This window comes from Micromonospora sagamiensis (assembly GCF_014680085.1).
Lineage (GTDB): Bacteria > Actinomycetota > Actinomycetes > Mycobacteriales > Micromonosporaceae > Micromonospora > Micromonospora inyonensis.
Genome location: NZ_AP023438.1, coordinates 1,727,527 through 1,785,197, shown reverse-complemented (window position 1 = coordinate 1,785,197; position 57,671 = coordinate 1,727,527). Strand labels below are relative to the sequence as shown.

Here is a 57,671-nt window from a genome sequence, read left to right as displayed (position 1 = left end):
CCCGGCCGGCTGCGCCCGTTGCGCCTGGTCTGGATCGGCGTGGTCTACCTGGTCTGGGACGCCGCCGCGCTGCTGGCCCTGTTCGGGCTCTGGATCGCCGCCGGCTTCGGCTGGCGTACCCGTGCCCCGGCCTTCCAGCGCGTGCACTACCTGCTCGCCGGCTGGTTCCTGCGGGTGCTCTTCTGGCAGGCCCGCTGGACGCTACGGCTCACCATCGACGTGGCCGGCACCGACCCGGACACCGCCCTGCCCGGCCGGCCGGAACTGGTGCTCTGCCGGCACGCCGGCCCGGGTGACTCGTTCATCCTGATCCACGCGCTGGTCAACTGGTTCTACCGGGAACCGAGGATCGTCCTGAAGGACACCCTCCAGTGGGACCCGGCGATCGACGTCCTGCTCAACCGGCTGCCGACCCGTTTCCTCGCCCCCGGCAGCCGGCGCGACGGCACGGTGTTCGACCAGATCGGGCACCTCGCCACCGGCCTGGACGACAACGACGCGTTCGTCATCTTCCCGGAGGGCGGCAACTTCACCCCCCGGCGGCGGCTCCGGGCCATCGACCGGCTCCGCTCGCGGGGCCTGGAGGGGATGGCGCTGCGCGCCGAGCGGATGCGGCATGTGCTCGCGCCCCAGCCGGGCGGGGTGCTCGCCGCCCTCGACGCCGCCCCCGAGGCCGGGGTGATCTTCGTGGCGCACACCGGGCTGGACCGGATGCTGACCGTGACGGACGTCTGGCGGGAACTGCCGATGGACAAGCGGATCGTCATGCGGTTCTGGTCGGTCCCGCCGGAGGAGGTCCCCGCCGGGCGGCAGGAACGCATCGACTGGCTCTTCGACTGGTGGGCCCGGATCGACCAGTGGATCGAGGCCAACCGTGACGGTACGGCCGCGCTGAATGGTGACGGGCCGGTCGACGCGTAGGGTGCGCTGCGTGGAGCAGATCTGCGTGGTGACGACCGTGGTGGACGCGCGCTCGGTCGCGGACGTGCTGGCGGCGACCGCCGTGGCCGGACGGCTGGCGGCCTGTGCCCAGGTGGGCGGTCAGGTGGACAGCACCTACTGGTGGCAGTCCGCGATGGAGACCACCGCCGAGTGGTCGGTGCAGTTCAAGACCGCCTCGGACCGGGTGGACGCCCTCGTCGACCAGATCCGCGCGAGCCACCCGTACGAGGTGCCGGAGATCCTGGTCAGCCGGGTGGCGAGCGGCAACCCGGACTACTCGACCTGGGTGCACGAGCAGACCCGTCCCTGAGTACGCGCACTCTGGGCTGGTGTCGTCCGGCCAGGCGAGGATGATCGCGTGCAGACCATCGGCTACCCCTGTCCCGGATGCGCGGCACCGGCCGACCTGACCGTCGGCTGCCGGGCCTGCGGCCGGGGGCCCGACCCGACCGCCGCCGAGGTGGTCCGGCTCGACGCCGAGATCACCGTGCTCACCGGGCGGGTGGAGCAGGCGCGGCGGGCGTACCTGGACCTCGGCGCGGCGTTGGGGGCGGTCCAGCAGCGCCGGGCCGACCTGGCGGCGCGGGTCCGGGCGAGCCGGGCGGTCCCGGCGCAGGCCACTGTCGTCCCGCCGCACGTCCGTCCGCCCCGGCCGGCGGTGGCTCCGACCCCGTCGGCTCCGGTCGCCACCGGCCCGGCGGTGACCAGCGCGGTACTCGGTCCGACTCCGGTCCGGCCGGTCGCCGCCGGCCCGGTTCCGGTCGGCCCGGCGGCGGTGGGGGGCACCGCCGCCGGGCAGCGGGAGACCTCGACCCGGACGGTGCAGGGGGTGCTCTTCGTCCTCGGCGGGCTGCTGCTCGGCACCGCGGCGATCGTCTTCACCGCGGTGGCCTGGGCGTCGGTGGGCGTCGTGGGCCGGGCGGCGATCCTGGCGGCGGTCACCGCGCTCGCGCTGGCCGTGCCGGCGGTCGTGGTCCGGCGGGGACTGCGGGGCACCGCGGAGACCGTCGCCGCCGTCGGGCTGCTGCTGGTGCTCCTCGACGGGTACGCCGCGTGGTCGGTCGACCTGGGCGGTGTCGCCGGTTGGCCGACGACCCGGTACACCGCGCTGGTCGGGGGGGCCAGCGTGCTGATCGCCACCGGGTATGCGCTGCTCACCCGCCTGGCGGTGCCCTGGTTCGCGGCGCTGGTCGTCGCGCAGCCGGTGCTGCCGCTGCTCGCCGTCGAGGCCCGACCGGGCGTCGCCGGGTGGGCGCTGGTCTTCACCGGGGTCGCCCTGGTCGACCTGACCGTGGTCGCCGTGCTGTCGGGCCGGCTCGGCCCTGCCCGGCCGCGCGACGACCGGGCCGGAGCCGAACCGACCGGCCCTGTCCCGGCGGTGGCGGGTCCGACCGGCCCCGTCCCGGCGGGTGCGTCGATGGCCGATCCGACCGACCCTGTCCCGGCGGGCGTTGCGCCTTCGGGCCCGACCGGTCCCGTGCCCTCGGGCGGGACGCTGGCCGTCGCGGGCCGGATCACCGCCTGGATCGGTCACGCCCTGGCCCTGATCCCGGCGACGGTCTGCGCGGTGGCTGCCCTGGCGTGGGGGGAGGCCTTCGGCACGCCGCTCGCCGCCGGGCTGCCGCTGCTGGTGGTGGTGCTGGTCCTGGCCGGGGCCGCGCTGGTCGCCGGCAGTCCGGTCCTCCGGGCGGTCGCCGCCGCGCTGCTGGTCGTCGTCTCGGCCCCGGCGGTGCTCCGCCCGGTGGCCGAGCTGCGCCCCTCGGTCCTGCACGTCACCTCGGCGGTGGTGGTGCTCGCGTTGGCCGCTGCCGTCCGGGCACTGCCCACCCGGCTCCGCAGCGGCCCCCGGGCCGGGGCGCTCGTCGTGGCCGGGGTGATGGTGTTCGCGGTCCTGGCGCCCACCGGTTGGCTGGCCGCCGCCGCGGTGCTCCGATCCGTTCCGCCGTGGCAGGGCGCGGTGGCCGGCCCGGACCTGCCCTGGGGCTGGCAGCTCCCGGTTTCCGTGCTGCTGACCACCGGGGCGGGCCTGCTCCTGCTGCCCCGGGCCGCCCGGTTCCCGGTCGCCCTCGGCGGGGGCGTGGTCGCGGTGCTCGCCGCGCCGGCCGTACGGCCCGTGCCCTGGCCGGTGGTGGTGGCCCTCGGGCTGGTCGTCGGGACGGCCCTGCTGCTGGTGGCGGTGTTCCGGTCGGCCGACCGGGCGTACCAGCCGCTGCTCACCGCTGCCGCCGGCGTGGCCCTGACCGGGCACGCCCTGCTCGTCGGCCTCGCCGCGCCGGTGGGGGCCGGCGCGGTCCTGGTCGGGGTACTGCTCACCGGGTTGGTGGTGGCCGGCCGGGCACGGCGGCTCGGTGGACCGGTCCGGCATCTGGCCGGCCCGGCGCTGACGGTGGCGCTGCTCGCCGTACCGGCCCTGGTGGTGGTGACCCAGATCGAGCTGGGCCCACCGCTGCCGTGGCGGCTCCGGGGGCCGGCCGTCGCCGTCGGGCTGCTGCCCGTCGCGCTGGTCGCGGTCCGTCGGTACTGGCCCGATCTCCAGCGGTACGCCGGTGCCGCGCTGGCCGGAGCGCTGCCGGTGGCCGGTCTCGCGCCGGTGGTCGTACCGGCCGGCGAGTCGGTGCCGGTCTACCTGGCGGCGGCGGTGCTGGTGGCGGCGGTGGGGGCCGCCGTGGTCCGCCCGTACGGCGGCCTGCGGGTGGTCGGCGTCGCGCTGGCGGTGGCGACCGGCGTGGTGCTCGTCCCGGCCGCCTTCCGGGTGCTGGTCGCCCCGTACGGCTGGCTCGGGTCGGTCTGGTCCGGTGCTCCGGACGGGGTCGGGCTGGCCCCCGGGGTGACCCCGGCGCGGATCTCCGCCGGGGTGGCGTTCCTGCTGCTGCTGGGGGCCGTGGCGGTGGCTGGTCGGTTCACCCCGTTCGGCCGTGGCCGGGCGCTGCTGCTCGCCGTGCCGGTCGGCGCGGTGGCCGTGCCGGTGCTCCTCGGCGCGGCCGGCGTGCCCTGGCCGGTGCTGCCGGCGTGCTCGCTGCTGCTCGGTGCGGCCGGCGTGCTGGTCGCCACGCTCACCACTGCTCCCGCCGTCGTGGTGCCCGCGCCGCCGGCCGGCGTCCTGCCGTCCGCCGGCCCGGTGGCCGCGCCGACCGGACCGGGTCCGGCGCCCGCCATCGTTGCGTCCACCCCGGCGCGTCCGTCCGTGCGCCGGCTGGTACTGCCGGTGCTGGCCGGCACCGGGCTGCCCCTGGGCGCGGCCGGGTTGGCCGGGCTGTTGCCGACCCGCGCCGGCACGCTCGCCGGGCTGGGCCTGGTCCTGGTGGTCGCGGTCGTGGTCGGGGTCGCCGGGCGGGTCGCCGCCGTCCGTCCGGTCGGCTGGGCGGGGGCGGCCCTCACCGCCACCGGCTTCGCGGTCACCGCCATGCTCGCCGCGGACCTTCCGCTGCGTACGGCCGGATCCGCCGTGCTCGCGGTGGCCGTGCTCGTGCTGGGCGTCGCCGCCCTGTTGGCCCGTCGCCGGCCGGGGGAGGGGCTGGTGCTGGACGCCGCCGCCCAGGCGGTCGCCCTCACGGCGTTCCTGCTCACCGTCGGGTCGCGCCGGCACGCCGCCGTGGTCTGTGTGCTCTGGGGCACCGCCGTCGCGCTGCGGGCGCTGCGTCCGGGCGAAACGGTCGGTCGACGGTGGGTCTTCGCGGCCATCGCCGGGGGCAGTGAGCTGCTCGGGGCGTGGCTGCTGCTCACCGTCGCCGAGGTCACGCTGCTGGAGGCGTACACCCTGCCGGCGGCCGGGCTGGCGCTGCTCGCCGGGCTGGTCGCGCTGCGTACCCGGACGGGGTTGACGAGCTGGACCGCCCTCGGCCCGGGGCTCGCCGCGGCGCTGCTGCCGAGCCTGGTGTCCGTCCTGGTGGGCGCGGATCCGCAACCGTGGCGGCGGCTGCTGCTCGGTGCCGGCGCGCTCGGCGTGGTGTTGTTCGGCGCGGTCCGGCGCTGGCAGGCGCCGGTCGTACTCGGCGGGGTCAGCCTCGTCCCGCTCGCCCTGCACGAGATGGTCCGGAGCTGGGACCTGGTGCCCCGGTGGATCTTCCTCGCCGTCGGTGGTCTCGCGTTGATCGGACTCGCCACCACCTACGAGCGTCGCCGTCGGGATCTGGCCCGGCTACGGTTTGCGGTGAAGCGAATGGGGTAGGGCCTTCCCTACCCGAGATGCGGGGGTTCGCCGGGTTCCTCAGCGTGGCCGTCGCTCGGAGACTGGAACCGGGCCGCCAGCCGGCGGCCGGACCACCCGAGGAGACAGGGGCGCACATGACGGTGGATTCCGCGGTCGATCCTCCGCTGCGGCGGGGCAGTGACTACGCACGGTTGTCCCGACAGGTCAGCGAGGCCGGCCTGCTGGCGCGTCGGCCCGGCTGGTACGTGGCGAGCGGGGCACTGACCGTGGCCCTCTTCCTCGGCGGGTGGGCGGTGTTCGTCGCGGTGGGCGACAGCTGGGCGCAGCTCGGCGTCGCCGTGCTGCTCGCCGTGGCCACCACCCAGGTCGCCTTCCTCGGCCACGACGCCGGGCACCGGCAGATGTTCCGTCGACGTGGCCCGAGCGAGGTGGTCGGGCTGCTCGCCGGCAACCTGGCGGTCGGGCTCAGCTACGGCTGGTGGGTGGACAAGCACAACCGGCACCACGCCAACCCCAACCACGAGGGGGAGGACCCGGACGTGGGCGCGGGTGCGCTGGTCTGGACCCACGAGCAGGCGGCGGCGACCCGGGGCTTCGGGCGGTGGCTGGCCCGGTGGCAGGCGTGGCTGTTCTTCCCGATGCTGCTGCTGGAGGGTTTCGCGTTGCACGTGGCGGCGGTACGCGCCGTCGTCGGGCGCACCCCGGACGGCCGGTTCCGTACGCCGATCCGGCGCCGGGCGGTGGAGGGACTGCTCCTGGCCGTGCACGTCGTCGGCTACCTCGCGCTGGTGGGGACCGTCCTGTCGCCGGGGCGGGCGTTGGCGTTCGTCGCCGTCCACCAGGGACTCTGGGGGCTCTACATGGGCTGCTCCTTCGCCCCGAACCACAAGGGCATGGCGATGCCGAGCGCCTCCGACGACCTCGACTTCCTGCGTCGGCAGGTGCTCACCTCACGCAACGTGCGGGGCAATTGGCTGGTCGACGTCGCGCTCGGCGGCCTGAACTACCAGATCGAGCACCACCTGTTCCCGAACATGCCCCGGGGGAACCTGCGCCGGGCCCGGCCGATCGTCCGCGCGTACTGCGCCGAGCAGGGCGTCCCGTACGTCGAGACCGGCCTGTTCGACTCGTACCGGGAGGCGCTGGCGCACCTGCACGAGGCCGGCCGCCCGGTGCGGCGCTGACCGTCCCGCCGCCGGCCGCCGCCGTGTCTGGTGGTAGCAGGGGACCCCTGCACGACAAAAACGAGTAGCAGGGGTCCCCTGCTTCCACCCGGGCGCCCGCCGTGCCCGCCCGGGAGCGGAGCGGAGCGGTGACGGTTGCCGCTGGGCGGCTTTCGGGTCGGGCGGTGGCCGGCACCGCCCCGGTAGGGTGCTGACCATGGCAGAGGTGCTCACCGCGGAGGCGGTACGAGACAAGCTGGCCGCGTTGGCGGACTGGACGGGCGACCCTGCCGGCATCAGTCGCACCGTCCAGCTCAACAGCTTCCCCGAGGCGATCGCGGTCGTCGACCGGGTCGCGGAGGTCGCCGAGGAACGGGACCACCACCCCGACATCGACATCCGGTGGCGGACGGTCACGTTCCGCTGCACCACCCACTCCGCCGGCGGTGTCACCGAGCGTGACATCGACCTGGCCCGGCGGATCGACGAGATCGTCCGGAGCGCGCGATGAGATTCGAGATCAGCAAGGTGCTGGACGCGATCGAGGGACGCGTCTGCACCGACCCCGCCCTGGCCCGTGCGGTCGTCGACCTGGCCGAGGTGATCCGCTACCAGGATCTGGACGCCGGTCGGCCGGCGAGCATGCTGCGCCTCGGCATGGTCATCGACGCGCTGGCCCGTCAGCTGGAGGAGGACAGCGTCCCGGTGTACGCGGTCGTGCACCGGGCGCTGCTCTCCGACGCCGACCTGACCTCGAACGAGCGGATGGTGGTCCGCCGCTGGGCCGACGACGGCCTGGTGGAGGTGCTGGACCAGCCGGGTGACCGGATCCTGGAGGTCGCCGATCTGCTCGGTCTGCCGGTGCTCAGCCGGGCCCGCTTCGACGGGCTGCGCGGACGCTATCCCTGGGTGGTCGAGCAGCCGGGCCGGGTGGTCGCGCCGGTGCCGGGGCAGGGCGGCCCGATGTTCGTCGCGCACGTCGGCCCGGGTACGACCCCGGTGGCCGGTGAGCCGTCACCGGTCGGGACGAAGCTGCTCTCCCGGCTGTGGCGCTGCCCCGAGCCGGGTTGTGCGCTCTTCGGCTCCGGAGGCGGTGGGGGTGCGTTCGCCGACCTGTCCCCCCGGACGGAGCGGAGTCCGGCCGCCCAGCCGCCGCCCACGCTGCGGACCGGCGCGCCGACCTGCCCCCGGCACAACACCCGCCTCGGTGACGCCGGGGCCCGGCCCCGGACCGAGGTTCTCGCGGTCCGGATCGGCGGGCTGGTCCGGCGTCGGTTCGTGCTCACCGCGGACGAGCCGGTGCTGGTCGGCCGCGCGCCGGACCAGTCCAGCGGGATCGTGCTCGGTCAGTGGCTCAACGACGAGGCCCGGCGCTGGATCAGCCGCAGCCACGTCAAGTTCGAGCTGCGGGCCGGCACGGTGGTGGTCACCGACGTGAGCACCAACGGCAGCGGCATCCGTCCGGGCGGTTCGATGGCCGAGGCGGAGCGCATCGCGTTGGCCCCGAAACAGTCCCGGGTGCTGGACCCGGGTGACATGGTCGAGCTGTACCCGGGGGTGCAGATCGGCCGCCCCGGCGCGTTGCCCGCCGGTGCCCCGTACACCCCCGCCTCGGTGATGGCCGAGGCTCCCACCATGGCCATGCGTCTTCCCCGCACCTGACCCCCACCCCACCCGCCCTCGGCATCAGCGGAGGGCGGGTGGGGTGCAGGGCTCAGGAGGTGGGGTCGAGAACGGCGGTGAGCTGGGCGAGCGCGTGGTCGATCTCCTCGGCGGTGATGACCAGGGGCGGGGCCAGGCGGATCGTGGAGCCGTGGGTGTCCTTGGCGAGGACCCCCCGCTCCATCAGCCGCTCACACGCCTGACGGCCGGTCATCAGCGCCGGGTCGATGTCCAGGCCGGCCCAGAGACCCCGGCCCCGGACGGCGACCAGGCCCCGGCCGATCAGCTCCCGCAGCCCGGCGTGCAGCCGCTCGCCCAGCTCGGCGGAGCGTCGCTGGAACTCGCCGGTGGCCAGCAGCCGGACCACCTCGGTGGCGACCGCACAGGCCAGCGGGTTGCCGCCGAAGGTGGAGCCGTGCTGGCCGGGCTTGAGCACGCCCAGCACGTCGGCGTTCGCGGCGACGGCGGAGACCGGCACGATGCCGCCGCCGAGCGCCTTGCCGAGCAGGTACATGTCCGGCACGACGCCCTCGTTGTCACAGGCGAAGGTCTCACCGGTACGGCCGAGGCCGGACTGGATCTCGTCGGCCAGGAAGAGCACGTTGCGCTCGGTGCACACCCGGCGCACGCCCGGCAGGTAGCCCTCCGGGGGCACCACCACGCCCTGCTCGCCCTGGATGGGCTCGATCAGCACCGCGACCGTGTTGTCGTCGATGGCGGCGGCCAGCGCGTCCAGGTCGCCGTAGGGGACCAGGGTGAACCCCGGGGTGTACGGCCCGAAGTCGTCCCGGGCGTCCGTGTCGGTGGAGAAGCTGACGATGGTGGTCGTCCGGCCGTGGAAGTTGCCCTCGGCGACGACGATGTTCGCCTGCCCGGCCGGTACGCCCTTGACCTGGTAGCCCCACTTGCGGGCGACCTTGATCGCGGTCTCCACCGCCTCCGCGCCGGTGTTCATCGGCAGCACCAGTTCCTTGCCGCAGAGCTGGGCCAGCTCACGGCAGAAGTCGGCGAACTGGTCGTGGATGAACGCCCGGCTGGTCAGGGTCAGCTTGTCGAGCTGGGCGTGCGCGGCGGCGATGAGCTGCGGGTGCCGGTGGCCGAAGTTGAGCGCGGAGTAGCCGGCCAGGCAGTCGAGGTAGCGCCGCCCGTCCACGTCGGTGAGCCAGGCACCCTCGGCGGACGAGATCACCACCGGCAGCGGGTGGTAGTTGTGCGCGGTCCACCGCTCGGCGTCCCGGACCGCGTCCGGCGTCCGCAGCATGTCGTCGACGATCACTTGCCTGCCTTTCCCTGACGGAGTCGCAACGTGCAGCACTTCGGGCCACCGCCGGCCTTGCGCAGCTCGGACAGGTCGACACCGATGGTCTCGTAACCCCGGTCACGCAGCTTCGCGGCGAGGTCGGTGGCCTGGGCCGGCAGCACCACGTGCCGGCCGTCGCTGACCGCGTTCAGCCCCAGCACCTCGGCGTCGGCCATGGTCGCGTGCACCGCGTCCGGGAAGAGCCGACGCAGCGCGGCCCGGCTGCCCGGCGAGAACGCCTCGGGCAGGTACGCCACGGTCCGCTCGTCGAGCACGGTGAGCGCGGTGTCCAGGTGGTAGAAGCGGGGGTCGACCAGCTGGAGGGTGATCACCGGGTACCCGAAGACCTCCTGCAACTGGGCGTGCGAGGCGTGCGCGGTGCGGAACCCGGTGCCGGCGAGCAGCAGGTCGCCGACGAGCAGGATGTCGCCCTCGCCCTCGTTGACGTGCTTCGGGTCGTACATCTCGAAGCCGGCGGCCTCGAACCAGGCCCGGTAGGCGGGGGCCTCGTCGGCGCGCTGCGGATCGCGGAACTGCACCGCCATCGCCCTGCCGTCGATCACGGTGCCGCCGTTGGCGGCGAAGACCATGTCGGGCAGGCCGGGCACCGGAGTGATCTCCTCGACGGTGTGGCCGAGTTCGCGGTAGGTCTGCCGCAGCTGCTCCCACTGCCGGATGGCCAGGTCGGCGTCGACCGGCGCGGTCGGGTCCATCCAGGGGTTGATCGCGTAGTCGACGGCGAAGTACGTCGGCCGGCACATGAGGAAGCGCTGGCTGGTGGCGTCCATCGTCATTGTCCTGCTCCCGGGGGTCGGGCGCGCCCGGCCACTCGCGGCCTGCGGGCTGGCGCCGTTGCTCCAACGCTATGCGCCCGACAGCGGCGGTATCCACCCGTGAGGATTGCGTGAAGCGCATGTTCATTGCGTCTGTGGGGCAGAGGACAGACGATTCGTTGCGTGCGGCATGTGGCAGACGGCGAGCGGGGCCGGCACCCACGGCGTCCGGCCCCGAAGATGCTTCAGGGGCGGCGAATCGCCGCCCCTGAAAGAGATATCTCCCCCGCTGGTGAACCACCAGTTCGACCGGGCTCGACCGGTGCACCACCGGCGCCGCCAACAGTGCCCGTCAGAACCGGTCGGCAAACTGTGAGTCAAGCCACTCCCGGAGGCGGTTGACCCAGTCGCCGTCGGTGGTCGGCCAGTCGAACTGGCCGGTCATCGCGAGCACGCCGAGCACCACGGCGCCGAGCCCGGCGAGGATGCCGAGCAGCGCGTCGGTCTTGCCGGCGACGTGCCGGCGGCGGGTGGCGATCAGACCGAACACGGCGAGCACCGCGCCGACCGCGCCGACCGCGATGCCGTACCCGGCGAGCGTGCCGGTGAGCACGAAGAGCAGCCCGACCACGCCGACGACCAGACCCAGGGTGGCGAGCAGGCTGGCCCGGGGCTTCTTCCCGGCCACCACCGTCGGCTCCGGGGCACGCCGGTCGGCGACGTCCCGGTCGAGGTCCGGGTGGTGCCGGTCGACCAGCCGTTCCCGGGACTCCCGGTCCAGGTCGATGGTCCGTTCCATGGTGGTGGCCGTCGAGTCGTGGCCCGGTCGGGCGGGGCCCCGGTCCGCATCCGCGTCCGCCGGACGGGCGGTGGCGGCCCGCGCGGTCGCCGCCCGGGCCTCGGCCCGTCGCTCCGCCTCGGCGTCCCGGGGGTCACGGATCCGGCCGTCCGCCGACGGCGGGTCGGTCCGGTGGTCGCGGCCGTCGACCGTCGCGGCGGCGCTGCGGTACGTGGTCCGGTCGCCGCCCCGGTCGGTGGCCACCGGGTCGGCGACCCGACCGTCACCGTTGGCCGGCACGGTCGCCGGGTCCCGGTCGCCCGCGCCGACGGTCTCCACGGTGTCCTCGTTTCCGTCGTGGGTGGCCGGTTCGCTCCGGCGCGACAGCAGGGGAATCTTCATGACGAGCACCTCCTGATCGGTGCGTGGAGACCTCGGACGCGCCAGCGGCTGCCACGCGGTGGTAGCCGTGAGGTACCCAGGGTCGACTTCCGGCACACCTGTCACCTCCGGCAACGCTTCGTGGACGTGCAGGTGAACGGGGGCTGACAGCAGCCTCGGAGCACGGGGAACGGCCGTAGGATCCTCAGCCGTGACCGGTGCGGGCAGAGACGACGACCGTGCTCCCGGTGGTGCCCGGGGGCGCGTGGTGATGCTGGTCGACAACGGGGTGCACGGCGACTCGCGAGTGCAGAAGGCAGCCCGGTCGGCCGCCGCCGCAGGCTGGGACGTGACGCTGCTCGGGCGCTCGCCGGACGGCGTACCGCACCGCTGGCGGCTCGGCCGCGCCGAGGTACGGCTGCTGCCGATGGGCGGCGGCCCGGGAACGGGGGCGCAGGCGCGCCGACGGCGAGCGGTGGCGGCGCTCGGCGGGCTGCGCAAGCCGGTCGAGGCGGCGTACACCCGGTTCTGGTCGGTGACCATGCGGGAGCGCGCCTGGCGACGGCTGGAACCGTCGCTCTGGCAGTACGAGCGGGCGTACGGACCGGTGGTGGACGCGCTCGACCCGGACCTGATCCACGCCCACGACTTCCGGATGCTCGGGGTCGGCGCGCGAGCCAAGATGCGGGCCGGTGACCGGGGTCGGTCGGTCAAGCTGCTCTGGGACGCGCACGAGTTCCTCCCCGGCATCAAGCCCTGGCGGGACAACGTCCGCTGGCTGCCGGCCCACCGGGCGCACGAGCGGGAGTACGCCCCGTACGCCGACGCGGTGGTGACCGTCTCCGACGAGCTGGCCCGGCTGTTGCAGGCCGAGCACGGCCTCGCCGCGCGCCCGTCGGTGGTGCTGAACGCCCCGGACCTGCCGGACGCCGCGCCGGAGCCGGAGTCGTTGCGCCAGCGGTGCGGCATCGGGCCGGAGGTGCCGCTGGTGGTCTACAGCGGGGCGGCGGCTCCGCAGCGCGGGCTGGGCGTGCTGGTGGAGGCGCTGCCCGACCTGCCCGGTACGCATGTCGCGTTCGTGGTGAACCGGCCGGACGGCGACCACGTCCGGAGCCTGGTCGCGCGGGCGACGGAACTCGGCGTCGCCTACCGGCTGCACGTCGGCGGGTACGTCGCCGCCGACCGGGTGGTGCCGCTGCTCGCCGGGGCGGACGTGGGGGTGATCCCGATCGAACACTGGCCGAACCACGAGATCGCCCTGATCACGAAGTTCTTCGAGTACTCGCACGCGCGGCTGCCGATCGTGGTCAGCGACGTGCGGACCATGGCGGAGACGGTCCGGCGTACCGGCCAGGGCGAGGTGTTCCGGGCCGGGGACGTCGCCGACCTGGTCCACGCCGTGCGGGCGGTGCTCGCCGACCCGGCCCGCTACCGGGCCGCGTACGAGACGCCGGGACTGCTGGAGTCGTGGTCCTGGCCGGCCCAGGCCCAGGTGCTGGACCGGGTCTACACGGCCCTGCTGCCCGTCGACCGTCCAGACGGGAATGGGACGATCATGTCGTGACCGTGTTCATGCCACCCGAGCAGATCGCCCACCGGAGCGCCCGTGCCGTCGACGCGGCCGTCCACGCCGGGCGTGGGCTCGGGCTCACCGTGACCGACCCGAAGGTGCTGTACGACGTGTTCTCCGTGGTCGTGCACCTCGCGCCCGCGCCGGTCGTGGCCCGGGTTCCCACGGTGCTGCCGCACTACGTGGACCTCGACAGCCTGGCGGGCCGGCAGCGGGCGGAGCTGGACGTGACCCGGTGGCTCGCCGACCGGGGCGTCCCGGTCATCCCGCCCAGCCCGCTCGTGCCACGGGAGCCGGTCCAGCACGACGGGTTCTCGATGACGTTCTGGGAGTTCGTCGACGTTGCCCCGGACGCTGAGCCCGACTACCTGGCCAACGCCGGCCTCGTCGTCGACCTGCACGCCGCCCTGCGCGACTATCCGGGTGACCTGTCGTTCCTGTCCGCGGCCGAACCCCGGTTCATCGAGGACGGCATCGCCCTGCTCGACGGTCGTGCCGACCTCGTCGACCCGGCCGACCTGGACCGCGCGCGCCGCGAATGGCAGATCCTGGAGCCCGTCGTGCGGTCCCGCGCGGCGTTCGAGAAGACGTTCCCGGGGGTCGACCTCCAACCCGTCCACGGCGACTGCCCGGCGGTGAACATCGTCCCCGGGGTGCGCGGGCACCTCTACGCCGACTTCGAGTTGGTCACGTTGGGTCCTGTCGAGTGGGACCTCGCCGGCCTCGGCCCCGACTGCGAAGCCGCCTACGACCGCGAAGCGCAGCGCAGGGGCATGCGGCAGTTGGACCGGGACGTCATGAACTTCGTCAACGCGGTGGGGATGCTGCGGGGCGTCGCCTGCCTCGCCCTCGCGCCGCAACTGCCCCTGCTGGTGGACGCCATCCGGCCGCTTGTCGAGCGGTGGCGCTCGATGCCCTTCGCCGGCGGGCTGACGGGCTGACGGCGTCCGGAGACCCGGACGTCACGACCACGGCTGGCAACGTCAGCCGTGGTCAGCCGTACGCCGTGGCTGCGTCGCCCGGTGCTGCGGGGTGGCCGCTGGCGACCCGGCCGGGCCGCGATTCCGGCGTACGGTCGGCAGGGTCGTCGGCCTTCGGGGTGTGGGGGAGCGTCGCTGCACCCGCAGTCCAGCCGGCTGTACGAAGATCGACCGCCGGGCGACCGCGTCGCCCTTCCTGTCGAGCTGGTAACCGTCGAGCCAGACCCACCCGTCGTAGGTGACCCAGTCGAGCACCCGGATCACCCGGAACATGATCGGGGTGACGAACTGCACGCTGGCCGCGCGGGTCACCAGCACCAGGTCACCGGCTCCGGGCAGGGGAGCGTTCACCGCCGGCCCAGCGCCGCCCGGTACCTGCGCCACGCCCTGATCCGGGCGCGGGCGGCCTCCACCATGGGGCAGTAGCCGGTACCGGTGCACCTCGGGCAGCGACTGTGGCGGTGATGGTCCAGGCAGTACCAGGCCGACTGCACCAGCAACGGCACCACGCTATGGCCGCGCGTGGCGTCCGGCCAGCCGGTGGCCCTTGCCTGGGGTGGGCCATCAGTCGAGCCGATCCGGGAGTGCACCTGTCCGGGGGCGCTGTTCGACCGGGCCGACGACAGCCGCGTTGGACGTGATTCGCGCCGTGGCCGGTCGGCGAGAGGCCCGGACGGGGACGGTACTCGGCGGTCCGGGCAGCGCCGCCAGGAGGCGAGGCCGCAGGAGCACCCGAGGCGCAGCCAGCGGCGGAGCACGGGGCGGTGGGCAGGGGTGAACGGGACCGGCTGGTCTCTCCGGGATCGCAGCATGGCTCTACGCTCCCGCCCAGCAGCCCACTTGTCAAGCGTGTAGTCCACGCTTGCCAACTGGTCATGCGTGCACTACACGTTTGCCAACTTTGCGCGTGGCTAACCTGCGGGCGTGCCAGAGCACCTGTACGGGCCGCAGGAAATCGGGGAGCGGCTCGGCGTCTCGCGGGAGCGGGTCCGACAGTTGACCCTCCGCCCGGACTGGCCCGCGCCCTACGACCGGCTTGCCATGGGAACGGTCTGGCGCAAGGCGGACATCGAGGAGTGGATCGGAAAGCACCGCCCCCACCTGACCGACACCGACGAGGACGAGGCGACGACGGCGTAGGCAGACCAGGCGGGTCCATGTCGAGCAACGCTGACTACGCTTGGTGGCCGTGCCCGAGGGACATAGCATCCACCGCCTGGCCGCCCGGCACGCCGAGTTGTTCGCCGGGGAGAAGCCGCAGCTCAGCAGCCCTCAGGGCCGCTTCGCCGAGGGTGCCGCGCTGGTCTCCGGCAGCCTGCTGGAGAGCACCGAGGCGTACGGCAAGCACCTGCTCCACCACTACTCCGCAGACCTGACGCTGCACATCCACCTCGGGCTCTACGGCAAGTTCACCGACGGGCCGGGGGAGCCGCCCGCCCCGGTGGGGCAGGTGCGGTTACGGATGGTCGGCGACCGGCACTGGCTGGACCTGCGCGGCCCCACCGCGTGCGAACTGCTCACCCCGGGCGAGGTCGCGGCGCTGCGCGCCCGGCTCGGCCCTGATCCGCTGCGCGCCGACGCGGACCCGGCGCGGGCGTACGCCCGGATCTCGCGCAGCCCGACGCCGCTCGCCGCGCTCCTGCTCGACCAGTCGGTGGTGGCCGGCACCGGGCTGATCTTCGTGACCGAGGCGCTGTTCCGGGCCGGACTGCCGCCGCTGCTGCCCGGCCGGGAGCTGACCCCGGCCGGCTGGCGGGCGCTCTGGGCCGACCTGGTCGAGCTGATGACACTCGCCGTCGAGCGGGGCCGGATCGACACCGTCCGCCCCGCCCACCTGCCCGAGGCGATGGGCCGCGCCCCGCGTGTCGACCGGCACGGCGGCGAGGTGTACGTCTACCGCCGTAGCGGCGACCCCTGCCACGTCTGCGGTACGGCGGTCAGCAGGGGCGCGCTGGGCGGGCGGAACCTCTACTGGTGCGCCGCCTGCCAGGCCGGCTGACCCGGCCGCTGCTTCCGCAGGCTTAGGACGAGTAGTCGAGGCGCGGCCCGCTGGTCGGGCTGGCCGTGCGTACCTCGGCGAGGCAGTGTCCGACGACGGTGGCGAGTAGTTCCTGTTTGCCTGCCTCGACGGCCTGCTCGCCGCCGGCACGCTCGATGTGGGCCCGGCGGACGTCACGCCAGCGTACGTAGCTGCTCATGGTCGTCGGCCCTCCTCGGCGCGTTCCTTCAGGTAGATCTCGTAGCGATGCTCGGCCAGGGAATCGCTTCGGTGTACCACTGCTATGAACGTCCGGCCTTGCTTCCGGTGACGAGCACGCTGGAGCGAACTGGTCGGGCCGGTCCGCACCGCCGGCCCGACCGCCGTCGTCGCTCAGACCAGGCGGCGGATGTCGCCGTACGCGCGGTAGAAGCCGCCCCGCCCGGCCTCGCGGACCTCGGTGACCAGGTAGCGGGCCCCCCGCTCGCGGATGCCCTTGGGGAACTGCACCGACCAGTCCCGGTGGAACCCGTCGGAGATCACCTGGACGCGCAGCCGCCCGCGATCCTCGATGCACTGCACCACCACCCCGCCCGCGGCGTTGTGGACCACCTCGACCGTGGTGGACGGGGCGGTGGCCGCCATCCGGGGCGGGGCCTTGACGTCCACCACCTGCGGGACGCTGCCGCCCTCGGCCGCCCGGATCGCCGGCTCGCTGGCGTCGATGCAGGCCAGGTAGCCGCCGGTGGTGACCACGTAGAGGCGGTCCTCGTGGTACTGCATGGAGTACGCCGAACCGCAGCCGGTGCCGAGCTTCCAGAGCCGGTTGCCGGCCTGGTCGAAGCAGTAGATCGAGGAGTGGTTGTCCCCGGCGAAGACGTACCGGCCGTTCTCGGTGGCCGCGCAGGAGAAGACCGGGGCGTCGCACTGGTACGTGATGTCGGCCCGGCCACGCTTGGTCAGGCGGACGACCTGGCGGGTGCCGGTGCCGGCGAAGACGTGGTCGCGTTCCTGCCAGCCGAACAGGACCGAGCCGGTGCGGGTGTTCCACAGCTCCTGGCCGGTACGCCAGTCGTAGCCGGTGACGCCGGCCGAGTGGCCGTGGTAGATCGCGTCGTCGTCGCAGCGCACCATCCACGCCGACGAGCCGCGCCCCGGCCGCCGCCAGAGGAACTCGTCCTCGTGGTCGACGGCGGAGATCCCGCCGCCCGCGTCGGAGACACCGAGCACGCCGTCGTGGATGTCCAGCCAGTAGATGTCGATCTCCGGCGCGATGGTGTACGCCACCCGGGGCACCTTGCCGGAGAGGTCGTACACGTTGCCGTCGTCGCAGCCGGCGTAGATCCAGGCGTCGTCGGCGACGATGCACTTCACCCCGTCCGGCAGCCGGACCTGGCTGAGCACCTGCGCGTCGTGGCCGAGGGTGGTGATCACCCCGTGCTCGTTGCCCACCATGCAGTGCTGCCCGTCGACGAAGATGCCGAAGGCCGGGGCGCCGGAGTGGTACCGCCAGAGCACCGGGGCGGTCCGCGCGGTGGAGTGGGTGCTGACGATCTGGCGGCGGCTGACCGCGCGCTTCTGCCGGACGCCGCGCACCGCCGGGGCGTACCCCTTGCGGACCTTCTCCCCGATCTTCTTCGCGGCGGCGGCGCGGGCCTTCGCGTTGTCCGCGAAGCTGGTGGTCTTGACCTGCCCCTGGTCACCGATCCGGCCGTAGCGGACGGTCAGCTCGGAGCCGTCCACGACGGTCTCGTAGAACTTGTGCGCTCCACCGTCCGCTTCGGACAGTTCGAGGTACGTCGTCTCCTGCGGCATGGGGAATCCTCCGGGGGCGGGCGACCGGCGGGACCGGTACGTCGACAGCGCGCACACCGTAACCCTCGCCCCTGACAAGGCCGCCGGACGGGGCCTGACCTGCGGATCAGTCGCCGCCGAGCAGCCAGCGGACCACCTCGACCTGCCGGGGGAAGACCTGCCCCTCGCCGATGCTCCAGGCCAGCGTCTGGCCGATCGCCCAACCCCGCACGCGCTCCCGGTCCAGCCCCAGTTCGGCGGTGAGGCGGTCCAGCCGGTGGCGTACCGCCGCCGGTGAGTGGCCCAGCTCCGCGCCGCGCACCATCGGCACCACGCTGAACTCGCGTTCACCCACCAGCGGCTTCGGGTCGATCACCAGCCACGGCTCGCGGCCCGCGCCCAGCACGTTCCCGGCGTGCAGGTCTTGGTTGACCAGCACCTGTTCGCCCTGGGTCGGGGCCAGGCCGGTGAGCAGGTCGCGGGCGGCGTCGAGCAGCCGCCGCTCGTACGGCCGGTTGGCCTGTTCCCAGTTGCCGGGCAGCCGTTCCACCCAGCCGGCGGCCTCGTCGGCGAGCGGGGTGAACGGGGCACCCGCCGGCCGCCAGAGCCGGGGGAGCAGGTCCACCACCACGTCGAGCGCCCCGTCCGGCGGGAGTCGGTGCAGCGGGTCACCGGGTTCGCACCGCTCGATCAGCAGGGCCCGCCACGCCGGCTCGTGCGCCAGCAACCGGACCGCGCCGTCGCCGGCCCAGGCCGCCAGCGCCGCCGCCTCGTACTCGCTGTCCCAGTCGGGATACTGGAGCTTGAGCACGGCCGGCGTCCCGTCCGGCAGTTCGACGGCGAGCACCAGCGAGACGAACGACCGCGGGTACACCGGGCCGAGCCGCAGTGACCAGCGGTCCACGCAGGCGGCCAGCCGCTCGGGCAGCACCGCCAGCCACTCCCGGCCGGCGGGCACCCGCCGCAACCAGTCCAGCGCCTCGGGGATCTCCGGTTCCACGGTCACCCCGCCATCCTCGCCGCACCGGAGGCACCGGCCACAGCGGGGCGGTCACTCCGCGAGGGCGTCGACGGCCTTGCGGGCGGCGATGAGCACCGGGTCCCAGACCGGGGCGTACGGCGGGGCGTAGCCGAGGTCGAGGCCGGTCATCGCGTCCACCGTCATGCCGTTCCACAGCGCCACGGCCAGCGTGTCGATCCGCTTGGCCGCCTCGGACCAGCCGACGATCTGCGCGCCGAGCAGTCGTCCGCCGGGCTTCTCGGCGATCAGCTTGACCGACATGGTGCGGGCCCCGGGGTAGTAGCCGGCCCGGTTGGTCGACTCGGCGACCACCGAGACGAACTGGAAGCCGGCGGCGGTGGCGTCGGACTCCCGCAGGCCGGTCCGTCCCACCTCCAGGTCGCAGACCTTGGTGACCGCCGTGCCGATCACGCCGGGGAAGGTGGCGTACCCGCCGCCGATGTTGATCCCGGCGATCCGGCCCTGCTTGTTGGCATGCGTACCGAGGGGGATGTTGACCGGCTGGCCGCTGACCCGGTGCAAGGTCTCCACGCAGTCCCCGGCCGCCCACACCCCGTCCACCCCGATCACCCGCATCCGGCGGTCCACCCGGATCCCACCGGACGGCCCGACCGGCAGGCCGGCCGCCTCGCCGAGCGCGGTGTTCGGGCGCACCCCGAGACCGAGGACGACGACGTCGGTCGGGAACTCCCCGGCGTCCGTGCACACCCCGGTGACCCGGCCGTCGCGGGTCGCCAACCCGGTGACCGTCACTCCGGTACGGATGTCGATACCGAGCCCGCGCATCGCCTCGGCCACCAGTCCGGCCATGTCCGGATCCACGGTGGACATCGGCTGGTCGGCCTGCTCGACGAGGGTCACCGACAGCCCGCGCACGATCAGCGCCTCGGCCATCTCCACGCCGATGTAGCCACCGCCGACGACCACCGCGCGCCGGGGCTTCGGGTCGCGTTCGAGCCAGTCGCGCAGCGCGTCGCCGTCGTCGAGGGTCTGCACCCCGAACACGCCGGCCGCCTCGGTGCGGGCCCACCCCGGGTGCACCGGGGTCGCGCCGGTGGCGTACACCAGGGTGTCGAACCGCTCGCGGACCTCGCCACCGCCGGCCAGGTCCCGGGCGACCACCTCGCGCCGGTCGAGGTCGATGGCGGTGACCTCGTGCCGGAGCCGGACGTCCACGTGGTACTCGTCCCGGAAGGTGGCCGGGTCCCGGGCGACCAGGTCGTCCCGCTCGTCGACCAACCCGCTGATCCAGTACGGGATGCCGCAGGCCGAGTACGACGTGAAACGCCCCCGGTCGAACGCCACGATCTCCAGGTCGTCCCGTCCGCGCCGCCGCCGGGCCTGGGACGCCGCCGCCATACCCCCGGCGTCGGCGCCCACCACGATCAACCGTTCCGCCATCGGATCAGTCTGTCACCGTCGGCGAACCCCCGCGCGTCTGTCGCGCCACGTCCTCCACCACGTCGACGAGGCGACCGGTACGGGCGTACACCGCGCGCTGCCGCTCGGCCCCGGTGCCGTGCCGGCGTACCCCGGCGAGCAGGTCGTCGACCCGGTCGGCGTCGCCGTGCCGGACCAGTTCGGGACGGACCCGGTCGACCAGGCGGTCCAGCAGGTCCCACGCCGGCTCCACCTCGCCGGTGTGCGGGTCGACCGCTTTGCCGGTCAGCCCGTCGTGGGCGGCCCGCCAGTGCGCCGCGACCAGCAGGTGGTGGTCGACCCGGGGAGCCGGACGGTCGGCGGCGATGTCGGCCAGCGCGGTGCCGACCAGGCTCCGGACCAGCGCGGCCACCAGGATCGTGTCGTCCAGCGACGGGCAGACGTCGCCGATGCGGATCTCCACCGTCGGGTACTTCGCGGACAGCCGGGCGTACCAGTAGAGCATCCCCTCGTCCAGCATCATGCCGCTGTCGATGAGCTGCCGGATCAGCCGCTGGTAGTGCGCGTGCGAGTCGAGCCACGGGGTCGGGGCCACCGAGGGCCAGTGTTCCCACTCGACCGAGCGCCAGCTCGCGTACCCGGTGTCCTCCCCGGCTGAGAAGGGGGAGTTGGTGGTGAGCGCGTGCAGGATCGGCAGCCAGGGCCGCACGTGGTTGAGCACCCGCACACCGGTGTCCGGGTCGGGGATTCCGACGTGCACGTGCACGCCGTTGTTGCCCGGACCGGGTGCGAGCAGTCGGAACCGCTCGACCATCCGGTCGAAACGCGGCTTGTCCACCACCGGGGGAACCGGCCCCTCGACCGGGCCGGTGCCGATGGCGAGCAGTCGGACGCCGGCCCGCTCGGCGGCGTCGGCGAGCCCGGCGCGCAGCAAGCCGAGGGAGTGCCGGATCGCCCCGAGGTCCAGCCCGGGTGGGCTGCCGATCTCGATCTGACTGGTCTGGAACTCCCGCTCGACCTGGCCGCTCAGCTCGGGGGGCACCTGGTCCATCACCAGGTCGACGGCGGGCACGGCCACGCCGGTGTGCGGGTCGACGAGGAGGAACTCCTCCTCGACGCCGACGGTGAGGAGATCGGGTCCGTCCGGCGTGCTCGTCACGTCCTGCTTCGCCACCTGGCCGGTCACGGCCTTCACCACCTTCTTTCCGGCCCGCGTCACCCGCGGGTGCTGGGCCCAGGGCTACCCAGCCGTACGCGGCGGGAAAACGTTGTCCCGGCGTGTCGGGTCCGGTTCGTCGAGGTCGGGAACGTGACAGCGGGTCCTAGGCTGGGCCCGTGCCGGCTCTGCTGTCGTTGGCGATCTGGGTCTGGGCGTCCGCGCTCGGCCAGGTCGTGGTGCTCGCCGACCGGCCGGTCGAGCTGCTCGCCGGTGCGGCGGTCGGCGTCGCGCTGCTGCTTGCCACGACGGTGGCCGTCCTGGTCACGGTGGCCGGCACGGCCGGGCCGCAGGCCGTCCGCCGGGCCCGGTCCCTGCGGGAACGGGCCCGTCGTCGTCGGGTGCCCCGGCAGCTCGACCCGGACGCGCCGGGCCGAGCCCGTCCCCGCGCGCCGGGGGTACGCCCCGCGACCGCGTGACGCGTCGCCGGGTTCCGCCGGCACCTCCACCCGCCGTCCGTCGACCGATCGGCCCCGCACCTGCGGGCCCGCCGGTCCGCACCGTCGGCTCCGCGCACGCGGTCGATTCCGCCCGTCACCCGTCCGTCGAGGACATCCGACCGGAATCGCACCGAGGGGTACGTCCATGCTCGCCTTCGCACCACTCGACGCCGCTGTCGACGTCGCGTCCCACGCTGTCTCCGCGCTCGCCACCGCGCTCGCGCCACTGTCCGGCGGGGCGGCCACCGCCGTCGCCATCGTCGGGTTCACCGTCGCGGTCCGGCTGTTGATCGCACCGCTCACCGTCGCCCAGGTCCGTGGGGAGCGCCGTCGTGCCGCTCTCGCCCCACAGGTCGGCGAGCTGCGTCGCCGGTACGCCGACGACCCGGTCAGGTTGCAGCGGGAACTGCTCGACCTGTACCGCTCCGCCGGGGCGAGCCCGCTGGCGGGCTGCCTGCCGGCCCTGCTCCAGGCACCGTTCTTCCTGGTCATGTACCGCCTCTTCACCGCCGGCGACCAGTCGCCGCTGACCGGGTGGCTGGTCGGGGTGCCGCTGGGGCACGAGCTGGGCGACGGCCTCGCCGGAGCGGCGGGACCGGTCTGGGGCGTACTCCTGGCGGCGCTGCTGGCCCTGGCCTGGCTGGCGTCGCGCCGGATGCGACGGACCATGGCCGCCGGGTCGGCGTCGTCCGGCGGATCGTCCGCGTCCGCCGGGCCGGTCTCGTCCGGTGGACCGGCGTCGTCCGGTGGGCCGGTCTCGTCCGGCGGGCCGGCAGCGGTCGGTGGAGTGGCCGGGGACCTGGGAGCGACCGTCGGCCGCATCCTGCCGCTGCTGCCGTACGCGACGCTGCCGGTCGCGCTGGTGGTGCCGCTGGCGGGCGTGCTCTACCTGGTCACCACCACCGCCTTCACCGCACTGGAGCACACCGTGCTGCGTCGCGGCCGACCGACCTCGCCCCCGACCCTGGACAGAAACAGTTAACTTTCTTGATAATTACCTGACCTGTTGACATCCATGGATGCCCGCTCGGGCCTGGAGGGTCGTATGAAGCGTTCCCGATCTCTTGTCCTCTCCCTGGTCGCCGCACTGGTGGCGACCCTCGGCGCGGCCTGGGTGGCGATGCCCGCGTTCGCCGCCGGAGCCAGCGCGACCTTCGCGAAGACCGCCGACTGGGGCACCGGCTGGGAGGGGAAGTACACCATCACCAACGGTGGCGGCAGCACCATCAACGGCTGGAGCCTCACCTTCGACCTGCCGACCGGCACCAGCGTCGGCACCTACTGGGACGCCCTGCTCACCTCCTCCGGCCAGCGGTACACCTTCACCAACCGCTCCTGGAACGGCAGCATCGCCCCGGGCGCGTCGGTGTCCTTCGGCTTCGTCGCCACCGGTTCCGGCGCACCGGGCAACTGCACCCTCAACGGCGCGCCCTGCGGCGGGACCACCCCGACCACACCGCCGCCCACCACCACCGCGCCGCCGACGACACCGCCGCCCACGACCCCGCCCCCGACGACCCCACCGCCCACCTCCGGCCTGCCCAAGCACGTGCTCACCGGCTACTGGCACAACTTCGACAACCCCGCCGTCGAGCTGCGGCTGCGCGACGTGCCGAGCGAGTACGACGTGGTCGCGGTCGCCTTCGCCGAGGCGACGGCCACCCCCGGCGCGGTCACCTTCGCCGTCGATCCGGGCCTGTCGGCGGCCCTCGGCGGCTACACCGACGCCGACTTCCGGGCGGACGTGCAGACCCTCCGCTCGCGGGGGAAGAAGGTGATCATCTCGGTCGGTGGCGAGACCGGCCGGGTGGCGGTCAACGACGCGGCCAGCGCCAGTGCCTTCGCCGACAGCGTCCACGCGCTCATCGGGCGGTACGGCTTCGACGGGGTCGACATCGACCTGGAGAACGGCCTGAACCCGACGTACATGGGGCAGGCGCTGCGCTCGCTGCGGGCGAAGGTCGGCGCGAACCTGATCATCACGATGGCCCCGCAGACCATCGACATGCAGTCCCCGGCGGGCGGCTACTTCAAGCTCGCCCTGGACATCCGGGACATCCTCACCGTCGTGCACACCCAGTACTACAACTCCGGGGCGATGCTCGGCTGCGACCAGAACGCCGCGTACCCGCAGGGCACGGTGAACTTCATCGTCGCGCTCGCCTGCATCCAGTTGGAGGCCGGGCTCCGCCCCGACCAGGTGGCGCTCGGGCTGCCCGCCGGTCCGGGCGCGGCCGGCGGCGGGATCGTCCCGCCCAGCGTGGTCAACGCCGCGATGGACTGCCTGGCGAAGGGCACCAACTGCGGCAGCTTCCGGCCGCCGCGCACCTACCCGGGCCTGCGTGGCGCGATGACGTGGTCGATCAACTGGGACGTCAGCAACGGCAACGGCTTCGCCCGTACGGTGAAGCCGCACCTGGCGACGCTGCCCTGAGCCGACGTCGCGGGCGCGGTCAGCGGCCGGCGGTCACCGACTGCCGGTCGCGCCGCGCCCGGCGGCGACGCGCCTTCTTCACCGCCCAGCTGGCGATCAGGAAGGCGAAGACGGCGAGGATGCCGTAGTCGAACCAGGAGCTGTACTTGTCGATCTGCTGCCAGCGCGAACCGAGGGCGTACCCGAGCCCGACGAAGATCGCGTTCCAGATCCCGCTGCCCAGCGTGGTCAGCAGGCTGAACTCCATCAGCGGCATCCGGTTCGCGCCGGCCGGGATCGACACCAGGCTGCGCACCACCGGTGCCATCCGGCCGAACAGCACCGCCCAGCGGCCGTGCCGCTCGAACCAGCGGTCGGCGCGTTCCAGGTCATCGCGGTCCACCAGGGGGAGCCGGTCCAGCCAGCGCTTGAGCCGGTCCTCGCCGAGCACCGCACCGACCCAGTAGAGGACGAGCGCGCCGACCAGGGAACCGACGGTGGCGGCCAGCCAGACCACCACCACGTTGAACCGGCCCTCGCCGGCCAGGTAGCCGGCGAGTGCCAGGACGATCTCGCTGGGAATCGGCGGGATGATGCTCTCCAGGGCGACGAGCAGGGCCACCCCGGGTGCCCCCATCGCCTCGATGACGCCGGCCACCCAGCCGGTCAGCCCGCCGAGTTGAGCCGGGTCGACGTTGTCGGCGAGTGCCATGCGCGTCCTTCCGCCGGGAGTCCAATCGATCCGATGGTCCTACCCGGTTGGGGGCCGGCCACACCTGTTCGTGTCGCCCGCCACCGGCAGCCCCGGACCAGCAGCCGGCACCGCTCCCCGGTGGGACCGTCCGCAGCGGCCGTCGGCTCGGTCGTGCAGGGCGGCGTCGGCTCAGTCGTGCAGGGCGGCGTCGGCCGGGCCGCGACGCCAGCCGGTGAAGCGTACGGTGAGCCCGCCGCGCGTCGGTGAACAGCAGAACGGGCCGACGGTGGCGACCGCCGTCGGAGCCAGCGGGGCGAGGCGGACCAGCCGCCACGGCTGCCCGTCCACCCGGGCGCGGACGGTCAGCGCGTCGCCGGCCCGGCTCGCCCGCACCGTCACCTCCCGGCCGACCCACTCCGGCACCGGCGCGACCGACCAGTCCGAGACGCCCCGGGTGACCACCGCGCCGAGCTGCGCCTGCCCGTCGGAAACCTCGACGCCGGCCTTGGTCCAGTGCTCCTCGTCCACCCGGACCAGCACGCCGGCCTGGTCGAACTGCTCGGTGTAGTCGAGCCGGAAGCTCACCTCGACCGCGCTGCCGGTGGGGAACGGCGCGAGCAGGGCCGGGGCGTCGTCGTGCACGAATCCGTAACTGGTGTGCCGCCACAGGTCGCTGCCGGCGGCGGGTTCGACGAGCAGTCCACCGTCCGGGGTCGCCTCGACCCGTACCGGCGGGCGCAGCCAGCTCCCCTCGGCCCAGTCCACCGGCTGCGACCCGTCCTCACGCTCCATGCCCGGCAGGTTACCCGCCCGGCCGAGGCGTGCTCGTGTTTGCCGTGGTGATCGACAGGAGAAGGTACGACGGCATGGGTGACAGGTGGTACTCCGAGGCCGTCGTCTACTGCCTCGACATCGACACGTACGCGGACTCCGACGGCGACGGGGTCGGTGACATCCGGGGCCTCATCGGTCGGCTCGACTACCTGGCCCGGCTGGGGGTGACCTGCCTCTGGCTGCACCCGATCCACCCGTCGCCGAACAAGGACGACGGCTACGACGTCACCGACTTCTACAACGTCGATCCGCGCTTCGGCACCCTCGGCGACTTCGCCGAACTGCTGCACCAGGCGGCGAACCGGGGCATCCGGGTGATCATCGACCTGGTGGTCAACCACACCTCGGACGAGCACCTCTGGTTCCAGTCGGCCCGGTCGTCGCCGGACTCGCCGTACCGGGACTGGTACGTCTGGTCCGAGCAGGAGCCGGCGGACCGCTTCCAGGGCATGGTCTTCCCGGGCGAACAGCACGAGACCTGGTCCTACGACCGGACCGCGAAGGCCTGGTTCTACCACCGGTTCTACAAGTACCAACCGGATCTCAACATGGCCAACCCGGAGGTCCGGAACGAGGTCAAGAAGATCATGTCGTTCTGGCTCCAGCTCGGTGTCTCCGGGTTCCGGATGGACGCCGTGCCGTTCATCATCGAGCTGACCGAACCGGGCAACGCCAACTCGCCGAAGGACTTCGAGTTCCTCACCGAGCTGCGCCAGCACGTGCAGTGGCGGCGGGGCGACGCGGTCCTGCTCGCCGAGGCCAACGTGGAGCCGGACGAGCTGCCGCAGTTCTTCGGGGACGGCGCGGGCTCGGCCAACCGGGTGCACATGCTCTTCGACTTCATGCTCAACGGGCGGCTGATGCTCGCCCTGGCCCGCCAGGACCCGGAACCGGTGATCGACGCGCTGCGGGACACCCCGGCCCTGCCGCACGGCGGGCAGTGGGCCACCTTCCTGCGCAACCACGACGAGATCGACCTCTCCCGGCTCACCGCCGAGCAGCGTGAGCAGGTGTACGCGCAGTTCGGCCCGGACAAGGAGATGCGCATCTACGACCGGGGCATCCGCCGCCGCTTCGCCCCGATGCTCGGCAACGACCGTCACCGCATCGAGCTGGCGTACGCCCTCCAGTTCTCCCTGCGTGGCACGCCGGTCCTCCGCTACGGCGAGGAGATCGGGATGGGCGAGGACCTCTCCCTGCCCGGCCGGCAGGCGATCCGTACCCCGATGCAGTGGTCGTACCAGCCGAACGCCGGCTTCTCGACGGCGGACCCGGAGAAGCTGGTCCGTCCGGTGATCGACAAGGGGGAGTTCGGCTACGAGAAGGTCAACGTCACCGAGCAGCGCCGGGACCGCAACTCGCTGCTGGCCTGGTTCGAGCGCATGATCCGGACGCTGCGTGAGGCCCCCGAGATCGGCTCCGGTTCCACCACCCACATCGACGTGCCGATGCCGCCCGGCGTGCTCGCCCACCGGGCCGACGGCGTGACCGGCACGATGCTCTTCCTGCACAACCTGGGTACGCGGGACGCGACGGTGGACCTCAGCATGCTGGAGCCCGAGGCCGACCTCCCGGTCGACGTGCTCACCGACCGGGACTACGGCGGGACCGGCAAGCTCGACGCGCTGCGGATCGCCGGCTACGGCTACCGCTGGATCCGGCTGCGTCGCGCCTGGTCCTCCTGACCCGGTACCGCCGCCGCGGATCCCGCTTCCCGCGCGGTCGGTGCGCCTGCTTCCCGCGCGGTTCGTGCGCCCGCTTCCCGCGTTTGCAGGGGCCCCTTGTTACCGCATTTTGTGTAGCAGGGGTCCCCTGCAGGCACCTCAGCCCAAGCGGCGTCGCCGCCCTCCCGCGCGGCCGCACCGCGCTCCCCGCGCCGGGGTCCGCGTGGTGCCGTCACGAGGGGTAGGGTGCGGAGGTCGCCTTGTTACTGGGAGGTAGGTATGGCCGTGGGGCAACGGGTCGCGATCGTCACGGGAGGCGCGCGGGGGATCGGCGCGGCCACCGCCCGCCGGTTGGCCGCCGACGGCCTGGCGGTCGCCGTGGTCGACATCGAGGAGTCCGCCACGAAGGAGACCGTCGAGGCGATCGGCGCGGCCGGCGGCCGGGCACTCGGCGTCGGCGCGGACGTGTCCGATCGGAGTCAGGTCGCGGCGGCGGTGGAGCGGGTCGCCGCCGAGCTGGGCGCGCCGACCGTCCTGGTCAACAACGCCGGGGTGCTCCGCGACAACCTGCTGTTCAAGATGACCGACGCCGACTGGGACACGGTCATGGGGGTGCACCTGCGCGGGGCGTTCCTGTTCAGCCAGGCCGCCCAGAAGCACATGGTGGACCAGAAGTGGGGGCGCATCGTCAACCTCTCCAGCACCTCGGCGCTGGGCAACCGGGGGCAGGCGAACTACGCCGCCGCCAAGGCCGGTCTCCAGGGCTTCACCAAGACGTTGGCGATCGAACTGGGCCCGTTCGGGGTGACGGTCAACGCGGTCGCGCCCGGCTTCATCGTCACCGACATGACCGCGGCGACCGCCGCCCGGATGAAGGTGGACTTCGAGGACCTCCAGAAGCACGCCACCGCCGAGATCCCGGTCCGCCGGGTCGGTCGGCCGGAGGACGTGGCGCACACCATCTCGTTCCTGGTCAGCGAGGGGGCCGGCTTCGTCTCCGGTCAGGTCGTCTACGTCGCCGGTGGCCCCCGCGACTGATCCGTGTCCCGCTGACTCCCTGCCCGGGGCCTCCGCTCGGGCGGGGAGTCAGGCGTGGGTCAGGTCCGCTCGTGCCGGGTGCGGTGGAGCCAGAGCAGGCCGAGCACCGGCAGCACCAGCGGGACGTAGCCGTAGCCGCTGCCGAACCCGGACCAGACCGTGTCGTCCGGGAAGAGTGCCGGGTCGACCAGGCTGAGCGCGCCCACCCCGAGCACCCCGACCAGCTCGATCGTGCAGCAGGCCAGGGCGGTGCGGCGACCGGCGCGCCCGCCCCGGGCCAACCCGACGGTCGCCACGATGTAGATGACCGCGGCCAGCGCGGAGAGCAGGTACGCCAGCGGGGCCTCGTCGAACCTCGTCAGGATCTGGAGTCCGGCCCGCGAGGTCGCCGCGATGGCGAAGAGCAGGTAGACGGCGATCAGCAGCCGTCCCGGCCCCCGGCTGGTGGCACGTTCCGGCGTCCGGGCCGACGTCACCGCCGACGCGGCCCCCGGTCGGTCCGCCGCCGACGCGGCCCTCGGCCGGTCCGCCGCTGATGGTGTCTCCGGTCGGTCAGCCACCGACGACCGCCCAGGTCTGCTGGAGCCGGACCACCACCACCGGGAGCACCAGGCAGACCACGCCGATGATCGCCGCGCCCCAGCGGGTGGGCTCCATCCTCGCCAGCACCCCCGCCAGCGGCGGCAGGAAGACCAACGTCACCAGGTAGCCGGCGAACGCGCCCGGCTCGCCCGGCCGGTCGCCCCCGCCGAGCGCCACCAGGGCGACCACGGTCAGCGCCAGCAGCGCGGTCTCCAGCACGGCCAGGCCGAGCAGGTGGGTGCGGTCCGGCGGCCGGTTGCGGGCCGCCGTCACCAGGCTCCACGCCGCGAGTACGAGCGACAGCACGATCGTGACGGTCGCGAGAACCCCGTCCACGGGCGAGCCGGCTGCGGCACTGGTCAACGGGGCCACCCCGTCCCTACCTCGGTCACCGGGACAGCGTACTCAGCGTCCCGGTCGCCTTCGGGGCACCCTGCGGCTCGGCTGCGTCCGCTCGGCGGGCGCACTAGCGTAGGGCGCGGGCCGGGCCACCGGTCGGGACGCACGAGCGATGGGGGTGCGGGTTGCTGAGGTTCGGGCTGTTCGGCACCGGTCACTGGGCGGCGGAGACGCACGCGGCGGCACTGTCCGCGCATCCACGCGCCGAGCTGGCCGGGGTGTGGGGGCGTAACGCGGAGAAGGCCGCCGCGCTGGCGCGGCGGCACGGCGTGCCCACGTACGACGAGGTGGACGCGCTGATCGACGCGGTGGACGCGGTCGCCGTGGCCCTGCCGCCGGACGTGCAGGCGGAGATCGCGGTCCGCGCCGCCACCGCCGGACGGCACCTGCTGCTGGACAAGCCGTTGGCGCTGGACCGGGCCGTCGCCGACCGGGTGGTCGCCGCCGCCGAGCAGTCCGGCGTCGCCTCGATCGTCTTCTTCACCCAACGTTTCCACCCGAACGTGGTGGGTTTCCTCGGCGCGACCGCCGCCGCGGGCGGCTGGCACCACGCGCGGGCCACCCTGTTCTCCTCGATCTTCGAGCCGGAGACGCCGTACGCGGACTCGGCCTGGCGGCGGGAGCACGGCGCGCTCTGGGACATCGGCCCGCACGCGCTCTCCCAGGTCCTGCCGGTGCTCGGGCGGGTGACCAGGGTGACCGCCACGGACGGGCCGCGTGGGCTGGTGCACCTGCTGCTCACCCACGACGGCGGGGCCACCAGCGCGATGTCGTTGACCCTGGACGCACCGCCGGAGGCGGTGACCCGGGACGTGGTCTTCTTCGGTGAGAACGGCGTCGCGGTCCTGCCGCCCGGGGACGGCAGCCCGGTCGCCGCCTTCGGTATCGCCGTCGACCAACTGGTCGAGGAGATCGACGCGGGTACCCGGGACCACCACTGCGACGTCCGCTTCGGCCGCGAGGTGGTCGCCGTCCTCGCCGCCGCCGAGGAGTCCCGCGCCACCTTGCGGACCATCGTCCTCTCCTGACGCCCGAGGCCACCCACCCGAGTCACGGCGACGCATCGTCCGGGCTGCTCGCCGACTCAGTAGTCCGGCAGGGTGAACGGATCCATCCCCTGCACCCAGCGCTTCTCCAGGGGATGCCAGTCGTATTCGGATCCGTCGTCCGTCGTGAAACGTCCGCACGGGGAAAAGGGAAGGAAAAGGAGCAGGGCGGGGGCTAGGGTGCGGACATGATCACGCATGCCCTGATCGACGTGGCCGCGATGCCGGCCGCGTGGGGCCAGCTTCTGACGGCCCGCCCGCGAGTCCGGCGTCCGGCCCTGGCCGGCCGGTACGCCCACCACGCCTGACCGCTCCGCGTCCGAGTTGACGCGGTCCTGAACCGCCGGCCGCACAGGCCGTGCGGTGGCCCCGCAGTGCAGCCGTTCCCCACCGTCACCCTGCCGCCGTGCGGGGTGGGTTGGTAGCAGGGGACCCCTGCACGACAAAAAGCGGTAGCAGGGGGCCCCTGCATGCACCTCAGCGGGTGGGGCTGGTGTCGCGTGTGCCGCCGTTGCCCAGGGTCGTCCGAGTCCCGATCCGCTCGGACAGGCCCCGCTTCGCGCTGCCTGTCCGCATCGCCGCCGTCCGGCGGCAGACAGGACGAACCCGTGGCGCCCCGCCGAACTCGTACCACCGCACGCGACCGCTCCCGTCGCGTACTGTCCCAGAACTTCCTCACCGACCCGGCCGCCGTCGCGCGGTTCGTCCGGGCGGCCCGCCCCGACCCGGACGGCCTGCTGCTGGAGGTGGGTGCCGGTCGGGGCCAGCTGACCCGGCCGCTGGCCGCCCGCTGCCGGCGACTCGTCGCGTACGAGGTCGACCCGGCCGTCACCGCCGACCTGGCCGCGGTGTGCGCGGCGCTGCCCAGGGTCGACCACCGGCCGGTGGACTTCCTCACGGTGGCACCGCCGGAGGAGCCGTTCGCCGTGGTCGGCAACATCCCCTGGTCACTGACGGCCGCCGTGGTGCGCTGGTGCCTCGCGGCACCGGGGCTGCGGTCCGCGACCCTGCTCACCCAGCTCGAATACGCCCGTAAGCGCAGCGGGGACTACGGCAGGTGGACCCGGCTGACCGTCTCGACCTGGCCCGAGTTCTCCTGGCGGCTGGCCGGTCGGGTGCCCCGGACGGCGTTCCGCCCGGTGCCCCGGGTCGACGCCGGGATCCTGCGCCTGGAACGACGGCCGGAGCCGCTGCTGCCGACGGTGGCGCTGCCGGCGTACCGGAGGATGGTGGAGCTGGGCTTCGGCGGGGTCGGCGGCTCGCTCGCGGCCTCGCTGCGGGCGGCGCACCCGAGGCCCCGAGTCGACGCGGCGCTGCGGGCGGTCCGGCTCGACCCGGCGACCCCGGTCGGCGCGGTCTGGCCGGAGCAGTGGCTGGTGCTGTTCCGGCTGCTGCACGCCCGACGGGGCTGACCGGCGCCTGCACGCCCGACGGGGCTGACCGGCGCCTGCACGCCCGACGGGGCTGACCGGCGCCGTCGCCCGACGTTCCGGCGGTCAGGCGAGGGTGGCCAGTGCGTCGGTCAGCTCGTCGGCGGAGGCGAACTCCCCGACCGGCAACGCCCGGAGGGCCTGGAGCAGTTCGGTGCCCGCGCCGACCTCCTGGGCCCGACGGACCAGGTCCTCCCGGGAAACCGGGTAGTCCAGTCCGGTCAGGTACTCCCACCACTGCCCGTCGGTGACCGTCATGGACGACGGCTACCCGCTGGCGGTCGGCGCACACCCCGGGTTTGCGCCGACCCGCCTCGGGTAGCCGCGGACATGCTGGTCCAGCGGCTCGGCGCACCGAGCGACTTCGACCCGTTGCTGGCGCGTGTCGCCGACGCCCGGATCGTCATGCTCGGCGAGGCGACGCACGGCACCTACGACTACTACCGGCTACGGGAGCAGCTCACCCGCCGGCTGATCGCGGAGTGCGGTTTCTCCTTCGTGGCGGTGGAGGGGGACTGGCCGGACTGCGACCGCGTGCACCGCTCGGTCACCGCCGCCCCGCGCGCTGCCGCCGACCCGCTGGTCGCGCTGGAACGCTTCGAGCGCTGGCCGACCTGGATGTGGGCGAACGCCGAGGTGGCCCGCTTCTGCCGTTGGCTGCGCGCGTGGAACGTGGACCGGGGGCAGGCGGGCCGCGCCGGCTTCCACGGCCTGGACGTCTACAGCCTCTGGGAGTCGATGCAGGCCATCTTCGACTACCTGGGCGAGGAGGACCCGGCGTCGTTGGAGGCCGCGCAGGAGGCGTACCGCTGTTTCGAGCCGTACGGCAAGCGACCCGAGGAGTACGGACTGGCCAGCCGGTTCGTCTCGGCGCGCTGCGAGGAGGAGGTGGTGCGCCTGTTGGCGCGTACCCGGGAACAGGCCACCGCCGACGGCGCGGACCGCTTCTCGGCCTGGCAGAACGCCGAGGTGGTGGCGGGCGCGGAGCGGTACTACCGGGTCATGGTGGCCGGCGGGGAGGAGTCCTGGAACGTCCGCGACATCCACATGGCGGACACCCTGGACCGGCTGCTGGACCGGTACGGACCCGGCTCCCGCGGTGTGGTCTGGGCGCACAACACCCATGTCGGCGACGCCCGGGCCACCGACATGGCCCGCGCCGGCCTGGTCAACCTCGGGCAACTCGCCCGCGAACGGCACGGTGACGCGGCGGTGGTGCTGGTCGGGTTCGGTAGCTACCGGGGTGGCCTGGTGGCCGCGCCGCGCTGGGGATCGGCGGCCGAGACGATGACCGCCCCGCCGGCTCGCCCGGGCTCGCTGGAGCATCGGCTGCACGAGCTGCTGCCGGAGCGATCGGTGCTGGTCTTCGACGGCGCGGACCAGCCGGACTGGGTCACCGACACCGTCGACCACCGGGCGATCGGGGTGGTCTACGACCCGTCCCTGGAGTCGCGGTCCAACTACGTGCCCACCCGGCTGGGCGAGCGTTACGACGCCTTCGTCTGGTGCGACGAGACCACCGCCCTGCACCCGCTGCCCGCCCTGACCACCCCGGGTGAGCTGGAGACGTACCCGGCCGGCACCTGAGTCGTACCGGCCCGGCGGGTCAGCCGTGGCCGCCCGGCGGGGGCTGGTGGCGGTTGGCGTGGATGCAGGGGCCCCCTGTTACCGCTTTTTGTACTGCAGGGGGCCCCTGCTACCACCTCACCCCAGCCCAGCCCAGCCCAGCCTCAGCCGAGCCAGCTCAGCTCAGCGGGCGCCGGTCGTGGCCTTCTCGTCGAGGTGGGCGCGGAGCCCCTCGCCCTCGATGTCGACGTTCGGCAGGGTCCGCTGCAACCAGCGGGGCAACCACCACGCCTTGTCGCCGAGGAGCGACATCACCGCCGGGACGATGGTCATCCGCACCACGAAGGCGTCGATGGCGACACCGATGGCGAGTGCGAAGCCCATCGACTTGATCACCGGGTCGTCGAGGAAGACGAAGCCCCCGAAGACCGAGATCATGATCAGGGCGGCGGCGGTGACCACGCGGGCCCCGTGGCCCATCCCGTTGATGGTGGCCTGGGCGGCGGTGTCCCCGTGCACGAAGTCCTCGCGCATCCGGGAGACCAGGAAGACCTCGTAGTCCATGGCCAACCCGAACAGGATGCCGATGAGCAGGATCGGCAGGAAGCTGATCAGCGGCCCGGGGGTGTCCAACCCGACCAGGTCGGCCAGGGTGCCCTGCTGGAAGACCGCGACGGTGATGCCGAAGGTCGCCGCGACGGTCAGCAGGAAGCCCAGGGCCGCCTTGACCGGCACCAGGATCGAGCGGAACACCAGCATCAGCAGCAGGACGGAGAGGCCGACGACGAGCAGCAGGTAGACCGGGAGCGCGTCGGCGAGCTTCTCCGACACGTCGATGCCGATCGCGGTGACGCCGGTCAGCAGCACGTCGACGCCGTCGATCCCGCCGACCGCGCCCCGGATGTCGTGGACCATCGTCTCGGTCGCCTGGTCGGTCGGGCCGGTCTTCGGGATGACCGCAAGCAGCGCGGTCCGGCCGTCCGGGCTGAGTTGGGGCGGGGCCACCGCGAGTACGCCCTCGGTGCCCTGGATCTCCTGGGTGACCCGGGGGAGGGCAGCGGCGGCCTGCTCGGCGGAGTCACCGGAGACCACCACCACCAGGCGGCCGGTGAAGCCCGGCCCGAAGCCCTCGGTGATCAGGTCGTTGGAGGTCCGGGCCGGTGAGCCGACCGGAGCGGTGCCGGCGTCCGGCAGGGCCAGCCGCATGTCGGTGGTGGGAACGGCGAGCAGCCCCAGCCCGAGCAGGCCGGCCAGGATGACCGGGATCCGCAGCCGGGTGACCCACCGGGCCCAGCGGAACCCGAAGCCGGAGCGGTCCTCGGCCGCGGCAGCTGCCTCAGCGCCCACCTCGGCCGACGTGCCCTCCCCGGCCGACGTGCCCACCTCAGCCGACCGGCCCTCCTTGGCCGGTGTGCCCACCTTGGCCGGGACGGCGGCGCGCAGCCTGCGGGGCAGCACCCGGTTGCCGGCGAAGCCGAGCAGCGCCGGTTGCAGGGTGATCGCGACCAGCACGGCCACGGTGACCGTGCCGGCGGCGGCGAGACCCATCACGGTCAGGAACGGGATGTTGACCACGGCCAGCCCGGCGAGCGCGATGACCACGGTCGCCCCGGCGAAGACGACGGCCGAGCCGGCGGTGCCGACCGCGCGGCCGACGGCCTCCTCGGGGGAGAGCCCGGAGAGCAGGTTCTGCCGGTACCGGGAGGTGATGAAGAGGGAGTAGTCGATGCCGACCGCCAGGCCGAGCATCAGTGCCAGGATGGGAGCGGTGCTGGTCAGGTCGATCACGGCGCTGAGCGCGTAGAGCCCGGCCATGCCCGCCCCGACGCCGATCAGCGCGTTGAGCATGGTCATCCCGGCCGCGACGAGCGAGCCGAAGGTCACCACCAGCACGATCAGGGCGACCAGCACACCGAGCGCCTCGGTCGAGCCGACCTCCGGTTCGGCGTTGAGCACCTCACCGCCGGGGGCGATCTGGTAACCCTGGCTCTCGGCCCGCTCGCCGACCTTCTCGTACGCTTCGCGCTGCTCGTCGGTGACCTCGTCCGCGCCACCGGCGAACTGCACCTGGACCAGCGCGTACCGGGCGTTCGGCGAGACCGCTCCGGCCTGGAACGGGTCGACCGCGCCGACCGCGCCGGGCAGGGTGCCGGCCTCCTGCACCAGCTCCCGGACCACGGCCTGCCCCGCCGGGGTGCCGAGCTGCCCGTCCGCGGGTGCCTTGACGGCGATGGTGCCGGTGGCGCCGCTGGCCGCCGGGAACTCCTTCGCCAGCAGGTCGAGGGCCTCCTGCGACTCGGTGCCGCGCATGGTGAAGTCGCTCGACGTCGGGCCGCGGAACAGCGCCGCAGCCCCGCCGAGCCCGATCAGTGCGACGAGCCAGAGCGTGACGACGAGTCGCCGTCGCCGCAGCGCGCCCCGGCCGAGCCGGTACAACAGGGTCGCCATGATGGGTTTCCTTGTCCTGTCCTCGGGGTCGTGGATGGAAAACGGACGCCGGTGGTGGGTCAGTCGAGGGGCCCGAGGGCCCGGCGGGCGACGGCCAGCAGCGCGGCGCGCAGCTCGTCGTCGTCCAGGTCGGGGAACTCCGCGCAGGCGGCGGCGATCCCGGCGAGCACGATCAGCGCGGCCACCTGTGCCTCGGCCCGGGTGGAGCCGCCGGCCAGGGCGTCGCGGAGCCGGTCGGAGCAGCGCTGGATGTGGGCGAAGGCGGGGTGCTGGAGCAGTTCGGGGAACTCGCCGTGCAGGAGGGCGATCTCCCGGCGGAAGCGCAGCGCCAGCTCGACGAAGCCCTCGACGGCGTCGCGTTGCGCCCTCTGCCCGGTCGACCCGAGCAGCCGCTCGTCGAGCGCCAGCAGCATGGCGATCGCCGGGGCCATCAGCTCGGTGAGGATGGCCTCCTTGTTGGCGAAGTGGTAGAGCACCGCCGCCTTGGAACAGCCCACCTCCCGCGCGATGTCCTGCAACGACGTGCCCTTGTACCCGGTCACCGCGAACCGCCGCGCCGCCGCGGCGAGGATCTCGTCGTGGGTCTCCGGTACCGACCGTGCCACCTGGCCACCTCCTTCACCGAGGATGCCTGACCGATCGGTCAGGAGCTGACCGATCGGTCAGATCGGGGCCGTGGTGTTCGCCACATCACGCCCGCATCGGCTGAGATGGGATGAAGCGTCACCGGGATCGCGTCGGCGAACGGCGGGCAGGGCGGGACGGGCGCTGCTCACGCGGGCGTACGGCGGGTCGGCCGTTCCGGTTGCGCGCGGGGCGGGCGGCCGGGAGGGTGGGCTGATGACGGCTGCGGACGAGGTACGGGACGGTGTCCCCCTGACCAACCTGGACCAGCCGCTCGTCGCCGGCTCCGACCTCACCAAGCGGGACCTGGTCGACTACCTCGACGCCGTCCGGGACCGGCTCCTTCCGGCACTACGCAACCGGCCGCTCTCGGTGGTCCGGGCGCTCCGTGGCCAGGCCCCGTTCCTGCAGAAGAACCTGCCCCGCTACACCCCGGACTGGGTACGCCGGGTGGCGGTGTGGGCGGAGGCGTCCCACCGCGAGGTGTCGTACGCGCTCTGCGACGACCGCCGCACCCTGCTCTGGTTCGCCAACCAGCGCTCGGTGGAGTACCACCCGACCCTCGCCACCGCCGACGACCCGCAGCGCCCCACCCACCTCGTGCTCGACCTCGACCCACCCGATCCGGACGCCTTCGGGATGGCCGTGGCCGCCGCCGGACTGGTCCGGCAGGCACTCGCCGACGTGGGTCTCACCGGCGCGGTCAAGACCAGCGGGGCCAAGGGGGTGCACGTTTTCGTGCCGGTGGACCCGGGGACCGATCCGGCGGACACCGCCGCCGCCACCCGGGCCCTCGCCGCCCGCGCGGCGCGGATCGACCCGGCGCTGGCGACCACCGCCTTCATCCGCGAGGACCGGGGTGGTCGCGTCTTCGTCGACTCCACCCGGGCCGGCGGGGCGACCGTGGTCGCCGCGTACAGCCCCCGGCTGCGTCCCGGCGTTCCGGTCTCCTTCCCGGTCGACTGGGCCGATCTCGCCGACGTGACGCCGGCCGACTTCACCCTCCGGACCGTGCCGGCGCTGGTCGCCGCGCATGATCCGTGGTCGGCGGGGATGCCCGCGCCGCAGCGGCTCCCGGCGGACCTGGTGGCCGAGGGGCACACCATCCCGGTGGCCCGGGTCCAGGCCATGCACGAGGGGAAGCGGCGGGCCCGGGCCCGCCGGGCCGCCGGAGCGGAAGCCGGCGGGACCGGCTAGCCCCAGGCGGCGACCGGCGCCGCCCGGTGGGAGCCGCCGCCTAGTTGCCGCCGCGGTTCAGCCAGGCGCGGACCGCGCCGCCCCGGTCGACCACCAGGTAGTCGGCCTTCCCGTCGCCGCTGATGTCGGCGAACTGGATGTACGGGCGGGGGTAGCCGGATTCGTGGGCCCAGTCGTGGCGGGCCTGGAAGCTGCCGTTGCCCCCGCCGCCACGGTTGAGGAAGGCGTGCACCGCGCCGCCGTCGACGCTGACCTGGAGGTAGTCGGCCTTCCCGTCACCGTCGCCGTCGGCGAACCGGACCGCCTCCAGCGACGAGCCCCGGGTGCCGCCGGCCCAGTTGAGCCACAACCGCCAGGCCGGCGGCTGTGGCTTGCCCGCCTGGCGTTCGGTGGCGGGGTCCCACATGTTGCGGTACGCGTGCACCGCGCCCTTCGCGCCGACCCGCAGCAGGTCGTCACGCCCGTCTCCGGTGACGTCCGCGAAGCGCAGGTTGTTCCGGTTGAAGGACGCGTCGCGGAAGACGATCCCCCAGGGGACGAACGCCAGCCTGCCACCCGGGCCCTTGACGTTGAGGTACGCCCGCACCACGCTGGTGGAACCGACCACGAGGTAGTCGTCGCGCCCGTCCCCGTTGAGGTCGGCGAACCGCACCTCGTCGCCGCTGACCGTCAGCTGTGCCGCGGGGGCGTACCTGCCCACGTCCACCCAGTCGGGTTTCCCGGGCGTGCCGACCGTGTTCGCCGAGGCGCGGAAGCTGCCGTCCGGGTAGACCTGGACATAGTCGGCCCGCTTGTCGCTGTTCAGTTCGGCGATGATCGTACGGCCGGGGGTGCCGCCGTAGCCGGGGGCGATCACGCCCAGCGTGCGCCACCCCGCACCGAGCGCCGGGTCGTCGGAGCCTCCGGGTGAGCAGGCGGTGGGGGCGTTCTCCGGCAGCGGAGCCTGGATCCAGCCCCTGCGGTTCGCCTCGAGCACGCTTTCGTACCAGGCGGCGGCCATCTTGGCGTAGCCATCGTCGTTCGGGTGGGCGTCGCTCTGCAGACCGTCGGTGACCAGCACCCTGCTCATGTCCACCAGCAGCACACGCTTGCCCTGGTCCTGAAGGTCCCGCACCACGGCGGGCAGCGCCGCGTTGTACGCGTCGATGCGCGACTGCAAACCGGCCTTGCCGATCGGGATGAGCTGGGCGACCAGCACCGTGGCCCGTGGTGAGTCGGCCAGCGTCTGGTCGACCAGGTTCCTGAGCCGGGTGGGCGCGGACGGCAGCGCGGAGTTCTGGCTGATGTCGTTGGTGCCGGCGTGCAGCGTGACGACGTTCGGCTGATAGCGCGGCACGCTACAGTCGGCGACGCCCGCGATCTCGTCGATCCGGTCGCCGGGGTGGCCCTCGTGGTCGTTGTCCTTCATCGACCCGGTCTTCGCCGATCCGACGAAGTTGACGTGCCGCGCGTTGCCCTTCAGGTAGTCGTACAACTCGTCGCGGTAGCCGTTCCGGTCGGCACTCTCCACGCCGTAGGTGATCGAGTCACCGAGCGGCATCAGGCGGATGTCCAGACTGCTCAGCGCGAGGCCCTGCGCGGTGGGCGCCGCCCCGGTGAGCTGCTTCTTCGTGTCTACGCAGTCCGGCCTCCCGTCGACGTCGGGATGGCACGGAGCCGGCACGGCGTCCGCGTCCCGGATCGCCGCGACACCGACCGCGGTCAGCGACAGCGCCGCGACGACCGAGATCAGCCACGCGATGTGCGCTTTCCGCCGAGGAGACATGGAGGCCCCTTCCATAGGGGATTCGGCAGTGTGCCGAGATAGTAGAGCGCTGATACCCGTGAACCGTGACCCGTTTCCGGCACGTGCAGGGAGCGTGACACACGACGACGACACGGGTGTGCGCTCACGAGGCGGGAGCTGACGTGATGTTCGCACGTTCTGGCCGTTTCAACCGGCCTCCATCCCGACGGCAGGTCTCGCGGCCCGGCGTCGCGCGGGCGGCGGCGGTCGCGGTGGTCGCCGCCGCCGCTGCCTTCGCGTTCTCGACGGGCGACGCCGCCGAGAACCCGGACGCGGTGCCGCTCGACGCGCCCACCGCCCTGGTGCTGGCGAACGCAGCCCCGTCCGCCCCGGCGACCCACGAGCGGACCAGGGCGGCACCGGCGACCCACGAGCGGACCAGGGCGGCACCGGCACCGACAGCCGGCCGGACCCGGCCACCGACGGTGCGGATGCCGATGAGCAAGGTCGCGCCGGTGTTCTCGTTCAAGGGTTTCCGCGACGACGCCAACCTGCGGCTCAACGGGTCGGCGACCGTCGCGGACGGGCGGCTGGTGCTGGCGTCCGGGCGGGACCGGGCGGGCAGCGCGTGGGCGACCACCAGGATCGACCCGTCCCGCTCCTTCAGCACGGGGTTCTCCTTCGAGATCAGCAAGATCAGCGACGGGATCGCGTTCGTGGTCCAGGGCCAGTCCCGCACCGCGCGCGGGAGCAGTGGTGAAGGGCTCGGGTACGGTGCCCGGCCGGACACCGGCCGGCCGAGGATCCAGCCGAGCCTGGCGGTCGAGTTCGACACGTGGCCCAACCGGTTCGACCCCGTCGACCGCCAGCACGTCGCGGTGACCAGGAACGGTGACGTCACCCGGCACCTCGTGTGGAAGGAGCCGGGCTTCAGCCTGTACGGCAGGGGCGTCGTCAACGTGTGGATCGACTACGACGCCCGGCTGCACCGACTGCGGGTCTACGTGAGCGGGACGTCCGGCTTCCGCCCGGCCCGGCCGCTGTTGACGACATTCGTCGACCTGCGCCGGATCGTCGGTACCGGGCAGGCGCACGTCGGGCTCACCGGCGGCACCGGCATCACGACGGTGGCTGACCCGGTGGCGGCGGTGACTGCCTGGAACCTGAAGCTGAGATAGCGGTGCCCGTGGACCGGCTGCGGGAGTTTCCGGGCCCGGCCGCCGCCACCACGCGACGTCATGGTCGACCGTGACAACGCCGTGCCGATACGCCACTGTATTGGGGGATCACAAGATCGCCGGTGTCGAGGTCGGGAGGCGGGCCATGGACGTTGCGGTGGCTGACGACGGCGCGCTGTTCCGGGAGGGCCTGCAACTGCTGCTGTCCGCTGCCGGGCACACGGTGGTCGGCTGCGTGGAGGACGGCGACCGGCTGCTGGAGTTGATGGCCCGTACCCCGGTCGACGTGGCCATCATGGACATTCGGATGCCGCCGGGCGCGGACGGCGGACTGGACACCGCCCAGCGCGTACGGGCGAGGTTCCCCGACGTCGGGCTGCTGCTGCTGTCCCAGCACGCCGAGGCGCACTACCTGTTCCGGCTGCTGGAGATCGGCACCGAGCGGATCGGGTACCGGCTCAAGGACCAGGTGGCCGGGGTAGCCGTGCTCGCCGACACGCTGGTGCGCATCGCCGCCGGTGAGATCGTGATCGAGCCGGTCCTGGCCGCCAACCTGGTGGACCGGCCGAGTCCCCCGGTACGTAGTCAGCTGGCCGATCTCACCGAGCAGGAACGCGCCGTGCTGCGACTCATGGCGGAAGGACGGTCGAACTCCGGGATCGCGACGGAGCTGTTCCTCTCCGTCAAGACGGTCGAGAAACGGATCGCCAGCATCTTCACCAAGCTGAACCTGCCGGCCGAGTCGGCAGCGCACCACCGCCGGGTCCTGGCGGTGCTCGCGTACATGCGCTCGAACCAGATGGCGGACTAGAGCCGTGCTTGGGGCCACCGGCGGCGAGCGGGCGCATCCGTCCCGTCCAGGCGGGTCGTTCACCGCCCTGGTCCAGATGGCGTCCTCGGGTGCGCTGCCCGCGCCGGCCGGGCCGCAGGACCCGCTGGGCGGGTACCGGCCGGTTCTGCGCACGCTGCTGCGGGAACTCGCCCAGGCGCACACGGTGCGCTACGCGGCACTGTGGCTGCCGGCGGAGACGGCACCCGGCACCAGCGGCCCACCCTGGGCACCCGCCGTCGCATGGCAGTCCCGACGCTGGGGGCGGGGCGCGCTGCCGAATCCGGTAGCCGACCCGGACCTGCTGCTGGACGCGGCCGGGGTGGTCGCGACGGCGGACGTGACCGACGGCGGGGCCCGGTACGGGGTGCTGGTGCTGGCACACCCGGAGGACCCCCGGTATTCGCTGGCCGGGACGGCGTCGCTGGGTGAGACGGCGGTCTGCGTCGGCCTGCTGCTGCGCCAGGCCCGCCACCGGGCGGCGTGCATCGCCGTGCGGGACCGGGTCGACCGGGCGGTGCAGCGGGTCGGCGCGACCCAGTTGGAGCTGCTCACGGTGCAGGCGGTGGAACGCGACCGGCTCGCCACGGCGGTCACCGCGACACCCGGCCGGCAGCTACAGGCGATCCTGGACCGCACCACGGAGCTGAAGCGGGCACTGCGCGCCGGCTCCCCGGAGGCCACGGAGATCGCCGGTGGCATCCGGGCCGGGCTGGGCGAGATGATCGAGCAGTTCCGGTCCGTCGTCCGCGGGGTGTACCCGCAGGTGCTGCGCAGTACCGGCGTGCGTGCGGCGCTGGAGGAGGTCACCGCGACGCTGCCCGTGCCGGTGGTGTTCAGCGGCGAACTGGGCCGGCGCCAGGGCTGGGAGGTCGAGTCCGGGCTGTACCAGGCGGGCGCGTCCGCGGCGGCGGCGCTGGGCGCCAGCGGCGGCGAGCAGCCGGTGACCCTGGACCTGGGCCGGTCCGGCGGCGTGCTGACGATCCGCGCGCAGCGGGCCGGCACCGAGCCGGCCGAGGTCGCCGTGGCGCTGCGGGACGACTCCCGACGGCTGGCCGCGCTGGGCGGCCGGCTGCGGGTGGAGCGGGCCGGCCGGGATGAGCCGACCGTGGTGGACATCCTGTTGCCGGAGCGGCTCGGCGGCGACTGGCCGGAGTCTGCGCGTACCACCGAGCCGCAGCCGGGCGAGTCGCAGCCGGGCGAGCCGCAGCCGGGCGAGCCGCAGCCGGGCGAGCCGCAGTCGGCCGAGGCCGCCGCCGAGCCCGAGCTGTTGGCCGGTGTTTCCGTGCGTCGCCTGCTGACCCTGCTCGTGACCAGCCGGGAGGCGTCGGTGGACAGCCCGCCGCTGCGGGTCGCGGTCGACCGGCAGGACGGTAGGGCCAGAGTGGTGGTGGTCGGGGCCCCGGCGTCCGAGCTGCTGTCGGCGCTGCGCGGGCCGGCCGGCACCGCCCGGTGGGAGCCACCGGCCGGAGTGGTCCCGCCGACCGGTTACCAGTACCAGCCGTACCCGCGGATCACGCTGGACCCGGCTCGCGGGGCACCACCGTGGCGGCCCGTCCGGCTGTCCGACTGGTCCGGTGCCGCGTGGCCGGGCGCGGCGGCCGGGGTGGAGCGGATCCTGGTGGAGGGGCCGGTGGACGCGCTGCGCGGGCTGCGACTGCTGCACCACCGCGACGACGTCGACGCCGACCTCGCGGCCCGGCTGCGCCGCTGGACGGGAACCGCCGACGGGCCCCCCGACGCGGTCGTGCTGGCGCTGTCCGGGCCGCCCAGCGCGGCGGAGTCGGAGTTCCTGACCGCCCTGCGGTCGCCGTACGGGGAAGGGTTCCCCCCGGTGGTGATCTGCGCGCTGCGCGCGGGCACCGCCGCGACGGCCGGTTCACCGCCGGAACCGGGGTCGATGTGCGACGCGGTCGTGGACTGGCCTGCGGCCCCGGACGGCGGTACCGGGATCGAGGCGGCGCTGCGCACCCGGGTATGCGCCCGGACCGGGGTGCTGGCCGCCCGGTGGGCGCTGCGCGCACTGGTGACCTGCCTGACCACGGGGCAGTTGGACGACCAGTTCGCCCGGGCGGTGGAGGCGGCCGTCGCGGGCGCGCACGAGATACCCGAGCTGGACCTGTTGCAGGCGTTGCAGGGCGGGCGGATCCGGCTGCCGCGCGGGCACGACGAGGCGGTGCGCCTGCTCGGCGCGCATGGTCCGGACGCGCGGTCCCGGCTCGGCCTGGCCGGTGACGCGGACCCGGGGGAGGTGACCCGGGCCGCGAACCGGGCACTGGCGTTCTGGCGGGCCCAGGCCCTGACGCCGGACACGGGACTGGCCGGGCGCAGTGCGTGCGCGCTGCTGGTACGGACGTGCGAGCGGCTGCTCACCGACGGCGTCGAGTGACCGGCGTCCGGCACGGGCGGGCGGTCCGGCGGTGCCGGCGGGACGGCTCAGATCGCCACGAGCCCGGTGACCCGGGTGCCGGTGGTCGGGCTCGACCGCACCGTCAGCGTGCCTTCGACCTGGGCCAGGCGGGCGGCGAGCTGGCGCAGCGGCATCCGGCCCTCGGTGTCGAAGCCCGGCCCGGTGTCGGCCACCTCGAAGCTGAGGCCCCGGCGGGAGGTACGTAGCGTCAACGTGACCGCGGCACCCGGGGCGTGCTTGTGCGCGTTGCTGACCGCCTCCAGGCAGGCCAGGTAGACGGCGGCCTCCACCTCGGGCAGGTACCGGTAACCGATCAGTTCCGGGTCGATGTCCAGGGTGACGGTGTCGAGCGCCTCCAGCCGGGCCGTCAACGCGGCCACCAGACCGTGGTCGGTCAACGGTGCCAGCAGGCCGGTCGCGGTGGTGTGCAGCACCTCCTCGGTGCTGGCCAGCAGCTCCCGCAGTCGGTCGAGGTGCTGGCCCGCCTCGGCGGCGTTGCCGGCGTCGAGCTGGTGTTCCACCATGGCCAGTGACATCTGCAACGCGACCATGTGGTGTTGGGCGCCGTCGTGCAGGTCGCGCTCCAGCTGGTACCGCTGGTGTTCCATCTCGCCCGCGGCCCGCAGCCGGGTGTCGGCCAGCAGCAGGGTGCTCTGACCGATCAGCCTCTCCGCGCGTTCGGTGATCAGCTGGGCCTGGATGTCGCTGACCAGCAGGCGGGTCACCGCGTGCAGCTCGGGCCACCGGCGCAGCCGCTCGGCCGCCACCGGCGGCTCGACCACGAGGTCGGCCAGGACCTGCTCACCGTCACACAGCCGCACCGGCGTCGCCCCGGTCCCGGTTGCCGCCGCCTCGGCGTCGGTGGCCGGCCAGCGGTACTCCTGGACGGTGTGCTCGGCCGCCGCGTCGGCGTCGTGGCCCGCCGGCAGGGGCAGCCACAGGGCGATGGTGACCGTGGTGGCCCCCAGGCACCCGCCCAGCGTCCGGGCCAGGGCTTCGGCCTGCACTCCCGGCAGTGGTCGACCCGGCAGGCCGTGCACCGCGTCGATCACCCGGGCCACGTCGTCCGGCGGCCCCGGGGACGGCCCGTCGGTCTGTTGCGTCGAGCGGCGCATGCCCCTCACTGTAGGCGGCTCCGGTCGGGGCGGCTGGCCCGGCTCGTGGGCCGCGGCGGCCGTCCGCCACGGTCGCGTCCAGCGGCTCACGCGACGCAGAGCAGGTGGCCGGCCGTCGCCTTGCGGGCTGCCCGCAGCGCGTAGTGCAACCGGCTCTTGACCGTGCCGACCGGCACCCCGAGCGTCGCGCTGATCTCGGCCGCGGTCCGACCGTTCAGGTACGTCTCCACCAGCGCGGCCCGGTGCTCCGGCCACAGCCCGCGCAGCACCTGCTCGACCAGCAGGGAGTCCACCACACCGGCCATCGGGTCCGCCGTGGACACCTCGGCGGCGTTCTCGATGTCCACCTCGGTCGGCCGGGCCTTCTTCATCCGGTACCCGTCCATCACCAGGTTGTGCACCACCCGGCGCAGCCAGCCCAGCACCGACCCCCGATCGGCGGTGAGCTGGTCCAGGTGCCGCCACGCCCGCAGGAACGCCTCCTGCACCACGTCCTCGGCGCGTCCGGTGTCGCCGTCGGTCAGTCGCTGCGCGTACCTCAGTAGCGGCTGCTGGTAGGTGTCCATCAGTTCGCGTAGGCGGGAATCGCTCTCCAGCGCGTTGCCCTGTCGCCTGCTCTGTGCCCGTTCGCCCATGCCCAAGACAGTGCCGCCACGGGCCGGTCGCCCGACATGGTGCGGCCCCTGCTCCTGGGGGTGCCACCCCGCGAGTTGGAGAGGGTTGTCCCTACGCCCCGCCCGGGACCAGCGGCTACGTCATGCCGGGCGACGGCTCGCGGGACGACCGGTGAACCCGACGGTGCCGTGGTGCCGTGACCCACGTGGACGCCCTCGCACCCGGCGGCGGTACGGGCAGGCAGCGCGTGGTCGTCCGGTACCGCCACCGGTACCACGGCCGGGCGGTGGCGACCCGAGCGACGGCGCCGTGGCGCCCCGACCGAAGAGGTGGGCATGGAGGAAACGGACTTCCCGACGGTGGGCATCGGGGTCACGACGCACAACCGGGGCGTCGTGCTGCGTACCGCCCTGGAGGCGATCCGCAAGTACGCGCCGAGCGGCGCCGCGATCGTCGTGGTCGACGACGCCAGCGACGAGCCGGTGGAGGAGGCGACGTTCCGTTTCGACACCAACGTCGGCATCGCCCGGGCCAAGAACAAGTGTCTGGAGCTGCTGGTGGAGCGGGGCTGTACGCACCTGTTCCTGTTCGACGACGACTGCTGGCCGATCGTGGACGGCTGGGAACGGCCGTACATCGAGAGTTCCGAGCCGCATCTGATGTACATGTTCACCGACACCCCACTCGGCCGGCTGACCGACTCGATGGAGATCTACCGGGACGCGGAGCTCCGGGCGTACACCCATCCGCGCGGCTGCATGCTCTACCTGGAGCGGCGGGTGCTGGACCGGGTGGGCGGGTACGACACCCGGTACGGCCGGTGGGGGTACGAGCACCTGGACCTCTCCAACCGGATCTACAACGCCGGCCTGACCTCGTTCCGGTTCGCCGACGTGGTCGGCAGCGGAGACCTCATCTTCAGTTGCGACGAACGGACCAGGGTCGGCTCCAGCGTGTCCGACATCGAGCGCTTCACCCTGGTGCGCAATCTCAAGGCCCGGTCGGAGGCCAGCTACACCTCGACCGAGTACCGCGAGTTCCGCACCGTCCCGGTCGGTGCGGCGGCGACACGGAACGTGGTGCTGACCACGTACCTCACCGCGCAGGCCGACCCGCAGCGCGGCGTCACCTGGACACCGAACTACGCCGACCTGGCCGAGTTGCGCAGCTCCGTCGAGCGGCACGGGCAGCGGTTGGTGGTGCTGCACGACTGTTTCGACGACGAGCCGGACACCGACCTGGTCACGCACGTGCGCGTGACACCGGGCGGGGAAGGCGGCTCGCCGTACTTCCACCGCTGGCTGTGCAGCTGGCGGTACCTGCGCGAGCACCCCGAGATCGAGCAGGTGTGGTGCGTCGACGGCACCGACGTGGAGATGCTGCGCGATCCGTTCCCGGAGATGGACGACCGCCTGTACGTCGGCGACGAGCCGGCGCCGCTGTGCATCCCGTGGATGGTGTACCAGCACGGCGGCAGCGCCAAGCTGCTGCAGTTCCTGTCCGACAACCGGGGGATCCAGCTACTCAACGCCGGGCTCGTCGGCGGCCGTCGGGAGACGGTGCTGGAGTTCTGCCGGGACATGTTCGAGTTCTGCGTCACCAACGCCCGGGAGGCCGGCCCACTCGACATGGGCCCGTTCAACTACGTGGCCCGCACCTGGTACGCAGGGATGATCGTGCACGGTCGCCAGGTCTGTACGGAGTTCCGCAAGGACGACCGGACCAGCACCGAGTCGTGGTGGCGGCACAAATAGGCGAATCCGGGCTGTGGCCGGCGTGAACCCTGCTGGCGCGCGGGGCGTGCCACAGATGAACCCTGGACACGGCGAAGGAGGGTGGTGACCGTGGACGTGGACACGGACCTGGACGTGGCACCGGAGGTGACACGGGACGACGCACGTGACGAGTCGATGCACGCGTTGCTGCTGCGGTTGGCCGGCTCGCTGCCGGACCGGGTGCTGACCGACGCGCGGGACGCGCTGGCCGCCGGCCGGCGGCTGGAGGTCGTACAGGCGGTCGCCTTCGAGGCGGTCTCCCAGCCGCTGCAACTCGACGCCGACGAGATCGCGGCGCTGCGCGAGGAACTGGCACTCAGCGGCGGGGACATCGACCTCGGTCTGGCGCTGGAGGAGCTGCGCGGGGAGCGTCCGCCGGCACCGTGGCAGTTCCTGTCCGACCTGCCGACCACCCAGGAAGAGCTGGCCTCGATGGTGCTGCCGCAGGACCGCACCGCCGACCCGGTCGACCTTCTCGACCCGATCGACCGGGCGTTGCTGGCCGCGGCGTCGGCGATCCCGACGGTACGCGCGGTGTGGCGGGCGTGGCGGATGCCGTCCACCGCCCGTCCCTGGCAGGACCCGGTACGGGTGGTCGTGGTCAGCGTGGACGACACCTCGGACTCCCTGCCCGCCACCAGCGCCCAGCTACGACAGGTCATGGTCGAGGCCGGGGACGAGGAGGCCCAGGTCGAGGTCTGCTGGGCCGGGGTGGAGGCGCCGTTCTACCAGACCCTGGCCCGCTCGTCCGGCTCCCTGCTGTGGGCGGCGCGGCCGGCCGCGCCGGTGGCCACCGCCCGGCTCTTCGACGGCGTCGACCCGGAGCGCGGCCCGTGGTTCGCCACCAACCGGCCGGTGGTCTCCGATCCGGCGGAACGCGACGACCTGCTCGACGCACTGCGCGGTGGGGTGGTCATCGCGTGGAGCAGCGCCGCGATTCCCGACATCCTGGCCCCGGACCGGGGCGACGTGGTGCCGATGCACCTGCGTACCGACGGGACCTGGCTGTGGAGCGAGGCGGTCGGTTACTACCTGGAACACTACGGCCTGGCGCCGGATCCGCAGTTGGTCGCGCACCTGACCGGGGCCGAGCCGGTCGAGCCCCTGGACGAGATCTCCGTGCACCGCGCCCTGGCGCACCTGTGCCGACCCGACGCCGAGGCGGTCGTCTGGTCGCCGTCCGGTGCCGACGACGACCCGGTGGCACCGACCGACGCCACGTCCCCCGACGCCACCTCGCCCGACGGCGTAGCGCCGCCGAACCCGGAGCTGGCGCCCGGGGCCGGACCGGACGGTGGTACGCGCCGGCCGGTGCTGACGTGACCGACCTGCTCGCCCCGCAGCAGCGGGGACCCTTGCCGTCATCCTGGCGACTCTCTCCGCCAGCCAAGGCCGTGCCGGTCGGGCAGCACGTGGGAGGCGTGGGCGTGAAGTGGCTCGGAGTGCGGTACCTGCGACAGGCGTCGCAGGCGGTGGGCGCCGCCGTGGCGCGCATCCTGCCGGACTCCGGTGCGCGGGTGCCGGTGCTCGATCCGGGGCCGTGGGAGGCACCGGGATCGGTCACCCCCGCCCCGGCGGGTTGGTTCGCGGTCGCGGTCGAGGCCGGCCGGTCCGGCTTCCGGCTGGACGGCCGGCCGGTGGCCGCGACCGACCTGGCCCAGGCGATCTGGCACTGCCCCCGCTGGCGGGGCCGGCCGGTGCTGCTGGTCACCCGGCAGCCGGCCGACGATGCCGGGCCGGTGCTGCACCAGCTCGCGGTCTACCTGGGGGCACCGGTCTACGCCTCGGACTCCGGGATCCGCTTCACCTTCGGGCGCGCCTGCGCGAGCGGGCTGTTCTGGTGCTGGCGTCCGGGCGGCGGGGACGAACCGGAGCCGGCGGGCAACGTGCTGCCCCCGCTGGGGCCGGTACGCGTCCGTCCCCTCCCGACCGGCCGGGTGCCCGGCCGCAACCACCAGCCGCCGTCCCCGGTGCCGTCGCCCGCGACCCCCGATCCGGGGACCGCCCCGTCGCCTGCCGACTTGGCAGAGGCCACGTCACCCGCTGCGGCACCGGCATCCGGGCCCGAGCTGCCTTCGCCGGTGCGAGCGGCGTTCGAGGTGCAGAGCCTGGCGCTTCCGGTGATCGAGCTGCCCCGGCCCGACCTCAGCGTCCAGCGCATGGCGTTGACGGAATTCGACGTGCCCCGGCTGGAGCTGGACACCTGCCGGCCGCTGGTCGCCGCCCCGGATGCCGCCGCCCCGGATGCCGCCGCCCCGGCGACGTCCGCCCTGGCTGCGGTCACCCTGACCGCGTCCGCACCGGCTGCGGCCACCCTGACGACGTCCGTGCCGGCTGCGGCCACGCCGGAAGCCACGGACGCTCCGACGACCGGCCCGGAGAGCACCCATGCCCCGGCGAACGGCGCGGGCGGCGGTCCGCCGTCGGCGTCGCCCCGGGGCGCGGCGTGGTTCGGGGTACGGGCCCGCACCGACGAGGCGGACCGGGAGCGGCTGCGTACCGTGCTGGGCTGGAAGTTCCAGGCCCACTCCCGGACGGTGGCCCGGGCGCTGTCGCTGCACCCGGGGCTGCGCAGTGCGGTCGGCGCGCACGACGTGATGGCCGGGCTGGTCACGGTGCTGGCTCTGGTCGACGGGGTGGGCGAGCGGGTCAACGGCGCGCTGCGCGGTGGGAGCACGCCCGACGAGGACGTCCAGTTGCTGGCCCGGTGCGCCCGCGCCGGACTGGAACAACTGCCGGCCGTCGGGGGACCTGTCTTCGCCGCGGTACCCGCCGGACTGGACGTCGGCCGGTACCGGGCCGGGGACCAGGTGGTGGAACCGGCGTTCACCACGGTGTCGTGCCATGGCGGCACCGAGGGCGACGCGGGCCGGTACGCGATCTGGTCGGCCACCGCGCGGCGGCTGGACCAACTGGGTATCGCGGACGGGCCTGGTGTCCGAGCCGGACGGGCCATGTTCGCCGCCGGTTCCCGCTTCGCGGTGCTCGGCGTCGACGAGGGGCCGGACGGCGCGCCGTACGTACTGCTGCGGGAGGTCGTCTCCGGGCACCGCGACGGCGCACTCGACGAGCGGATGGCCGGCAAGCTTCGCGACGCGCTCGCCGCCCAGCCGCGACGCGCGGCGCCCGCGCCGCTGCCGTGGCCGCTCGGCTTCGCGGCCGGCGACCGCCCGTTCGCGCTCGAACCCGGACCGGGCGGCGCGTGATGTACGAGGAGACGGTCCCCGGCTTCCTCCGGTCCGACCCCGGCGGCCCGGCCCGGCCCGGCCCGCCCCACGCCGGCACCACCCCCGGCAGCGACAGTCAGCAAGGAGCGAACCCGTGACCACCAGCGTGCTGTCGGTGTCGGCCAGGGACACCGGATGCCTCACCGACATCTCCCGGGCACTGGAGTCGGCGGCGCCCGGCGACACCGTCGCGGTGCGCCCCGGCGTGTACCGCGAGGCGCCGCTGTTCCGCCGGAACGTCGTCCTGGTCGCCGAGGACGGACCGGGCACCGTCACCATCGAGGTGCCCCCGGGCGGGGCCATCCTGGCCGCCGGGGGCGAGATCCTGATCCAGGACATCGCCATCCGTGGCGGCGACGAGCGGATGCCGTTGCTCCAGGTGGCGGCCGGTCGGGTCCGTCTGGAGGCGTGCACCGTCGACGCCACGGCGGCGGCCGCGATCCACGTGCGCGGGGGCACCGTGGAGATGCGCAGCGGCGCGATCAGCAATTCCGGCGGGGCCGGCGTGGTCCACGAGGCCGGCGCGGGCGAGTACACCCGCGTACGGATACACGGCATCGCCAAGTGCGCGATCATGACGGCCGGGTCGAGCGCCCCGGTGTTCCGGGACTGCACGTTCACCGGGGTCGCGGAGGCGGCGCTGCTGGCCGTGGGCAGCAGCGCCGCGCGCCTGGAGGACTGCCACATCGACGAGGTCGGCCAGTACGCCGTCGTCGCGCAGCAGGCCGCCCGGCCGCACCTGACCGGGACCACGGTGTCCGGCGGCGAGGTCGGGCTGCTCGTCAGCGACCGGGCGACCCCGGTGCTGGAGCGCTGCGAGATCCGGGACGCCCGCGTGCACGCCGTGGTGACCATGGGGCAGGCGGCGCCCGCGCTCTCCGACACGCGCGTCACCCGGGCCCGGGGTCACGGCCTCGACTGCCGGGACGCCTCCGCGCCGAAGCTGACCAACTGCGAGGTGCGCGACTGCGGCGCGGCCGGGGTGGTGGTCAACGGCACGGCGACGCCGCACCTCACCGGCGGTGCCGTGGCGGACTGCGCCGACGCGGGCGTGTTCCTGACCGGCCGGTCGAAGGCGCGGCTGGACGGGGTCGGGGTCCGCGACGTCCCCATCGGCGTGGCGATCGAGCAGGAAGCCGACCCGCAACTGCACGGCCTGACCATCGAGGGCGTCCGGTACGGCCTGCACGCGACCGGCGGAGCCGGCCGGTTCTCCAACGGCCAGGTCACCGGGGCGCGGACCGCCGGGGCGAAGCTCGCCGACAGCGCGACCACCGTGCTGTCCAACTCCCGGATCACCGGCTGCCGGGTCGGCGTGGAGGTGGCCGGAAACGCCCGGCCCACACTGTCCTCGATGGCCGTGGAGGAGTCGGGCGGGGCGGGCGTGCTGACCGGCGGCCCCAGCGCGGCCACTCTGTCCCGTACCCGGATCAGCGGCAGTCGCGGCCCGGGGATCCGGGCCGGCGCCGGCAGCACCCTCACCGCGACGGACTGCGAGATCGTGGGCAACCAGGGCCCGGGTGTCGTGGTGGAGACCGACGCGCCGGTGCGGCTCCACGGCGGGGTGGTGCGCGGCAACGGCGGCGTCGCCGTGGACGCGCCGAGCCCGACCGCCGCGGTCGAGCTGTCCGGAGTGGACACCGGCCACAACGGACGCCCGATCTCCCTCCCGCCCCCCGGGGCCGGGCGGCCGGACGCACCGGTGGCCGACGCCTCGACATCCGCTCCCGCCCCGACCGGAGGCACCGGGTCGGACGTCACCCCGCCCGGGAAACCGACCGGGGCCCGCCCGTCGGGCCCCGCGCCGTCCGACGTCGGGTCACCCGCTCCGGCGGTACCCGCCGGCGGCGGCCCCGGTGCCGGCGGTCCGGATGCCGGCGCGCCGGGTGGCGGCGGGGAAGCGGACGGGCCGGTGGCCGCGCTGCTGCGCGAACTGGACGGGCTGGTCGGCCTGGCCGGCGTCAAGCACGAGGTGGCCACCCTGGTCGGGCTCAACCAGATCGCCAAGCGTCGTCGCGAGGCCGGGCTGCACGTACCGCCCATGTCCCGGCACCTGGTCTTCGCCGGGCCGCCCGGCACCGGCAAGACCACCGTGGCCCGCATCTTCGCCCGGATCCTGGCCACCCTCGGGGTGCTCGCCAGCGGGCAGCTGGTCGAGGTGTCCCGCAGCGACCTGGTCGCCGAGCACGTCGGCGGCACCGCGGTGAAGACCACGGCCCGGTTCGAGGAAGCCCTGGGCGGGGTGCTGTTCATCGACGAGGCGTACACGCTCTCGACCGGCGGGGGCGGCGGCCACGACTTCGGCCGGGAGGCCATCGACACGCTGGTCAAGCTGATGGAGGACCACCGGGACGAGGTGGTCGTGGTGGTCGCCGGGTACACCCCGAACATGCGTACCTTCCTGGCCGCCAACCCGGGTCTGGAGTCCCGCTTCGCCCGGACCATCCAGTTCGACAGCTACTCCGACGACGAACTCGCCGAGATCGTCGAGCGGCTCTGCCGCACCCACCACTACGCCCTGGAGTACGAGACGCGGCAGGCCCTGGTGCGTCACTTCAGCGACATGCCCCGCAACGAGACCTTCGGCAACGCCCGCGTGGCGCGGCAGGTCTTCGAGGACATGCTGGGGCGTCAGGCGTACCGGCTGTCGAACAACCCGCAGGCCCCGGACCTCGAACTGGCCCGGCTGCTGCCGGAGGACCTGGGCGAACAGGCGGCCGCGCCGTCGGCGGCGGCCGGCGTGGCGCAGGCCGTCCAGGACCTGCTCGGCAAGCTGAACGCGATGGTCGGCCTGGACGCGGTCAAGCGCGAGGTGACCGACGTCATCGACCTGATCGCCTCCACCGAGGCCCGGACCCGGGCCGGCCTGCCCGCTCCGACGATCTCCCGGCACCTGGTCTTCGCCGGGGCGCCCGGCACCGGCAAGACCAGCGTGGCCCGGCTGTACGGGCAACTGCTCAACGCGATGGGTGTGCTGCGCACCGGGCAGCTCGTCGAGGTCAGCCGGGCCGACCTGGTCGGCGAGTACGTCGGGCACACCGCCGTCAAGACCACCGACGTGTTCAACCGGGCGCGCGGCGGGGTGCTCTTCATCGACGAGGCGTACGCGCTGGCCGGCCAGGGCAACGACTTCGGTCGGGAAGCCATCGACACGCTGGTGAAGCTGATGGAGGACCACCGGGACGACATCGTGGTGATCGCCGCCGGGTACACCGGGGACATGCGCCGGTTCCTGGCCAACAACGTGGGGCTGGCCTCCCGGTTCAGCCGGCAGGTCCCGTTCGAGTCGTACACCGCCTCGGAACTGGTGTCCATCGTGCAGACGCTGGCCCGCGACAGCGGCTTCGACTTCAGCAACGACTGCCTCCCGGTGCTGTCCGAGCACTTCGACAGCCTGACCCGGGACGAGACCTTCGGCAACGGCCGGTACGCCCGCCAGCTGCTGGAACGCACCATCACCAAGCAGGCCAACCGGCTGCGCCGCACCGCCGCGCCGACCGTCGACGACATGCGTCAGCTGTACGCCGCCGACGTGCGGGCAGCCGTCGGGGCCTGACCTGCTGCTGTAGTCACGAGAGAAGGTGCCCGAAAAATGCCGGCAGTGAGTATGAGCGGTACGTGGCGGATCACGGTGGTGGGCAAGCAGTCCCACTACGCGCAGCGGCTGGTGTTCTCCGGTGACGTCCAGAAGATCCTCGAACTGGAGGTCGGGACGTCGGCGTCCGCGAGCGGGCGGCGCTGGCGGCTGCGGTTCGAACACCACCGTGGGGACGGCGTCTGGCGGCCGAACGTCTCGGTGGAGGCGGGGGCCATCGTCCGGTGCGGCAACGAGTTCCAGCGGTCGATCGCGACCAAGGACGTGTACTGGACCGGTGACCGTGCACACGACGACCTGAAGCTGCTGCTCACCCGGCCGGCGTCGGGGGGTGACCCGGAGGAGGGAACGGCCGGGGTGCCCTTCGCCGTCGACGTCAACCTGCACGGGCTGCCGGACATGCCGGTGCTCCCGGCGATGGACGGCGCGGACGCGACGCAGGAGCGGCTGCGGTCGTACGGTCGGCCGGGGTCGGCGGGAACTCCCCTGCGGAGACGGTCGTTCTGATCGCCGTCGGCCCCGGCCCGCCCCACCCGGCCGACGGCGTCGCCTGAATTTCGCGGTGCGGACGGTATCGATCCCGGTACCGGTCAACTCTTTCCGGCCCGCAGCCGTGTAGTGGATGTGAGCACCAGACCTTTCCGGCGGCCGGCCCGCCGCAACGGACCCGAGCTACCGCACGGCGAGATCACCCTGCAGGAGCCCCCGGTCGTCCCGGAGGTCCAGCCCGCCGGGTTCCGCTCGCTCGGGATGATCCTGCCGAGCCTGCTGATGACCGGCGGGTTCATGTTCATGATGATGAGCAACTCGCTCAGGGGCCCGATGGGCATGGTCATGCTGGTCATGATGGGTGGCGGCATGCTGGGCATGGCCGTGTTCCAGATGACGATGACCGGCGGCAACCGCAAGCAGCAGATCAACGGCGACCGGCGCGACTACTTCCGCTACCTGTCCCAGACCAGGGCGCAGGTCCGCCAGTACGCGGCGGAACAGCGGAACGCGCTGGCCTGGCGGCACCCCGACCCGGAGTCGCTGTGGTCGCTGGCGATGACCAGCCGGCTGTGGGAGCGCCGACCGACGCATCCGGACTTCGGCGAGATCCGGGTCGGCACCGGTGCCCAGCGGCTCGCGGTGCGGATGACCCCGCTGGACACCAAGCCGGTGGAGGACCTGGAACCGGTGTGCGCCAAGGCGTTGCGCCGGTTCATCAAGGCCTACACGACCGTGCCCGACCAGCCGGTCGCGCTGTGCCTGCCCGGCTTCGCGCACGTGCGGATCAGTGGCGACCGGGACGTGGCGCGGGGCATGGTGCGCGCCATGCTCGCCCAGTTGGCCACCTTCCACGCCCCGGACGAGCTGCGGCTGGCCCTCTGCGTCGGCGCCGAGCAGGCCGGGCAGTGGGAGTGGGCCAAGTGGCTGCCGCACGCCAAGCACGCCACCGACGTCGACGTGGCCGGGCCGGTACGCCTGTTCGGCGCCACCCTGGAAGAGGTGGAGCGGCTGCTCGGCGCGGAGTTCGCGGGCCGCTCCCGGTACGACGACGACGCCCAGCCCTCCCGCGAGGAACCGTTCGTCGTGGTGGTCTGCGACGGCGGCGTCATCCCGCCGGGTACCCGGCTGACCGTCGCCGGGTACCGCAACGCCGTCCTCGTCGACTTCGACGGCCGTGGCACCGCCGACGGGGACAACGTGCTCAACCTGGAGGTGTCCGCCACCGACGTGGACATGATCGAGAAGGACCACGTGGGCCGGGAGGTGCGCACCCGGCTCGCCGCACCCGACCACCTGGACCTGCCCCGGCTGCGGACGCTGGCCCGGATCATGGCCCGGCACGCCACCAAGGTCACCGGCGAGCAGCCGGCCAGCGGGCTCAGCGCCGTCCTCGACCTGCCCGACCTGCTGGACATCCCCGACCTGGACACCTTCGACCCGCGCGCCCGGTGGGAGTCCCGCTCGCCCGCCGACCGGCTGCGGGTGCCCATCGGGGTGGCCGCCGACGGCTCCCCGATCGAGCTGGACATCAAGGAGTCCGCCGAGGGCGGGATGGGGCCGCACGGCATGCTCATCGGCGCCACCGGGTCGGGCAAGAGCGAGCTGCTGCGCACCCTGGTCCTGGCCCTGGCGGCCACGCACTCCTCGGAGACCCTCAACTTCGTGCTGGTGGACTTCAAGGGCGGTGCCACCTTCGTCGGGCTGGACCGGCTGCCGCACGTCTCCGCGCTCATCACCAACCTGGCCGACGAGGCCGCGCTGGTCGACCGGATGCAGACCACCCTCCAGGGGGAACTGGTACGCCGGCAGGAACTGCTGCGCAGCGCCGGGAACTTCACCTCTGCCCGGGACTACGAGAAGGCCCGCGCCCAGGGCGCCGAACTCGACCCGCTGCCCACCCTGTTCGTGGTGGTGGACGAGTTCAGCGAGCTGATCGCGGCCAACCCCGAGTTCATCCAGCTGTTCGTGATGATCGGTCGGCTCGGCCGCTCGCTCGCGGTGCACCTGCTGCTGGCCTCGCAGCGCCTGGAGGACGGGCGCATCCACCAGTTGGAGGGCCACCTGTCGTACCGCATCGGGCTGCGGACCTTCTCCGCGATGGAGTCGCGGGCCGTCATCGGCGTACCCGACGCGTACGAGCTGCCGGGCGACCCGGGCAACGGATACCTGCGCTCCAGTGTCACCAGCATCACCCGGTTCCGGGCCGCGTACGTGTCCGGCCCGCACCGGGTACGCAGCACCGGGCTGCACCGCGAGGTGATCGCCAGCCAGGTGGTCGCGTTCACGGCCGGGGCCGCCGCGCCCGCCGTCCCCGCGCCGCGCCCGCCCTCGGACCCGGCGCCGGACGAGTCGACCGACACCGGCACCACCGTGCTGCACGCGCTGGTGGAACGGCTGGTCGACCAGGGTCCGCCGGCGCACCAGGTGTGGATGTCGCCGCTGGAGGACGCGCCGACCCTGGACGACGTGCTGCCGCCGCTGCTGCCCGACCCCGAGCACGGGCTGCGTCCGATCGACGCCGGCCGGCAGGGGTACCTGCAGGTGCCGGTCGGTCTCATCGACAAGCCGTTCGAGCAGGTGCGCGACCTGCTGGTGGTGGACCTGAGCGGGGTCGGCGGGCACGTGGGCGTGGCCGGCGGGCCGCAGAGCGGCAAGAGCACGCTGCTGCGGTCACTGGTGTGCGGGCTGGCCCTGACCCACTCGCCGCGACAGGTGCAGTTCTACTGCCTCGACTTCGGCGGCGGTTCGCTGGCCGGGCTGACCGGCCTGCCGCACATCGGCGGGGTCGCCGGCCGGCACGAACCGGAGCGGGTGGGCCGTACGGTGGCCGAGGTCCGCTCGATCCTCGTCGAGCGGGAACGGCGCTGCGCTGATCTGGGCATCCACGGCCGGGACGCCTACCGGCAGGCGCAGGCCGACGGTCGCATTCCCGAGGACCGGTTCGGCGACGTGTTCCTGGTCGTGGACGGGTGGTTCACCCTGCGCCAGGAGTTCGAGCCGGCCGAGGAGATGGCCCGGGACATCGCGGCCCGTGGCCTGAACTACGGGATCCACGTGATGATCACCATGGGCCGCTGGTCGGAGCTGCACATGTCGATGCGGGACAAGGTCGGGACCCGCCTCGAACTGCGCCTGGGCGACCCGGTGGAGTCCGGGATCGACCTGCGGGCGGCGGCCCAGGTGCCCCGCCGGCCGGGTCACGGACTGACCGACGCGAAGCTGCACTTCCTCGGCGCGCTGCCGCGT

General features: G+C 73.6%; 46 protein-coding genes and 1 pseudogene (2 of these 47 only partly in view). 28 read left to right on the top strand and 19 right to left on the bottom strand.

Annotated features, from left to right (window positions below; genetic code table 11):
• The 6 genes from IGA62_RS07285 to IGA62_RS07260 all read left to right on the top strand — a co-directional run.
• Positions 1 to 921, top strand: the 3' portion of a protein-coding gene (locus tag IGA62_RS07285) for a 1-acyl-sn-glycerol-3-phosphate acyltransferase (RefSeq protein ID WP_145815685.1). 126 nt of this gene lie to the left of the window's left edge; the window shows 921 of its 1,047 coding nt (coding positions 127-1,047); its start codon lies off the left edge, out of view; its stop codon occupies positions 919 to 921.
• A 10-nt stretch (positions 922 to 931) separates the two neighbouring features.
• Positions 932 to 1,252 carry a divalent-cation tolerance protein CutA gene (gene cutA, locus IGA62_RS07280; protein ID WP_145815686.1) on the top strand — a complete coding sequence of 107 codons (321 nt, stop codon included), beginning with the start codon at positions 932 to 934 and terminating at the stop codon, positions 1,250 to 1,252.
• Positions 1,253 to 1,300: 48 nt separating this feature from the next.
• Complete coding sequence (locus tag IGA62_RS07275; RefSeq protein WP_145815687.1) at positions 1,301 to 5,110, top strand: SCO7613 C-terminal domain-containing membrane protein; 3,810 nt, start codon at positions 1,301 to 1,303, stop codon at positions 5,108 to 5,110.
• 116 nt (positions 5,111 to 5,226) lie between these two features.
• Positions 5,227 to 6,276 carry a fatty acid desaturase family protein gene (locus IGA62_RS07270; RefSeq protein WP_145815688.1) on the top strand — a complete coding sequence of 350 codons (1,050 nt, stop codon included), beginning with the start codon at positions 5,227 to 5,229 and terminating at the stop codon, positions 6,274 to 6,276.
• Between the two features lie 196 nt (positions 6,277 to 6,472).
• Positions 6,473 to 6,766, top strand: a complete 294-nt coding sequence (locus IGA62_RS07265; RefSeq protein WP_145815689.1) for a 4a-hydroxytetrahydrobiopterin dehydratase — start codon at positions 6,473 to 6,475, stop codon at positions 6,764 to 6,766.
• Positions 6,763 to 7,917 (top strand): FHA domain-containing protein, encoded by a 1,155-nt coding sequence (locus tag IGA62_RS07260; RefSeq protein WP_145815690.1) that lies wholly within the window; start codon positions 6,763 to 6,765, stop codon positions 7,915 to 7,917. The genes IGA62_RS07265 and IGA62_RS07260 overlap by 4 nt, the downstream gene beginning before the upstream one ends.
• Positions 7,918 to 7,969: 52 nt before the next feature.
• On the opposite strand, the gene rocD is transcribed toward IGA62_RS07260, so the two are convergent.
• From rocD to IGA62_RS07245, 3 genes are all read right to left on the bottom strand, one after another.
• Positions 7,970 to 9,190: an ornithine--oxo-acid transaminase gene (gene rocD, locus IGA62_RS07255; RefSeq protein WP_186500181.1), complete on the bottom strand. Its 1,221-nt coding sequence runs from the start codon at positions 9,188 to 9,190 to the stop codon at positions 7,970 to 7,972.
• Entirely contained in the window at positions 9,190 to 10,005 is an 816-nt protein-coding gene (gene ddaH / locus IGA62_RS07250) for a dimethylargininase (RefSeq protein ID WP_186499719.1), read from the bottom strand. Before ddaH ends, rocD begins: the two co-directional genes overlap by 1 nt.
• A gap of 337 nt (positions 10,006 to 10,342) precedes the next feature.
• Positions 10,343 to 11,170 carry a thrombospondin gene (locus IGA62_RS07245; protein ID WP_145815692.1) on the bottom strand — a complete coding sequence of 276 codons (828 nt, stop codon included), beginning with the start codon at positions 11,168 to 11,170 and terminating at the stop codon, positions 10,343 to 10,345.
• A gap of 250 nt (positions 11,171 to 11,420) precedes the next feature.
• Between IGA62_RS07245 and IGA62_RS07240 the strand changes: the two genes are divergently transcribed.
• Both IGA62_RS07240 and IGA62_RS07235 read left to right on the top strand, forming a co-directional pair.
• The gene (locus tag IGA62_RS07240; RefSeq protein WP_145821744.1) at positions 11,421 to 12,713 is read left to right on the top strand and encodes a glycosyltransferase family 4 protein; all 1,293 of its coding nucleotides are present in this window, start codon (positions 11,421 to 11,423) and stop codon (positions 12,711 to 12,713) included.
• Entirely contained in the window at positions 12,710 to 13,660 is a 951-nt protein-coding gene (locus IGA62_RS07235; protein ID WP_145815693.1) for a phosphotransferase, read from the top strand. The genes IGA62_RS07240 and IGA62_RS07235 overlap by 4 nt, the downstream gene beginning before the upstream one ends.
• Positions 13,661 to 13,702: 42 nt before the next feature.
• On the opposite strand, the gene IGA62_RS07230 is transcribed toward IGA62_RS07235, so the two are convergent.
• Positions 13,703 to 14,083, bottom strand: coding sequence for a hypothetical protein (locus IGA62_RS07230; protein ID WP_377464319.1), 381 nt, complete (start codon positions 14,081 to 14,083; stop codon positions 13,703 to 13,705).
• Between the two features lie 540 nt (positions 14,084 to 14,623).
• Between IGA62_RS07230 and IGA62_RS07225 the strand changes: the two genes are divergently transcribed.
• A complete protein-coding gene (locus IGA62_RS07225; RefSeq protein WP_145815694.1) occupies positions 14,624 to 14,839 on the top strand; it encodes a helix-turn-helix transcriptional regulator in 216 nt (71 codons plus the stop codon).
• A 49-nt stretch (positions 14,840 to 14,888) separates the two neighbouring features.
• Complete coding sequence (locus tag IGA62_RS07220) at positions 14,889 to 15,698, top strand: Fpg/Nei family DNA glycosylase (RefSeq protein WP_145815695.1); 810 nt, start codon at positions 14,889 to 14,891, stop codon at positions 15,696 to 15,698.
• Positions 15,699 to 15,765: 67 nt separating this feature from the next.
• On the opposite strand, the pseudogene IGA62_RS07215 reads toward IGA62_RS07220, so the two are convergent.
• The 5 genes and pseudogenes from IGA62_RS07215 to IGA62_RS07195 all read right to left on the bottom strand — a co-directional run.
• Positions 15,766 to 15,897: pseudogene (locus tag IGA62_RS07215) on the bottom strand (helix-turn-helix domain-containing protein); the annotation flags it as partial.
• A 173-nt stretch (positions 15,898 to 16,070) separates the two neighbouring features.
• Positions 16,071 to 17,492, bottom strand: coding sequence for a WGR domain-containing protein (locus tag IGA62_RS07210; protein ID WP_145815696.1), 1,422 nt, complete (start codon positions 17,490 to 17,492; stop codon positions 16,071 to 16,073).
• Between the two features lie 106 nt (positions 17,493 to 17,598).
• Positions 17,599 to 18,477, bottom strand: a complete 879-nt coding sequence (locus IGA62_RS07205; RefSeq protein WP_232624908.1) for an aminoglycoside phosphotransferase family protein — start codon at positions 18,475 to 18,477, stop codon at positions 17,599 to 17,601.
• A gap of 45 nt (positions 18,478 to 18,522) precedes the next feature.
• Positions 18,523 to 19,893, bottom strand: coding sequence for an FAD-dependent oxidoreductase (locus tag IGA62_RS07200; protein WP_145815697.1), 1,371 nt, complete (start codon positions 19,891 to 19,893; stop codon positions 18,523 to 18,525).
• 4 nt (positions 19,894 to 19,897) lie between these two features.
• Entirely contained in the window at positions 19,898 to 21,058 is a 1,161-nt protein-coding gene (locus IGA62_RS07195) for a carboxylate-amine ligase (RefSeq protein ID WP_377464340.1), read from the bottom strand.
• 149 nt (positions 21,059 to 21,207) lie between these two features.
• On the opposite strand from IGA62_RS07195, the gene IGA62_RS07190 reads away from it, so the two are divergent.
• From IGA62_RS07190 to IGA62_RS07180, 3 genes are all read left to right on the top strand, one after another.
• Positions 21,208 to 21,507 (top strand): DUF6412 domain-containing protein, encoded by a 300-nt coding sequence (locus IGA62_RS07190; RefSeq protein WP_186499720.1) that lies wholly within the window; start codon positions 21,208 to 21,210, stop codon positions 21,505 to 21,507.
• Positions 21,508 to 21,673: 166 nt separating this feature from the next.
• Complete coding sequence (locus tag IGA62_RS07185; RefSeq protein WP_145815698.1) at positions 21,674 to 22,510, top strand: YidC/Oxa1 family membrane protein insertase; 837 nt, start codon at positions 21,674 to 21,676, stop codon at positions 22,508 to 22,510.
• 63 nt (positions 22,511 to 22,573) lie between these two features.
• Entirely contained in the window at positions 22,574 to 23,962 is a 1,389-nt protein-coding gene (locus IGA62_RS07180) for a chitinase (RefSeq protein ID WP_190289265.1), read from the top strand.
• A 19-nt stretch (positions 23,963 to 23,981) separates the two neighbouring features.
• On the opposite strand, the gene IGA62_RS07175 is transcribed toward IGA62_RS07180, so the two are convergent.
• Together IGA62_RS07175 and IGA62_RS07170 are read right to left on the bottom strand one after the other, a co-directional pair.
• A complete protein-coding gene (locus IGA62_RS07175; protein WP_091451033.1) occupies positions 23,982 to 24,653 on the bottom strand; it encodes a DedA family protein in 672 nt (223 codons plus the stop codon).
• A 171-nt stretch (positions 24,654 to 24,824) separates the two neighbouring features.
• The gene (locus tag IGA62_RS07170) at positions 24,825 to 25,427 is read right to left on the bottom strand and encodes a DUF1349 domain-containing protein (RefSeq protein ID WP_145815699.1); all 603 of its coding nucleotides are present in this window, start codon (positions 25,425 to 25,427) and stop codon (positions 24,825 to 24,827) included.
• A gap of 74 nt (positions 25,428 to 25,501) precedes the next feature.
• Here IGA62_RS07170 and IGA62_RS07165 point away from each other — a divergent pair, with 74 nt between their 5' ends.
• Both IGA62_RS07165 and fabG read left to right on the top strand, forming a co-directional pair.
• Positions 25,502 to 27,154, top strand: a complete 1,653-nt coding sequence (locus IGA62_RS07165; RefSeq protein ID WP_145815700.1) for an alpha-amylase family protein — start codon at positions 25,502 to 25,504, stop codon at positions 27,152 to 27,154.
• A 258-nt stretch (positions 27,155 to 27,412) separates the two neighbouring features.
• Positions 27,413 to 28,171, top strand: coding sequence for a 3-oxoacyl-ACP reductase FabG (gene fabG, locus IGA62_RS07160; protein ID WP_145815701.1), 759 nt, complete (start codon positions 27,413 to 27,415; stop codon positions 28,169 to 28,171).
• A gap of 59 nt (positions 28,172 to 28,230) precedes the next feature.
• Here fabG and IGA62_RS07155 read toward each other — a convergent pair whose 3' ends face one another.
• Positions 28,231 to 28,647 (bottom strand): hypothetical protein, encoded by a 417-nt coding sequence (locus IGA62_RS07155; RefSeq protein WP_091451021.1) that lies wholly within the window; start codon positions 28,645 to 28,647, stop codon positions 28,231 to 28,233.
• Positions 28,648 to 28,723: 76 nt separating this feature from the next.
• A complete protein-coding gene (locus IGA62_RS07150; RefSeq protein ID WP_186499721.1) occupies positions 28,724 to 29,116 on the bottom strand; it encodes a hypothetical protein in 393 nt (130 codons plus the stop codon).
• Between the two features lie 161 nt (positions 29,117 to 29,277).
• On the opposite strand from IGA62_RS07150, the gene IGA62_RS07145 reads away from it, so the two are divergent.
• Together IGA62_RS07145 and erm are read left to right on the top strand one after the other, a co-directional pair.
• Positions 29,278 to 30,180, top strand: a complete 903-nt coding sequence (locus IGA62_RS07145; protein WP_186499722.1) for a Gfo/Idh/MocA family protein — start codon at positions 29,278 to 29,280, stop codon at positions 30,178 to 30,180.
• Positions 30,181 to 30,806: 626 nt separating this feature from the next.
• A complete protein-coding gene (gene erm, locus IGA62_RS07140; RefSeq protein ID WP_145815703.1) occupies positions 30,807 to 31,610 on the top strand; it encodes an ErmE/ErmH/ErmO/ErmR family 23S rRNA (adenine(2058)-N(6))-methyltransferase in 804 nt (267 codons plus the stop codon).
• Between the two features lie 84 nt (positions 31,611 to 31,694).
• Here erm and IGA62_RS07135 read toward each other — a convergent pair whose 3' ends face one another.
• Complete coding sequence (locus tag IGA62_RS07135; RefSeq protein ID WP_091451014.1) at positions 31,695 to 31,886, bottom strand: DUF2795 domain-containing protein; 192 nt, start codon at positions 31,884 to 31,886, stop codon at positions 31,695 to 31,697.
• Positions 31,887 to 31,958: 72 nt separating this feature from the next.
• On the opposite strand from IGA62_RS07135, the gene IGA62_RS07130 reads away from it, so the two are divergent.
• The gene (locus tag IGA62_RS07130; protein ID WP_145815704.1) at positions 31,959 to 33,215 is read left to right on the top strand and encodes an erythromycin esterase family protein; all 1,257 of its coding nucleotides are present in this window, start codon (positions 31,959 to 31,961) and stop codon (positions 33,213 to 33,215) included.
• Between the two features lie 162 nt (positions 33,216 to 33,377).
• Here the strand turns inward: IGA62_RS07130 and IGA62_RS07125 are convergent, their stop codons facing one another.
• Together IGA62_RS07125 and IGA62_RS07120 are read right to left on the bottom strand one after the other, a co-directional pair.
• Positions 33,378 to 35,642, bottom strand: a complete 2,265-nt coding sequence (locus IGA62_RS07125; protein ID WP_145815705.1) for an MMPL family transporter — start codon at positions 35,640 to 35,642, stop codon at positions 33,378 to 33,380.
• Positions 35,643 to 35,701: 59 nt separating this feature from the next.
• Positions 35,702 to 36,247, bottom strand: coding sequence for a TetR/AcrR family transcriptional regulator (locus IGA62_RS07120; protein WP_145815706.1), 546 nt, complete (start codon positions 36,245 to 36,247; stop codon positions 35,702 to 35,704).
• Positions 36,248 to 36,482: 235 nt separating this feature from the next.
• Here IGA62_RS07120 and IGA62_RS07115 point away from each other — a divergent pair, with 235 nt between their 5' ends.
• Positions 36,483 to 37,463, top strand: a complete 981-nt coding sequence (locus tag IGA62_RS07115) for a DNA polymerase domain-containing protein (protein WP_145815707.1) — start codon at positions 36,483 to 36,485, stop codon at positions 37,461 to 37,463.
• A gap of 40 nt (positions 37,464 to 37,503) precedes the next feature.
• Here IGA62_RS07115 and IGA62_RS07110 read toward each other — a convergent pair whose 3' ends face one another.
• Positions 37,504 to 39,228, bottom strand: a complete 1,725-nt coding sequence (locus IGA62_RS07110) for a GDSL-type esterase/lipase family protein (protein ID WP_186499723.1) — start codon at positions 39,226 to 39,228, stop codon at positions 37,504 to 37,506.
• Between the two features lie 146 nt (positions 39,229 to 39,374).
• On the opposite strand from IGA62_RS07110, the gene IGA62_RS07105 reads away from it, so the two are divergent.
• The 3 genes from IGA62_RS07105 to IGA62_RS07095 all read left to right on the top strand — a co-directional run bounded on the left by IGA62_RS07105 (position 39,375) and on the right by IGA62_RS07095 (position 43,585).
• Positions 39,375 to 40,367 (top strand): lectin-like domain-containing protein, encoded by a 993-nt coding sequence (locus IGA62_RS07105; RefSeq protein WP_145815709.1) that lies wholly within the window; start codon positions 39,375 to 39,377, stop codon positions 40,365 to 40,367.
• Between the two features lie 145 nt (positions 40,368 to 40,512).
• A complete protein-coding gene (locus IGA62_RS07100) occupies positions 40,513 to 41,178 on the top strand; it encodes a response regulator (protein ID WP_145815710.1) in 666 nt (221 codons plus the stop codon).
• Between the two features lie 4 nt (positions 41,179 to 41,182).
• Positions 41,183 to 43,585 carry a sensor histidine kinase gene (locus IGA62_RS07095; RefSeq protein ID WP_190289264.1) on the top strand — a complete coding sequence of 801 codons (2,403 nt, stop codon included), beginning with the start codon at positions 41,183 to 41,185 and terminating at the stop codon, positions 43,583 to 43,585.
• A gap of 47 nt (positions 43,586 to 43,632) precedes the next feature.
• Here IGA62_RS07095 and IGA62_RS07090 read toward each other — a convergent pair whose 3' ends face one another.
• On the bottom strand, positions 43,633 to 44,721 hold the full coding sequence (locus tag IGA62_RS07090; RefSeq protein ID WP_145815712.1) for a sensor histidine kinase: 1,089 nt from the start codon (positions 44,719 to 44,721) through the stop codon (positions 43,633 to 43,635).
• Positions 44,722 to 44,807: 86 nt separating this feature from the next.
• Positions 44,808 to 45,356, bottom strand: a complete 549-nt coding sequence (locus IGA62_RS07085; RefSeq protein WP_198501213.1) for a sigma-70 family RNA polymerase sigma factor — start codon at positions 45,354 to 45,356, stop codon at positions 44,808 to 44,810.
• A 315-nt stretch (positions 45,357 to 45,671) separates the two neighbouring features.
• On the opposite strand from IGA62_RS07085, the gene IGA62_RS07080 reads away from it, so the two are divergent.
• The 6 genes from IGA62_RS07080 to eccCa all read left to right on the top strand — a co-directional run.
• The gene (locus IGA62_RS07080; RefSeq protein ID WP_145815713.1) at positions 45,672 to 47,090 is read left to right on the top strand and encodes a glycosyltransferase family 2 protein; all 1,419 of its coding nucleotides are present in this window, start codon (positions 45,672 to 45,674) and stop codon (positions 47,088 to 47,090) included.
• Positions 47,091 to 47,180: 90 nt separating this feature from the next.
• Entirely contained in the window at positions 47,181 to 48,434 is a 1,254-nt protein-coding gene (locus IGA62_RS07075) for a hypothetical protein (RefSeq protein ID WP_145815714.1), read from the top strand.
• Between the two features lie 104 nt (positions 48,435 to 48,538).
• Entirely contained in the window at positions 48,539 to 50,317 is a 1,779-nt protein-coding gene (locus tag IGA62_RS07070) for a hypothetical protein (protein WP_145815715.1), read from the top strand.
• 115 nt (positions 50,318 to 50,432) lie between these two features.
• On the top strand, positions 50,433 to 53,894 hold the full coding sequence (locus IGA62_RS07065) for a right-handed parallel beta-helix repeat-containing protein (protein WP_145815716.1): 3,462 nt from the start codon (positions 50,433 to 50,435) through the stop codon (positions 53,892 to 53,894).
• A gap of 36 nt (positions 53,895 to 53,930) precedes the next feature.
• Positions 53,931 to 54,440: a hypothetical protein gene (locus tag IGA62_RS07060; RefSeq protein ID WP_145815717.1), complete on the top strand. Its 510-nt coding sequence runs from the start codon at positions 53,931 to 53,933 to the stop codon at positions 54,438 to 54,440.
• A 117-nt stretch (positions 54,441 to 54,557) separates the two neighbouring features.
• Positions 54,558 to 57,671 carry the 5' portion of a type VII secretion protein EccCa gene (eccCa, locus tag IGA62_RS07055; protein WP_145815718.1) on the top strand. 858 nt of this gene lie beyond the right edge of the window, so only the first 3,114 of its 3,972 coding nucleotides appear in the window; it begins with the start codon at positions 54,558 to 54,560; its stop codon lies beyond the right edge, outside the window.

Coding starts and splice junctions, on each gene's coding strand:
- IGA62_RS07165 (WP_145815700.1), top strand. CDS start 25,502: ATGGGTGACAGGTGGTACTCCGAGGCCGTCGTCTACTGCCTCGACATC.
- IGA62_RS07060 (WP_145815717.1), top strand. CDS start 53,931: ATGCCGGCAGTGAGTATGAGCGGTACGTGGCGGATCACGGTGGTGGGC.
- IGA62_RS07105 (WP_145815709.1), top strand. CDS start 39,375: ATGTTCGCACGTTCTGGCCGTTTCAACCGGCCTCCATCCCGACGGCAG.
- IGA62_RS07175 (WP_091451033.1), bottom strand. CDS start 24,653: ATGGCACTCGCCGACAACGTCGACCCGGCTCAACTCGGCGGGCTGACC.
- IGA62_RS07240 (WP_145821744.1), top strand. CDS start 11,421: ATGCTGGTCGACAACGGGGTGCACGGCGACTCGCGAGTGCAGAAGGCA.
- IGA62_RS07245 (WP_145815692.1), bottom strand. CDS start 11,170: ATGAAGATTCCCCTGCTGTCGCGCCGGAGCGAACCGGCCACCCACGAC.
- IGA62_RS07135 (WP_091451014.1), bottom strand. CDS start 31,886: ATGACGGTCACCGACGGGCAGTGGTGGGAGTACCTGACCGGACTGGAC.
- IGA62_RS07100 (WP_145815710.1), top strand. CDS start 40,513: ATGGACGTTGCGGTGGCTGACGACGGCGCGCTGTTCCGGGAGGGCCTG.
- IGA62_RS07125 (WP_145815705.1), bottom strand. CDS start 35,642: ATGGCGACCCTGTTGTACCGGCTCGGCCGGGGCGCGCTGCGGCGACGG.
- IGA62_RS07110 (WP_186499723.1), bottom strand. CDS start 39,228: ATGTCTCCTCGGCGGAAAGCGCACATCGCGTGGCTGATCTCGGTCGTC.
- IGA62_RS07260 (WP_145815690.1), top strand. CDS start 6,763: ATGAGATTCGAGATCAGCAAGGTGCTGGACGCGATCGAGGGACGCGTC.
- IGA62_RS07265 (WP_145815689.1), top strand. CDS start 6,473: ATGGCAGAGGTGCTCACCGCGGAGGCGGTACGAGACAAGCTGGCCGCG.
- IGA62_RS07200 (WP_145815697.1), bottom strand. CDS start 19,893: ATGGCGGAACGGTTGATCGTGGTGGGCGCCGACGCCGGGGGTATGGCG.
- ddaH (WP_186499719.1), bottom strand. CDS start 10,005: ATGGACGCCACCAGCCAGCGCTTCCTCATGTGCCGGCCGACGTACTTC.
- IGA62_RS07090 (WP_145815712.1), bottom strand. CDS start 44,721: ATGCGCCGCTCGACGCAACAGACCGACGGGCCGTCCCCGGGGCCGCCG.
- IGA62_RS07185 (WP_145815698.1), top strand. CDS start 21,674: ATGCTCGCCTTCGCACCACTCGACGCCGCTGTCGACGTCGCGTCCCAC.
- IGA62_RS07085 (WP_198501213.1), bottom strand. CDS start 45,356: ATGGGCGAACGGGCACAGAGCAGGCGACAGGGCAACGCGCTGGAGAGC.
- IGA62_RS07130 (WP_145815704.1), top strand. CDS start 31,959: ATGCTGGTCCAGCGGCTCGGCGCACCGAGCGACTTCGACCCGTTGCTG.
- IGA62_RS07115 (WP_145815707.1), top strand. CDS start 36,483: ATGACGGCTGCGGACGAGGTACGGGACGGTGTCCCCCTGACCAACCTG.
- IGA62_RS07170 (WP_145815699.1), bottom strand. CDS start 25,427: ATGGAGCGTGAGGACGGGTCGCAGCCGGTGGACTGGGCCGAGGGGAGC.
- fabG (WP_145815701.1), top strand. CDS start 27,413: ATGGCCGTGGGGCAACGGGTCGCGATCGTCACGGGAGGCGCGCGGGGG.
- IGA62_RS07210 (WP_145815696.1), bottom strand. CDS start 17,492: ATGCCGCAGGAGACGACGTACCTCGAACTGTCCGAAGCGGACGGTGGA.
- IGA62_RS07270 (WP_145815688.1), top strand. CDS start 5,227: ATGACGGTGGATTCCGCGGTCGATCCTCCGCTGCGGCGGGGCAGTGAC.
- IGA62_RS07180 (WP_190289265.1), top strand. CDS start 22,574: ATGAAGCGTTCCCGATCTCTTGTCCTCTCCCTGGTCGCCGCACTGGTG.
- IGA62_RS07080 (WP_145815713.1), top strand. CDS start 45,672: ATGGAGGAAACGGACTTCCCGACGGTGGGCATCGGGGTCACGACGCAC.